The organism is Thalassovita mangrovi, assembly GCF_009857745.1.
GTDB lineage: Bacteria > Pseudomonadota > Alphaproteobacteria > Rhodobacterales > Rhodobacteraceae > Thalassobius > Thalassobius mangrovi.
On record NZ_WWEN01000002.1, the window covers coordinates 1 to 57,442 of the forward strand.

Sequence of the window (57,442 nt, forward strand, 5' to 3'; positions counted from 1 at the left end):
TCGCCGTCGCCGCCTTCCAGCTGGTCGTGGCCGCTGCCGCCGTCGATGTAATCGTTGCCGTCGCCGGCCAGTACCGTGTCGTCGCCGGCCCCGGCGCGGACCACGTCGTCGTTCGACCCGTCGGCGGCGTCGTTATTGTCGATGCGGTCGCCCTCGGGGTCGCCTGTGTAATAGGGATCGATGAAATCATCGCCGTCGCCGCCCTCGACTACCTGATCGCCCGCCAGCGGCGGCGCATAGGCGGTGTCGGAATAGCCGGTGTTGAACGCGCCGTTGCCGACCTCGGCCGTGCCCGCGGCGATCACGCCGTCGCCGTCCAGATCGGTGTCGGAATGATTGTCCAGCACCAGCGCGCCGTAGCTGTCATTTGCATCCGTACCCGGCGCGATGAACAGCGCGCCCAGCACCGGCGCACCGGCATCGGAGGAGACCAGCATTGAGGCGTCGAATTGCAGATAGCCATCGCCCATCCCGGCGACGGTTTCCTGCACCAAGGCGGCATCGCCCGCAACGGCCGGTTCATAGGCGTAAAGCACCGTGCCAGCGTCGAAATCGGCCTTGCTGTCATAGACGTTGATGCCGACGATCCGGGTCGCTCCGGTCAGTTCGCCATCAAGCGTGACCTGCTCCACGATGATCTCGACGATCTGGGTGTCGGTGAAGCTCTGACTGCCGTTCTGCAGCGTGACCTGCCCCGCCCCGTCCTGGCCGGTGCCGGTCAGCACGGCCAGATCGGGATCGGTCACGACGTCGATCCCATATGCGATGAAACTGGTGTTCACGCGCAGCCCCCCTCATGTCGCATGATCCCGGTATGGGCCGTACCCGTTCCGCGCGGCACCCTTAGGCGGGTGTCGCAGTGGCGGAGTGCAGCGATCAGGTCGGCCCCGTGGGTCATGTCATCCTCGGCTTCGTCGATCAGCGAGTACGGTAAGCCAGCCTGTACCCGCGATTTCCATATCAATTCGTATAATTTGCCCGACACTTTCGGCGAAATTACGTCTGAACTGAGGTCGTTCCGCCCCAAAGTAGGGGGGCGCGATCCGCATCTTTCCCGGGATCAGGGCATTGTTCGCTTTCTTTCCATCTGTGGTTACAGAAATGGAAATCGGCAGAGTTCCGGTGGCGGACGGCAGAATCCCCCCGGTATAAGTCGGAAAAGGGACAGCCCCCGGTCCCTTTTCCGGCTGCCCCCGCCGAGGCGGAGACAGTGCTGCATGACGCAGATTACTTGGTGAAGTTCAGCAGGGTCGCTTCGTGTTTCTTCAGCGACCGCCGCGCGGCCTGGTAGTTGCCGACGCCTTCACGTTCACGCAGTTCCGGGAACAGGGTGAAGATTTCTTCGCGCTGATCCTTGCCGATCCCCTTCAGCGACTGATCGCCCGGCTGGAAGCTTTCGGTCCAGGCCCCGTCCGACAGCACCACTTCGTGCTGGTCGAACATGAAGTGGATATAGGTGGTGCCCACCACGTTGACCTTGTGGATGCCTTCCAGACCGACCAGGTGCTTGGCCGCGGCCAGGACCTCGGTTTCGTTGAAGTAGAGGTTCACCTTCTCGTTGGTGATCAGCACCCGGTGGTTCGGGCTGACCATCATGTCGCGCTGCGGCAACCCGTTACCCAGGGCGCCCTTGCGGATCAGGATCGGCTGCAGCTTGGGGTCACGCGCCAGTTCGATCCCGGTCATCTTGCGGGCACCGAGCCAGCGGATTTCCTGGATCCCGTTGTCGCGGGTGATGACCTTGTCGCCTTCCTTCAGCGTCTCGACCATCCGTGCGCCCTGCGTCGTCGCGATCAGGGTGCCGGGGGTGAAGCAGGGCACGATGTTTTCGATATTGGTGAAGGCCGCGGTGCCCTTGACGCCGCCATTGCCGTCGAGGAATTCGATGGTGCCGTCGAACCCGTTGCCGTCGCTGTCGGTCACCACGTCGGTCAGGCGGAAATCGCCGATCCCGTAGAGCATCAGGGTGTCGTCGTCGTTGCCGCCCGCGCCACCATGCACGGTTTCGCCCATGGTGATGCCCATGATGGTGTCGGCATCGTCGCCGCCGTCGATTTCATCGACACCGCCGCCGCCCTGCAGCAGGTCGTCGCCGGCGCCGCCGATCAGCGTGTCGTTGCCCGAACCGCCATAGATTTCGTCGTCATCAATCTGGCCGTCCAGGTAATCGTCGCCCGAGCTGCCATAGAGCGTGTCGTCGTCATCCGCGCCATAGATCACGTCGTCGCCGGCACCGCCATGGATGTAATCCTGGCCGTTATCGGGGCGCAGATCGGTATCGTCGGGGATGTTGACCGCATCCGGGTAAGACGGATCCAGACCGCCATAGATCAGGTCGTCGCCCGAGCTGCCGAAGATCGTGTCCGACCCTTCGCCGCCGATGATGGTGTCGCCGCCCGAGCCGCCGTCGATTTCGTCGGCGTCCAGCCCGCCATCGATATAATCGGTGCCGCGGCCGCCCATGATGGTGTCGGCGTCGTCGCCGGTCATGATCGTGTCGGCACCGTCGCCGCCATCGACGAAGTCGCGGTCGTTATCGGGATCGGAATCCGAAGCGTAGAGGCCCGGATAGCCCATATCGGGCAGCGCGCCGTCCAGAGCGCCGGGGCCCGAGGTGATCACGTCCGACCCGTCGCCGCCTTCGATGGAATCGCTGCCGTCGCCGCCGTCGATCGTGTCGTCGCTGTCGCCGCCCAGGATGGTGTCGTCGCCGCCGTAGCCTTCGATGATGTCGTCGTTGGGCGACTGGCCGGGCCAGATATTGTCTTCGCTATCGACCATGTCGCCTTCGGGGTCGCCGGTATAGGAGGTGTCGATATAATCGTCGCCCTCGGTGCCTTCGACGATGCCGTCCAGCCCGTCTTCGGGGCAGTCGTTGTCGGTGGTCGAGAAATGGACGTCGCTGATATAGACCCGCTGGATGTCGTCGCCGCCATTGTGATAGCTGATTTCGATCCGCGATACCGGGCCTGCGATTTCCACCAGGGCGGTGGCCGCTTCGTCGGTCGGCTCATAGGAGCTGTCCGTGCCGCTGACATAGCTGCCGGCCAGGTCGACATCCGACCCCGGGGTGATGGTCACCGGGATGGCGTTGCCGTCGGCGTCATAGGCCAGGATTTGCAGGCAGTCATAGTGGATGCCGCCGCTGTTGTCGGGATCGGCGCCGTAATCGATATCGTTCAGCCGGAAGCTGACATCCTGCACCGCATCGCCGAATTGCTCGTCGGTGGAGGTGAAATCCATCGTCACGGTCGAGGTGTCGTCCATGCCGCCCTCGCCGCCCAGGCCGAACAGCTTGAGCGCCGATTTGGGGTCGAAGTCTTCGCCGGGGGCGACGTAGTTGTCCGAGTTGACGGTGAATGCCTCGGCGCCTTCGTCAATGGCGGTGAAGCCGACATTGACGGCGATCCCGCCGGTATCCACGGTATTCGATGCACCCAAATTGGTGCCGTAATCGCCGAACAGGGACCAATCCAGAATCAAATCAGCCATTTCAAGCCTCTTTCACCTTTTGCGATGGGGTCATCCCCATACTGCGCGTAGCAGTGGCGGTGCCGTGTCCGGTGCCGCCCGAAGCCAAATCCAACAGGCCTTATGCGTTCGGATAAACAGAGGCAAAACTTCCCCGCCCGGCGCCCGCAACGAGACGCCGATCAGGCCGCGAACCGCCGATTTTAAAAAACGTGCAGTTGCGTCGCCTCGCACCCAAACCGAATGCTTGACCTAAATTTTCGATGGCCGCCCCCGCAGCCAGCAGACGTATCCCCCCAGTAGGGCTACACCCAATACATACTTAAGAGGGGCCTACCGACAAAGGGATGATTTTAATTGTCTTGCCGATATTTCGTCTAATTTCGTCAAAATTTCGGACATTTACCAAATCCATTGGTTCCAGATTCAGCGGGAATAGGTGAAAAATTCACCGATATTTGTGGTTTATATTTCTGCTTTGCGGAATTTTTATGGTTATCAAGGTTAATTTACAACCAAAGAGGGAGTGACTGTTTCCAAAGGTCGGACAGAGGACTGCACTTTGGTCCCGTCAAATTTCTGCCGCATATCCGTGTCAAAATTTAGGAGAATGTTATCTATCCGGGGACAATAGCCGCAAAATGCGGCGGATTTTCCCCTCTCGGATTGGCGTGAAACGAATCAAGCGCCCCCCGCCTCATCGCAAATCGGGCCAAAATGAGGCCGGGATGTGCCCGCAAGACGCCGATTGAAAACCGCCCCGCCCCGGCGGGCAGGCGATACGGAAAATACCAAATCTGAAGATTGAAAAATACGGTGGTACCCAAGGCCGGACTCGAACCGGCACGGCCGTTAAGCCGGCGGATTTTGAATCCGCTGCGTCTACCATTCCGCCACTTGGGCACGCTGCGGAAGAATTACCCGTCTCTTTTGCCCGCGTCCAGAGGCAAAGCGCCGGAAATTCCGACAAACATTCGTCGCTACAAGCCTTTGTGATGGCAGGCATCCGCGCGATCACGGCGATTGCGGTTGACCAGATGACGCCAACGTGGCGTAACGGGATCAAAAAGGGCGCGCGCGGACATGATCATGCGACTGTATCACTGGACCCTGGCCTTGGCCGACCACCCAAGGGCGCTTTGGGTCCTGGCGCTGATTTCCTTCATGGAAGCCTCCGTTTTCCCGATCCCGCCCGATGTTCTGATGATCCCGATGATCCTGGCCCGGCCGTCGCGCGCCTGGCTGATCGCTTCCGTTGCGCTGGCCGCCTCTGTGCTGGGCGGGTTGCTGGGCTATGCCATCGGCGCCTTTTTCTACGACGAAATCGGCCGCCCGATCCTGGAAACCATGGGCAAGGCCGACGCGATGGCGTCGTTCAACGAACAATTCAACGCCGCCGGGTTCTGGCCGGTGCTGATCGCCGGGCTGACCCCCTTCCCGTTCAAGGTGATCACCATCATGTCGGGCTGGACCGGGCTGCCGCTGGCAACCTTCGTCGTCAGCGCCGTGGTCGCCCGCAGCCTGCGCTTCTTCATCGTCGCGGCGCTGCTGTGGAAATTCGGCACCCCGATCCGCAACTTCATCGAACGCTGGCTGGGCTTGCTCTTTACCCTTTTCGTCCTCCTCTTGCTGGGCGGCTTCTACTTGGTGAAATATCTCTGATGGCGAAACTCGACCGTAAAACACTGATCTTTCTGGCCACCCTCGGGTCTTGCGCGCTGCTGGGCGGGGCTTTCCTGTTCCAGTTCTTCGGCTTCGCGCCTTGCGAAATCTGCCTGTGGCAAAGATGGCCGCACGCCGCCGCCATCGTCATAGGCGCCGCCGCGCTGTCGCTGAATGCAGGCGCGCTGGCCTGGCTTGGCGGTCTGGCCGCGGCGACCACCGGCGGGATCGGCGTCTATCACACCGGAATCGAACGCGGCTGGTGGCCGGGCCCGGACAGCTGCACCGGATCGGGCGGCGGGCTGGACCTCAACAACCTGCTGTCCACCGACGGGCCAAGCGTGGTGATGTGCGATCAGGTCGCCTGGGAAATGTTCGGCCTGTCGATGGCGAGCTGGAACGCGATCGCGTCCTTCGTGCTGGCCGCGCTGTGGATCATGGCGGCGCTGCGCCGCGACTGACCCGGGCCCCGCGTCACACCTTATAGGCCAGCCGGATACCGCCCCAATGCACGCCGTTGACGAAGATCGGCGCCGACAGGTCCTTCATCATCACGAACTCCCCGTTGCCCATGTCGCGGCGATAGGCCTGCAGCAGGAAGGGCCGCGTGCTTTGCCCGGCGGCCAAGCCCACCCGGTCGTCGAAGATCCGGCGGTTGCGGGCATAGGCGGTGTTCCAGTCGATCTGGTCCTGCATCTGCGGCATCGAGAATTTCTTGTTATGGGTCGGCAGGTAACCGTCCTTGTTCACCGCGGCGCAGAACACGATATTGTCGGCGAAATCCAGCATCGGTTCCTGGAACGCGGGCAGAACCGCGTCGGTGAAATTGGTGCAGCGCGCCATCACCTGCACCGGATTGGTGCCCGGGATCGGGGTGTAATTGCGATCCATCAGGTCGGCCATTGAAATCCGGCCCGCATTCACCCCCTGCTCGAAGCTTTCCGACACCTGTTTGGCCAGCGCCTTGACCGCTTCGATATAGGGCGTGTCGACGGTTTCCACGCCCAGGCGCGCGCTCATCCCGGTCAGGGCCTCGGAATTTTCGGTCAGCCCCTGCATCGTGTCGATGGCGGATTTCAGGCTTTCCGACGATTCCGTCACCTCGCCCGACAGTTCGGTCACCGCGTTGCGCACGTCGCCCACCGCCTGGCTGATATCGCCGGTCGCGGCCAGGATGTCCCGCTGGGCCGAGCTAACCTCGCCCAAGGTCGCCGGTAGCGCGTCGATTTCTTCGCCGATGCCATCGGTCTGCTGGCGGATGTCGCCCGCCGACTTCACCGCCAGATCGGCGATCTTCATCAGCTCGCGCAATTCGCCCGACAGGGTGGCGATGGTTTCCTGGATCTCGCCGGTGGCCTCGCCGGTCAGGTTCGACAAGTCCTTGACCTCCTGCGCGACCACCATGAAGCCACGACCGTGCCGCCCGGCCCGCGCCGCCTCGATCGAGGCATTGAGCGACAGAAGGTTGGTCTTGCGCGAAATATTATCCACCTCGCCGGATACCTGCGACACCCGTTGCAGCGCGGTTTCCAGTGACGACAGCTGTTCGGAAATCCGCGTCACCTTGTCGGTCAGATCGGTGATCCCGCTGACCATGGTGTTGAGCCTGCCGCTGGTGGCGGCGACGCGCTGTTCGGCATTGCCGGAAATTTCCACCGCGTTATTCGCCGAGGCCAGCACCGAGCGGCTTTGCGAGGCCATTTCCTCGGTCTGCGCCGCGATTTCCTGGAACACCTCGGCCTGACGGTCGACCCGTTGCGACGTATCCGAAATTTCGCCCGACACTTCGGCAATCGAAATGCTCAGCCCCCCGATGCGGCTGGCGATTTCGGTGATGGCTTTCTGACGGTCATCGCTCTCCGCAGCGCCTGCATTCACGGGGGTCGCGCCTTCGGATTTGATCTGGCTCGCGTCCATTAGGTTCCTCCAACCTGTCAGACTTACATTTGTCGCTTAGTATCAGAACGGAGAAAAATCCCTTGGTTTTAGGACAACTACCTTGGGTAAGCCTTTGAACATACGGGCCTGAACGGACAGTTGAACGATCGGGGTGCCGTAAAAAAGAAAAGGCCCCCTCAGAGGGGGGCCAGTTTCACGGATCAGGTATCGTTGATACCGCTCGGTTTTCTGCCTGTGTCCCGATCCATGTTTTGGGGCGAGCGCACCCGCCCCGAAACTTGATTAGCTACAGCCCGACGTCGCGCCGCAGGTGTTGCACTTCATGCAGGTGCCGTTGCGCACCAGCGTGTAGTTGCCGCAATCGCCGCAGGGATCGCCCTCGTAGCCCTGCATCTTGGCCTTGACCCGCGCATCCATGCCGACCGCGCCCGAGGCAACCGCCGTGGTGGCGCTCAGGCTTTCGCCGCCGCTGATGGTTTCGGGCACCAGCGTCTGCAGCGCGATTTGCGGATCGGCGCCGTTCAGCGCGGTGCCGCCCATGGTCTGACCGCCCTGCAGCACCACCAGTTCCTGCGGCAGACGCTTGCGCAGATAGCCGGTCGAACTGATCTGCTTCAGCACTTCCAAGCTGCGGCTGGCGGCGCTTTCGCTCATCTCGGAAATGTTCGACACGCCCTCTTCCTCGCCGCGCCCGATATCGTCGAAGCTTGCGCCTTCGGGCTTCACATGGGCCAGGTCGGTCCGGTCCAGATAGGACACCGCCAGTTCGCGGAAGATGTAATCGAGGATCGAGGTCGCATTCTTGATGCTGTCATTGCCCTGCACCATGCCCGCCGGTTCGAACTTGGTGAAGGTGAAGGCGTCGACGAATTCCTCCAGCGGCACGCCGTATTGCAGGCCCACCGACACGGCGATGGCGAAGTTGTTCATCATCGCGCGGAAACCGGCGCCTTCCTTGTGCATGTCGATGAAGATCTCGCCCAAGGACCCGTCGGAATATTCGCCGGTACGCAGGTAAACCTTGTGACCGCCGACAACCGCCTTCTGGGTATAGCCCTTGCGCCGTTCCGGCATCTTTTCGCGGTGGCTGCGGACGATTTCCTTGACCATGACCTTTTCGACGATCTTCTCGGCCAGCACCTTGGCCTTTTCCTGCGTGGTGCCGGATTCCAGGATTTCCGCCGCTTCCTCGTCATCCTCGATCAGCGCTGCCGCCAAAGGCTGGCTCAGCTTCGACCCGTCGCGATAGAGCGCGTTGGCCTTGATCCCCAGCGACCAGCTCAGCTCGTACGCCGCCTTGCAATCCTCGATCGAGGCGTCGTTGGGCATGTTGATGGTCTTGGAAATCGCGCCCGAGATGAAGCTTTGCGCCGCCGCCATCATGGTGATGTGGCTGTTGACCGACAGGTAGCGCTTGCCCTTCTTGCCGCAGGGATTGGCGCAATCGAAGATGTGGTAGTGCTCTTCTTTCAGATGCGGCGCCCCTTCCAGGGTCATGGTGCCACAAACGTGGTCGTTGGCCTGCTCGATGTCTTTCTTGCTGAAACCCAGATGGGTCAGGATGTCGAAGCTGGGATCGTTCAGCTTCTCCTTCGGGATGCCCAGGGTGCTGTGGCAGAAATCTTCGCCCAGCGTCCACTGGTTGAACACGAAGCGGATGTCGAAGGCGGTGGCCAGCGCCGCTTCGACCTTTTCGATCTCGGCATTGGTGAAGCCGTGGCCGATCAGCGAATTGTGGTTGATCCCCGGCGCGTTGCCCAGGGTGCTGTGCCCCACCGCGTAGCTGACGATTTCCTCGATCTCACTGCTGGAATAACCGAGGTTTTCCAAGGCCGCGGGGACCGAGCGGTTGATGATCTTGAAGTAACCGCCGCCGGCCAGCTTCTTGAACTTCACCAGCGCGAAGTCGGGCTCGATCCCGGTGGTGTCGCAATCCATCACCAGACCGATCGTGCCGGTCGGCGCGATCACCGAAACCTGCGCGTTGCGGTAGCCGTGCTTTTCGCCCAGCTCCAGCGCCTCGTCCCAGGATTTCATCGCCAGCTCGACCAGCCGCGCATCGGGGCAGTTGGCGTGATCCAGCGGCACCGGCTTGACCGCCAGGTCCTCATAGCCATGCCCATTGCCCTGCGCCGCGTTGCGGTGGTTGCGGATCACCCGCAGCATGTGCTTGGCGTTGCGCTCATAGCCCGCGAAGGTGCCCAGTTCGCCCGCCATTTCGGCGCTGGTGGCATAGGAAACGCCGGTCATGATCGCGGTCAGCGCGGCGCCCATGGCGCGGCCTTCGTCGCTGTCGTAACCCAGACCCATGTTCATCAGCAGCCCGCCGATATTGGCGTAGCCCAGTCCCAGAGTGCGGAAATCATAGGAAAGTTGCGCGATTTCCTTGGACGGGAACTGCGCCATCATCACCGAGATTTCCAAGGTGACGGTCCACAGACGGGTGGCGTGCACGTAATCCTCGGCCTGGAATTCGCCGTCCTTGTAGAAGGTCAGCAGGTTCATCGAGGCGAGGTTACAGGCGGTATCGTCCAGGAACATGTATTCCGAGCACGGGTTGGAACCGCGGATTTCGCCGTCTTCGGGGCAGGTATGCCAGGCGTTGACGGTGTCGTGGAACTGGATGCCCGGATCGGCGCAGGCCCAGGCGGCGTGGCCGATGTCTTCCCACAGATCGCGCGCCTTGATGGTCTTGGCGACGCCGCCGTCGGTGCGGCGCAGCAGTTCCCAGTCTTCGTCGTTTTCCACCGCCTTGAGGAAGGCGTCGGTGACGCGGACCGAGTTGTTGGAATTCTGACCCGATACGGAGGCGTATGCTTCGGAGTCCCAATCGGTGTCGTAGGTCGGGAATTCGATGCTGTCATAACCCTGACGCGCGTAATCCAGCACCCGTTTGATATAGGTTTCCGGGATCGACACTTTCTTGGCGCCGCGCACCGCGTCCTTCAGGCCCGGGTTCTTCGTCGGATCGACCGCGTCTTCGCTGCTGCCGTCCCATGCGCGGATCGCGCCGAAGATCGCGTTCAGCTTCTCTTCGTGCATCTTCGACCCGGCGACGATGCTGGCAACCTTTTGTTCTTCTTTAACTTTCCAGTTGATGAACTGCTCGATATCGGGGTGGTCGACATCGCAGATCACCATCTTGGCGGCGCGGCGCGTGGTGCCGCCCGACTTGATCGCGCCGGCCGCGCGGTCGCCGATCTTCAGGAAGCCCATCAGCCCCGAAGACTTGCCGCCGCCCGACAGCGATTCCCCCTCGGCGCGCAGCGACGAGAAGTTGGTGCCGGTGCCGGACCCGTATTTGAACAGGCGCGCCTCGCGCACCCACAGGTCCATGATGCCGCCCTCGTTCACCAGGTCGTCCGAGACCGACTGGATGAAGCAGGCATGCGGCTGCGGATGTTCATAGGCGGATTTCGATTTCACCAGCTTGCCGGTCTGGTAATCGACATAGTGGTGCCCCTGCCCCGGCCCGTCGATGCCGTAGGCCCAGTGCAGACCGGTGTTGAACCATTGCGGGCTGTTCGGCGCCGCCTTCTGGGTCGCCAGCATGAAGCGCATTTCGTCGTAATAAGCGCTGGCGTCCGCCTCGGACGAGAAATAGCCGCCCTTCCAGCCCCAATAGGCCCAGGCGCCCGCCAGACGGTCGAACACCTGCTTGGAACTGGTTTCGCCACCGAAGGTCACGTCCTTCGACGCCGGCACCGAGCGCCACAGGAATTCGGGCACGCCGTCTTCCTTGACCTTCTTCAGCTCCGACGGCACCCCGGCCTTGCGGAAATATTTCTGCGCGATGACGTCCGATGCGACCTGGCTCCAGCTGGAGGGCACTTCGAGCTCATCCAGTTTGAACACGACGCTGCCATCCGGATTCCGGATTTCGGACGTGGTGGTTACGAACTCAAGATCGGCATATGCGTCCTGCCCGGCCTTGGTGAATTTTCTTTCAATTTTCATTTCGCTGCCCCGTGTTCGGCTGTCCCAGTGTTGGGATGTCATTGCATCCTGTGCCGAATGTTGCGGGGTGCGAGGTACAGACGATCCCACCCACGGATCGCGAAGCGTCCGCGTTGGCGTCAGAGCCTTGGCTCGAAAAACTGAAACTGTCCCCTGCTGCCCAGGCGCCACTAGATGTTGTGGCGCCCTCAATCGGCCTCCACAATCTGGCGTAATCCCGCCTATCCGGTCAACGAGTTTATTTGCCTATTTTTGAAATTTTGCCGGTTGACCCGGACCGGGTTTCTTCGGCGCCGCGATTCCCTTTTCCGCTTCTGCGACGCGGCATTCTGCAGGTGCTGCACGAAGGCGTCGCGGGAAATGTTTAGGAAACAAAGAGAAATTCGAACCGTGCGTAGCAGGGTCACAAAAACTACAAAATCTAGGGTTAACCGAAAGTTTCGCACTACATATACGATGGCATCGCGAATCCGCCATAGGCATACCCGGCCCTGCCATGATGATTCTGGCGGCAATGGCGAGCATCGCCGCGGCATTTGCCGGGAAAAGAGGCAGCCTTGTTCCGGCCGCATCGGGGACCGTGGCACAATCGCATCACCGAAATCGCCGCCGCGCGTGGCGCCGATATTTTCCGCATCGGCGCCCAAACCGGCGGCACACTATATATGGTGCCCAATAGCTGTGCCCACGGCGCCCGACGGGATGCATTGCCAGAACTGTCGTTGAAATTGGTCGGGGCGAGAAGATTCGAACTTCCGACCCCCTGTACCCAAAACAGGTGCGCTACCAGACTGCGCTACGCCCCGAACCGCCGCCGGTCTAGCGTGGCGGAACCGGATTGAAAAGTCCTAATCGGCGTTTTCATTCCCGCAGGGCCAGGCGGCGCGATCGGGATCGAAGGCGGGATGGCGCAGAACCGTGCCCTCGGTGATTCCCATCGCCTCGGCCAGCCCGCCGTTGATTTCCAGCACCGCCAGGACCGCATCGCCGCCGGCAATCGCCGTCAAGTCGCCCGGCTGGGCGCGGTCGTGAATACGGGTCACCGTCCCGCTGTCGTCGATGAACAGCATGTCCAGCGGGATCAGCGTGTTTTTCATCCAGAACGACACCCGCCGCGGCGTGGGATAGAGAAACAACATGCCAGAAGAACGCGGCAGGGATTCGCGGAACATCAGCCCGCGCGACCGGTCCGCATCATTGTCGACAACTTCGACGGTAAACCGCGCCTGGCCCCAATCGCCCTGCAGGAACACCGCATCGTCGCGGCATTGCTGCGCCGCTGCCTGCGTCGCCAGCAGCGGCCAGAAAACGGCCAGCACGATCCGCACCAGCCGCATCATGATTTAGGAATCGTCCTGCTTCAGCGCGGTTTCCCAGGCCGACACTTCGGTCGCCATGCGGCCGCGCCGGCCTTCGATCACCCGCAGCCCGACCGCTTCGCCGGGTTGCAGATCGGCCAGGCCAGACCGGCGCAGAACCTCGACATGCACGAACACGTCTTCGCTGCGGCCGAACACATTGGCGAAGCCAAACCCCTTGCCCTTGTCGAACCACTTCACCCGCGCCGGTTCCAGCGGCGCCGCGCGGATCACTTCGGGGTCGATGTCCTCGAAATCGGCCAGGGCCGCCGTGCCCGATCCGGCCGGGGGTTCGATGCTGAACACCTCGGTCGCCTGAATGCCGCGATCCGTTTCCTGGATCACGATTTCTATCTTCGCACCATCTGCAACCGAGCTCTGCCCGAAATTACGCAGTACATTGGCGTGCAACAGGATATCCGGTCCGCCTTCTTCGGCGAGCACAAATCCGAACCCCTTCACAGGGTCGAACCATTTGACTTGACCAAATACCCTGCGGGCGCCGCTAACATCAGTATTCACAGCTTTGCTACCCACATGATCGTCATCCCGGTTCATTTCATGTGACAAAGACCCTTACTCTGGCAAGGCAAAAATTGAAATTTTTTCAACTATTTGCAATTCACGTCACGCGAAAATCATGGGTTCAGGCGGCTCACCACCCAATTTTTTGCAGCACTTTCGCGGCGCCAGACAAACCTGTCATGGAGCCGGAACGCACCGTCTGCCCAGAATTCAATCTCAACCGGATCGATTCTGTAACCTCCCCAAAAGGATGGGCGGGCGGGATTTGGCCCATGCTTGGCCGTGACCTTGGCGACTTCCGCCATCAGCGCCGCGCGCGATGCCAGCGGCCGCGATTGCTGCGACGCCCAGGCGCCGAGCCGGCTTTTGAGCGAGCGCGACTTGTAATATGCATCCGCCTGCGGCCCTTCTTCGCGGCTGATCGTGCCACGCACCCGGATCTGGCGGCGCAGGCTTTTCCAATGCATCACGAAGGCCGCCTTGCCGGCCTGGTCCAGTTCCCGGCCCTTCTTGCTTTCGTAATTGGTGTAGAACACGAAGGCACTGTCTTCGATTTCCTTCAGCAGCACCATGCGTACATTGGGCAAGCCGTCTTCATCGACGGTCGACAGCGCGATGGCATTGGGATCGTTGATTTCGCTTTCTTCCGCTTCCGCCAGCCAGCGCCGCGCGATTTCAAACGGGTCGTCGCCTGCGAAAATGCCTGTTCTGTCGCTCATTTCTGCCCTTCCAGAGCCGCCCGAATGATTTCCGGTCTGCCATTCATCGGGTCAAGCGGCTCTTGATGCACGACAGACGATCCCCTAAAGGGATTTAACGCAAACATTTGGTCGGAGAATACGCAATGTCAAACCAATTGATGGCGGGAAAACGCGGCGTGATCATGGGGCTTGCAAATGACAAGTCGATCGCCTGGGGGATCGCCAAGGCCTGTGCAGATGCAGGAGCCGAAATGGCCTTCACCTATATGGGGGACGCTTTCCGCAAACGGGTCGTGCCGCTGGCCGAACAGCTGGGCGTCGATACGCTGATCGATTGCGACGTGTCCGATCCTGCCTCGATCGACGCCGCTTTCGCCGAAATCGAAGCGAAATGGGGCAAGATCGACTTCCTGGTTCACGCGATCGGTTTTTCCGACAAGAACGAATTGCGCGGCCGCTATGTCGAAACCAGCCGCGACAATTTCATGATGACCATGGATATCTCGGTCTATTCCTTCACCGCCGTGATGCAGCGGGCGGAAAAACTGATGGAAGACGGCGCCAGCGCCCTGACCCTGACCTATTATGGCGCCGAACAGGTGATGCCGCATTACAACGTGATGGGCGTGGCCAAGGCGGCGCTGGAAGCATCGGTGATGTACCTGGCCGAAGACCTGGGCAAGGACGGCATTCGCGTCAACGCGATCTCCGCCGGCCCGATCAAGACCCTGGCCGCCAGCGGCATCGGCGATTTCCGCTATATCCTGAAATGGAACGAGCTGAATTCGCCGCTGCGCCGCAACGTGACCATCGAGGATGTCGGCAAATCGGCGCTCTACCTGCTGTCCGACCTGGGTTCGGGCACCACAGGTGAAACCCTGCATGTGGATGCCGGGTATCACGTGGTCGGCATGAAGGCCGTCGACGCGCCGGATATCGACGTCGTCACCGGCCGGAAGGATTGATCGATGAGCGAGACTCACCGCCTGCCCCATGAAAAGGGCTTCCATATCAGCTGGGATCAGATCCACCGCGACAGCCGGGCCCTGGCCTGGCGGCTGGACGGGCGCGGCCCGGATGACGGCGGCTGGCGCGCCATCGTGGCGATCACCCGCGGCGGCATGGCGCCCGCGATGATCATCGCGCGCGAACTGGATATCCGCACCGTCGACACGATCAGCGTGAAATCCTACAGCCACCAGGATCAGGGCGTGGCGCAGATCCTGAACCGCCCCGACCCCGAACTGATGGGCGACGGCACCGGCATCCTGATCATCGACGACCTGGTCGACAGCGGCAAGACGCTGGAACTGGTGCGTGAAATGTACCCGCAGGCGCATTTCGCCACCGTCTATGCCAAGCCCAAGGGCGAACCGATGGTGGACACGTTCATCACCGGGGTCAGCCAGGATACCTGGATCTTCTTCCCCTGGGATATGGCGCTGCAATATGTCGAACCCTACCGGGGCACCGACTAAGACAGGCCGATGAAACGCCCGTTCTCCCGTCCAGAAGGCCTGCTGCACGCCGCCTTTGAGACGACGCTCGCCTTGAAGGCGCTGGAGGCGGTGACGGAACTTCTGGCCGGCATCGGACTTTATCTGGTGCCGGGCGGCGGGATCGGGCGTTTCACCGGCTGGCTGACCCGGGCCGAACTGGCCGAGGATCCCAAGGACTGGGTCGCCAACACCCTGCTGACGATGGCGCAGAAACTGTCCATCGAAACCACCCATTTCTATGCCGCCTACATGGCCAGCCACGGTGTTTTGAAACTGGTGCTGGTGTTGCTGTTGTGGCGGCAGGTGCGGTGGGCCTACCCGGCCTCCGTCGTGATGTTCATGGGCTTCATCGCCTATCAGATCCATCGCTATGTGCTGACCCATGCGCCGATGATGATCGTGCTGACTCTGCTGGATCTGGTGATCATCTGGCTGACGCTGCGGGAATACCGGCGGCTGCGCGGCCGGAACGGCGACTAAGCGTTTCGCTTCAGAACAACGGAATCCTGCGATTGAGCATCAGCAGCAGCGGCGCCAGCGCGAAGGTCAGCGCCAGCGTCAGCCCCGCAAGCGCGCCAAAGGGCGGGTGGAAATGTTCCCGCAGCGGGATCAGCAGCAGCAGGTGCGAAAAATAGATCGCCGAGGACAGGTCGCGCACCGCCCGCCCCTGCATCTGCAACGGCAGCCGCTTGGCGAAGCGGAACAGCATCGGCGCGACCAGCAGCGCGGAAAAAATCACCTCGTAAATCCCATCCGGCGGCATGAAGCGGAAATTGAACCCGACCTCCACCGCCATCGCGGCCAGCGCCAGAGCCAACAGGCCCCAGTCGCGCGGCCCGATTTGCCCTTCGGCGAAACCGGTACGGCGGATCACCACGCCGATCGCGACGAAGGGAAACCCCATGAACAGGAAATTCCGGCTTTCCGCCTCATGCACCCGCCGGAGCGCCAGATGCGCCATGTCATAGGTCACGTCTTCGTAATATTGCAGCGCGACAGCGGCGGCGACCAGCAGCACCGCCAGCACGATCAGCCGCCGGTTGCCGATATTCCGCAGCAGGTGGAAAATCAACCCGCCCCCCAGAAGCGCCGGCAGGAACCACAGATGCGCATAGCCGAACAGCGCGTAGAAACCGAGGCGCAAAGGCGAAAAGTCCTCGTATATCAAGATGATCGGCAGATAAACTAAGGTCCAGATCAGGTAGAAGCTCAGCACCCTGCGCGCCCAGGGCCAGATGCCGTCGCGCGTCTGCGCTTCGAAGAAATAGCCGCTCATCACGAAGAAGAACGGCACGATGATCCGCGCCACGCCATTGAGGAAGACGAAATTCACCTCGGGCCCGATGGTCAGGAAGAAGGAGGCATGCGCCAGCACCACCAGGCAGGCCAGGACCAGCCGGATGATATCGAGCCCGCCATGACGTGGCCGGGCTTGTGGGATGGATGTCGTCGCTGTCGCCAACATTCTGTCTTGGATCGGTGTTTTCCGATTGAACTGCTTCGCTTGCGACTCTGCGCGATCGTTGCGCCGCGATCAACCGTACGGCCCCGTTTCGCCCTGAAATTTCCCGCATAGCGGTAAAAATACCCCTAAGTCGCATCAATCCGCCCCATCAAGCGGCCTGCAAAAGCGGCAGGACCGGGCGCCGCCCGGCGGCCGGGGCGGCAAACTGCGACCGCGGCGCATATCCCGCTTGTGCCGGTCGCGGCGGCGGCTATCCTCGCCCGAAAACAAAAGACAGGGATATCGCCATGATCCGCACCTCAACGACTTTCGCGTCCCCCGTTGTGCAGGCCAAGGGCTGGATCAGCGGGGTCAGCTTCCCGGCAGACCGACCGCTGATCGATGTCAGCCAGGCCGCGCCGGTCGATCTGCCGCCCGAAGGGCTGCGCCGGGCGATTGCCGAAGCCGCGCTGCACGATCCCGGCGCGCATCTTTACGGCCCCGTGCTGGGCATGCCCGAGTTGCGCAACGAAGTCGCGTCGCAGTTTTCCGCGCTCTATGGCGGCGAAATCGCGTCGGATCAGGTCTGCATCACCTCGGGCTGCAACCACGCATTCTGTGCCGCGATGATGTCGCTGACCGGTGAAGGGGATGAAGTCATCCTGCCAACCCCTTGGTATTTCAATCACAAAATGTGGCTCGACATGACCGGGGTGAAGGCGGTCGCGCTGCCCACCGGGTCGGGGCTGCTGCCCGATCCCGACCTCGCCAAGGCGCTTGTCACCGAGCGCACCCGCGCCATCGTTCTGGTCACGCCGAACAATCCCGGTGGGGTGGAATACCCGGTCGAGCTGATCGCCGCCTTCCGCGACATCGCCCGCGAGGCCGGCATCTCGCTGGTGATCGACGAAACCTATCGCGATTTCCATTCCGCCAGCGGCGCGCCGCATGACTTGTTCGCCGATCCCGATTGGGACGACACGGTGATCCAGCTCTATTCCTTTTCCAAGGCCTACCGGCTGACCGGGCACCGGGTCGGCGCGATGGTCGCCTCCTCCACCCGGCTCAAGCAGGTGGAAAAATTCATCGACACGGTCACCATCTGCCCCAACCAGCTGGCCCAGCGGGCGGCGCTGTGGGGGATGCAGAACCTCGGCCAGTGGCTGGCGGGCGAACGCGACGAAATCCTCGACCGCCGCGCCGCCATCGTCGAAGGCTTCCCGGCGCTGGCCGATCAGGGCTGGAAACTGTTGGGCGCGGGCGCCTATTTCGCCTATCTCGAACACCCGTTCCAGCGCCCGTCGGTGCAGCTGGCGCAGGACATGGTGCAGGCGGTGGGCGTGCTGGCCCTGCCCGGCGCGATGTTCATGCCCGATGACGATCCCGGCGGCGACCGCACCCTGCGCATCGCGTTCGCCAATGTCGACCGGGCCGGGATCGGGCAGCTCTACGAGCGTCTGTCCGGCCTGCGCCCGGCCCTGTCTGCCCTTGTGCCCAATCGGGTCTCGTCCTAAACACGGGCGAACGGACTTCAACGACCAAGGCGTAAGGGATTAGCATGGCGAGCGGTGTTACCTCGAAATCATTCATGTGGGGCCTGATGGGGCTTCTGATCCTGGGTCTTGGCGGGTTTGGCGTCAGCAACCTGTCGGGCAATATCCGCAGCGTCGGCAGCGTCGGCGATGTCGATATCGCGGTCGACGATTACGCCCGCGCCCTGCAGGAAGACATCCGCGCGGTCGAGGCGCAGACCGGCCAGTCGCTGACCTTCGACCAAGTCAAAGCCTTCGGCATCGACGGCAACGTGTTGGGCCGTCTGATCGGCCAGGCCGCGCTGGACAATGAAGCGCAGAAGATCGGCCTGTCGATCGGCGACGAAAACCTCAGCAAGCAGATCTTCGAGATCGACGCCTTCCAGGGGCCGAACGGGTTCGACCGCGAAAGCTACAAATTCGCGCTCGACCAGGCCGGTTTCACCGAGGCGAAGTTCGAAGAATCCCTGCGCGCCGACAGCGTCCGGTCGATCCTGCAAAGCGCGGTGATCAGCGGCGCTTCGATGCCGTCCTCCTATGCCGAAACGCTGGTGGCCTATGCCGCCGAGCGGCGCAATTTCACCTGGGCGCGGCTGAGCGCGGATGACCTGACCACCGCCCTGCCCGAACCGACCGAGGAAGAGCTGGCCGCCTATCACGCGGCCAACGCCGCCGACTTCACCACCCCGGCGATGAAGCGGATCACCTATGCCTGGCTGTCCCCCGACGATCTGGTCGCCGATATCCCGGTCGAGGAAGACCGCATCGTCGCGCTTTACGAAAGCCGCGGCGAGGAATTCAACACCCCCGAACGGCGCCTGGTCGAACGTCTGGTCTATCCCGACGCCACCGCCGCCGAAGCCGCCAAGCTGGCGCTGGAAAACGGCGAGAAGGATTTCGAAACCCTGGTCGCCGATCGCGGTCTGGAACTGCAGGACATCGACATGGGCGATGTCAGCAAGGCTGATCTGGACGCAGCCGGTGGCGCGGTGTTCAACGCCGGGGTCAACGACGTTGTGGGCCCGTTCGACACCGGTCTGGGCCCGGCTCTGTTCCGCGTCAACGGCGTGCTGCCCGGCCAGACCCGTTCGCTGGACGACGTGCGCGATGAGCTGCATGCCGAACTGGCCTCGGACGCCGCGCGGCGCAAGATCGAAACCGTCGCCGAAACCGTCGACGACCTGCTGGCCGGCGGCGCGACGCTGGAGGAACTGCAATCGGAAACCGGCATGAAAATCGCCAGCATCGACTGGCACCAAGACGCGACCGATCCCATCGCCGCCTATGAAGCGTTCCAGGAGGCCGCCGCCAAGGTGCAGGACGGCGATTACCCCGAAGTGATCTATCTCGACGACGGCGGCATCGTGGCGCTGCGGCTGGAACAGGAAATCCCCGCCGAGCTGCAGGACCTGGCCACCGTGCGCGACGCGGTGATCGCAGGATGGGAAGTAGAGGCCACCACCAAGGCGCTGGCCGCACAGGCGCAGGCGCTGATCGAAAAGCTGGTGGCGGGCGAAGACATGGCCGCGCTTGGGCTCACCGCGCAGGTGGAAACCGACATCACCCGCGATCAGTTCATCCCCGATACCGGCGAAGGGTTCCTTGAAACCGTCTTCGGCATGGCCCCCGGCGACATGAGCGTGATCAGCGCCGCCGACAGCGTGGCGATCGTGCGGCTGGACAAGGTGCAGGGCCCGGACAACGCCAATCCCGAAATCGGCAGCTTCCGCGATATGCTGACCCAGCAGGCCGAGGCCGGGATCACCCAGGATCTCTATGCCGCTTACGCCCGCGCGATCCAGAACGAGGCCGGCATCGCGCTGGACCAGACCGCGATTAACGCGGTCCACGCCAATTTCCGCTGAGTGAAGGACCGCCGAAGTGGAACTGATCCCCTCTTACGACGATTTCGCCCGCGCCTATGAGGCGGGCGAGAACCAGATCGTCTATACCCGCCTGGCCGCCGACCTGGACACGCCGGTTTCGCTGATGCTGAAGCTGAGTGGCGCGCAGAAAGACGCCTTCATGCTGGAATCGGTCACGGGGGGCGAAATCCGCGGCCGCTATTCGATCATCGGCATGAAGCCCGACGTGATCTGGCAGTGCCATGGCGAGCAAAGCCGCATCAACCGCGCCGCGCGGTTCGACGCGACTGCCTTCGAGGATCAGGACGGCGATCCGCTGGCCAATCTGCGCGCGCTGATCGCCGAAAGCCGCATCGACCTGCCCGCCGACCTGCCCGCCGCTTCGGCCGGGCTGTTCGGCTATCTGGGCTATGACACGATCCGCCTGGTGGAACACCTGCCCGACGTGAACCCCGACCCGCTGGGCCTGCCCGACGCGGTGATGCTGCGGCCCTCGGTGGTGGCGGTGCTGGACGGGGTCAAGGGTGACGTGACCGTGGTGTCGCCCGCCTGGGCCAGCGACGGGCAATCGGCCCGCGCCGCCTATGCGCAGGCCGCCGAACGGGTGATGGACGCGGTGCGCGACATGGAACGCGCCCTGCCGCAGCAGGCCCGCGACCTGGGCGAGGCCGAAGAATCCGCCCCGCCGCAATCGAATTTCACCAAGTCCGGCTATATGGAAGCGGTGGAGAAGGCCAAGGAATATATCCGTGCCGGCGACATCTTCCAGGTGGTGCCGAGCCAGCGCTGGACGCAGGATTTCCCGCTGCCGCCGTTTGCCCTCTACCGCTCGCTGCGGCGCACCAATCCGTCGCCCTTCATGTTCTATTTCAACTTCGGCGGTTTCCAGGTGGTGGGCGCCAGCCCCGAGATCCTGGTGCGGGTCTTCGACCGCCAGGTCACCATCCGCCCGATCGCGGGCACCCGACCGCGCGGCGCGACGCCGGAAGAGGACAAGGCGCTGGAGGCCGATCTGCTGGCCGACCAGAAGGAACTGGCGGAACACCTGATGCTGCTGGACCTGGGCCGCAACGATGTCGGCCGGGTGGCCAAGATCGGCACCGTGCATCCGACCGAGAAATTCATCATCGAACGCTATTCCCACGTGATGCATATCGTGTCCAACGTGGTGGGTGAGCTGGCCGAGGATCAGGACGCGCTGTCGGCCTTCTTCGCTGGCATGCCCGCGGGCACGGTTTCCGGCGCCCCCAAGGTGCGCGCGATGGAGATCATCGACGAGCTGGAACCGGAAAAGCGCGGCGTCTATGGTGGCGGTCTGGGCTATTTCAGCGCGGGCGGCGACATGGACATGTGCATTGCGCTCAGGACCGCCATCGTGAAGGATCGCAAGCTTTACATCCAGGCCGGTGGCGGCGTGGTCTATGACAGCGATCCGGAAGCCGAGTACATGGAAACGGTGCATAAATCCAACGCGATCCGCCGCGCGGCGGCGGATGCGGCGCGGTTCACCCGCGACGGCAACGCGTGATCAGGCCGGGTTGGGGGCGTTGCCCCCGCCGTTGAAAATCCTTGTATTTTCAACGACTCCCCCGAGGTGTTTGGACCAAGAAAAAGAGGGTTTACGATGACGCGGGTGATCCTGTTCAACAAGCCCTTCGACGTGCTGTCGCAATTCACCGACAAGGGGACCGAAGGGACCAAGCGCGCGACCCTGTCGGATTATATCGACGTGCCCAAGGTCTATCCGGCCGGGCGGCTGGACCGCGACAGCGAGGGGCTGATGGTGCTGACCGACAATGGCCGGTTGCAGGCGCGGATTTCCAACCCGAAGAACAAGATGGAAAAGACCTACTGGGTGCAGGTCGAAGGTACGGTGAGCGACGAGGCGCTGGAACAGCTGCGCCGCGGGGTTGAGCTGAAGGACGGGATGACCCGGCGGGCCAAGGCCGAGCGGCTGGACCCGCCCGATATCTGGCCGCGCAATCCGCCGGTGCGCTTTCGCAAATCGGTGCCCGACAGCTGGCTGTCGCTGACCATCAGCGAGGGGCGCAACCGCCAGGTGCGGCGGATGGCAGCCGCGGTGGGGTTTCCCACCCTGCGGCTGATCCGGGTTCGGATCGGCGATTGGAGCCTTGAGGGGCTGAAACCCGGCCAGTGGCGCGACGCTTAGTCCCGCGCCGCCTTCAGCACTGCCGAAACCGGCGCCAGCGCCACCTGCGCGGCGCGATCCTGCAAGCCCCACAGCAGCAGCGCCGAGATGGTTTCGGCGCGCAGCCGGCCCACCATGATCACCCCGTCTTCCTGCTGGCGCGCCTTGAAGGCGGCCTGATCGAGGAAGCGGCGGATCACCGGGGCCTTCTGCCCGTTGCCGTCGAAATCGCGGAACACGGTGACGGCGGGCACGCCTTCCTTCACGGCCAGTTTCTGCGCCGTGTTGAGCCCCTTGGGGAACAGCACCAGACCATGCCCGGTTTCCGCCAAAAGCGCCGCCGCCTGGTCGGACACCGCGCGGTCGGTCTGCAGGCCGGTCGCGTCGCCTTCCATCACGCCGACAACATCGGGCAATTCGCGCAGGCCCGCGCGCAGCAGCATTTCGGTATCGCCCGCGGTGGCGCCCGCCGGGATATCGGTCAGCGCCAGAACCTCAAACCCGGCGTCGCGATAGCGTTTCATCGCCGCCTGGCCGTCCGTGCTGGTGGCGTCGACCGCGAAGGTCAGCGGATAGGGGAAGCTGGCCAGCGCGTCGTAACCGATCTTGCTGTCGCCGCGATCGATCAGGATGATCGCCATCAGCGGCTTATCCTCGGCATTGTCGAACGGTTCGGAATTGGCGTCGAGCGGCGACAGGGGCGCGGCGGGGTCGAGGCTGACCACCTCCGCCTCGGCGGGCGTTTCCGCCTCCTCGGCGGTGTCGCTTTCGGTCAGGCGGCTGGCCGGGGTGCCGATGCGCGGCGTGGTGCTGTCACCGCCGACGGTCGGCAGTTTCGGGCGCGATACCGGCGTGTCGGGGTCGAGCGCGACGATTTCCGCCGGAACGCGGCCCTCATCGGTCTCGGCCATCGGCGCGGTATCGGTGGCCTCGGTGGCGGGCGTTTCGGGCTCGGCGGCGGGCTCCGCCGGGGTTTCGGCCACCCGCAGTTCCGGTTCGGCCTCTTCCTCGGGCAGCGCGGCGAGTTCGGGTTCTTCCGGCGCGGGCGGCTGCACCAGCGCGGGCACCGCTTCCGGTTCGGTTTCCGGCGCGGGCATCGCGGGCGCCTCGGCGGGAACGGTGGCGATGGGCGCGTCTTCGCCCGCGGTCGCCATCGGCGCCTCGATACTCTCGGACCCTTCGGCGGGCGGCGTCAGCGTGGCCTCGGCGCTTTCCGCCTCGGGCTGTCCTGCGGGGGCGGTGTCGACGGCGATGGCATTGTCGCTGTCGGGCTGCGGTTCCTCGGCGCGGGGTGCCTCTGTCGCGGTTTCCACCGGCGCGCTGTCACCCGGCAGCTCGGCAGCGCGGTCTTCGCGCACGCCGTCAAACCCGCTGCCGGGGGTCGGCGTCACCTCGACCGTTTCCGGCTGCGGCGCCTGTCGCATGGTGGCAAGCGACACCACGCCCGCCGTCATCGCCGACACCGCTGCCCCGACTAGAAATCCGCCCAGTGCTCCTTTGGCCAAGGTCTGCCCCCTCAAGCTTCTGTGTCTCGTATCCTGCGCGGTTTGCCCCCCTTGACGCTCCGGCGCAAGCCTGAACAAGTATAGCGCGACGAAGATGGGCCGAAAGCCCCCGAATTGCAAAGAGTGTCCAGATGCTGCTGCTGATCGATAATTACGACAGTTTCACCTATAACCTCGTCCATTACCTGGGCGAATTGGGTGCGGATATCGAGGTCTGGCGCAACGATGCGATCGACGTGCAGCAAGCGATGGCGATGAAGCCCGCGGGCATCCTGCTGTCGCCGGGGCCCTGCGATCCGGACCAGGCGGGGATCTGCCTGGACCTGACATTGGCGGCGGCGGAAACCAAGACGCCGCTTCTGGGCGTCTGCCTGGGCCATCAGACCATCGGCCAGGCCTTCGGCGGCAAGGTGGTGCGCTGTCATGAAATCGTGCACGGCAAGATGGGGCTGATCCATCACAGCGACAAGGGCGTCTTCAAGGGGCTGCCCAGCCCGTTCGAGGCGACCCGCTATCATTCGCTGGTGGTGGAGCGCGAGAGCCTGCCCGACTGCCTGGAGGTCACCGCATGGCTGGAAGACGGCACCATCATGGGGCTGCAGCATCGCGAGCTGCCAATCCACGGGGTGCAGTTCCATCCCGAATCCATCGCCTCGCAGCACGGGCATAAGCTGCTGCAGAATTTCCTCAATGAAATGAAGGTGCCGGCATGAGCGAAGCTCTGAAACCGCTGATCGGGGCTGCGGCCGAACGCCCATTGACACGGGCCGAGGCGGAAGCGGCCTTCACCATCCTGTTCGAGGGCGAAGCGACCCCGGCGCAGATCGGCGGGCTGCTGATGGCGCTGCGCACCCGCGGCGAAACGGTCGAGGAATACGCCGCCGCCGCCGCCGTGATGATCGCCAAGTGCCACAAGGTGAAGGCGCCCGAGGGCGCCATCGACATCGTCGGCACCGGCGGCGACGGCAAGCACACGCTGAACATTTCCACCGCCACCGCCTTCGTGGTGGCGGGCGCAGGCGTGCCTGTGGCCAAGCACGGCAACCGCAACCTGAGTTCGAAATCGGGCACCGCGGATGTGCAGACCCAGATGGGCATCAACGTGATGGTCGGCCCCGCCGTGGTGCAAAAGGCGCTCGATGAGATCGGCATCGCCTTCATGATGGCGCCGATGCACCATCCGGCGATGGCCCATGTCGGCCCGGCGCGGACCGAGCTGGGCACGCGCACGATCTTCAACATCCTCGGACCGCTGACCAACCCGGCAGGCGTCAAGCGCCAGCTGACCGGCGCGTTTTCGCGCGACCTGATCCGGCCGATGGCCGAAACCCTGGGTACGCTGGGCAGCGAAAAGGCATGGCTGGTGCATGGGTCGGACGGCACCGATGAGCTGACCATCACCGGCAAGAGCTGGGTCGCGGCGCTGGAAGAAGACGGGTCGGTGGTGGACAAGGAAGTCCACCCGGACGATTTCGGCCTGCCGGTGCATTCCTTCGACGCCATCGTCGGCGGTGAGCCGGAAGAAAACGCCGCCGCCTTCCGCGCGCTGCTGGACGGTCACCAATCGGCCTATCGCGACGCGGTGCTGCTGAACGCCGCCGCCGCCATTCACGTGGCGGGCAAGGTCGAGGACCTGAAGGACGGCGTGGCGCTGGCGCGCGAAAGCATCGACAGCGGCGCCGCCAAGGCCAAGCTGGAGGCGCTGGCCCGCATCACCTCGGCGGCGAAGTGACAGGGCTGCCCGATATTGGGGCCTGGCGCGATCTGGAGTTCTTCCGCAGCGACTGGCCCCGGATCGACGCGGCGCTGGCCGCAGACGACCGCCAAATCCTGCCCCCCGCCGCGCAACGCTTCGCGGCGCTGGACCTGACGCCGCCGGAAAGCACCCGGGTGGTGATCCTGGGGCAGGACCCGTACCCGACGCCGGGCCATGCCCACGGGCTGGCTTTTTCGGTGGAACCGGACGTCGCGCCCCTGCCCCGGTCCCTGCGCAATATCTACAAGGAATTGCAGGCCGATCTGGGCGTGACGCGCGACAGCGGCGATCTGCGCGGCTGGGCGCGGCAGGGCGTGTTGCTGCTCAACACCGTGCTCAGCGTGCCCGCGGGCGAGGCGCATGGCCATAAGGGGCTGGGCTGGCAGGCACTGGCGCATCAGGTGCTGGAAAGGACCTCGGAAAAGCCCACCGCCTACATCCTCTGGGGCAAGCCCGCGCAGGCGCTGGCGAAACATATCCGGCCCGGCGATCATCTGATTGTCAAATCGGCACATCCCTCGCCGCTGTCGGCGTCGCGCGGATTTTTCGGCTCGCACCCATTTTCAGCGGTCAATTCATGGCTTAAGAACCAAGGCGAGCCCGAAATCGACTGGGCAAAGTAATCGGAGGCAGCATGACCGGAACGGTTCTCGACAAGATCAAGGCTTACAAGCTGGAAGAAGTGGCCGCCGACAAGCAAGCCAAGCCGCTCGAAGCGGTCGAGGCCGAGGCCCGCGCGGCCAGCCCCGTGCGCCCCTTCGCCGAGGCGCTGCAGAAGGCCAGCCGCACCGGCTATGGCCTGATCGCCGAAATCAAGAAGGCCAGCCCGTCCAAGGGCCTGATCCGCGAAGATTTCAACCCGCCGGAACTGGCGCAGGCCTATGAGGCCGGTGGCGCGACCTGCCTGTCGGTGCTGACCGATACGCCGTCTTTCCAGGGCGCCAAGGAATACCTGGTCGCCGCGCGCGAAGCCGTGTCGCTGCCGGTTCTGCGCAAGGATTTCATGTACGACACCTACCAGGTGGCCGAGGCCCGCGCCTTGGGCGCCGATTGCATCCTGATCATCATGGCCTCTGTCAGCGACGCGCAGGCGCAAGAACTGGAAGAGGCCGCGTTCGGCTGGGGCATGGACGCGCTGATCGAGGTGCATGACGCCGCCGAACTGGACCGCGCCACGCTGCTGAAATCGCCGCTGATCGGTATCAACAACCGCAACCTGAAGACCTTCGAAACCTCTCTCGACACCACCCGCGCCCTGTCGAAACACGTCCCCGCCGACCGCACGCTGGTGTCCGAAAGCGGGCTCAACACGCCCGAGGACCTGGCCGAGATGGCGCGCTATGGCGCGCGCTGCTTCCTGATCGGCGAAAGCCTGATGCGCAACGACGATGTGGAAACCGCCACCCGCGCGCTGCTGGCCCATCCTTTGACCGCGTCGGGGATGTGATCATGGCTGAACTGACCCATTTCGACGCCAAGGGCGACGCCCATATGGTCGACGTGTCGGACAAGGCCGTAACCTCGCGCATCGCCACCGCCGCCGGCTGGGTGCGGATGGCGCAGGACACCTTCGCGATGATTTCCGAAGGCCGGGCCAAGAAGGGCGACGTCCTGGGCGTGGCGCGGCTGGCGGGGATCATGGGGGCCAAGAAGACCCCCGACCTGATCCCTTTGTGCCACCCCCTGCCCGTCACCAAGGTGTCGGTCGACCTGACCCTCGACCCCGACCTGCCCGGCGTGCAGATCGAGGCGACGGTGAAAACCACCGGTCAAACGGGCGTGGAGATGGAAGCGCTGACCGCCGTCAGCACCGCCGCTTTGACCGTCTATGACATGATCAAGGCGGTCGATAAGGCCATGGAAATCGGCGGCATCCGCGTGACGCTTAAGGATGGCGGCAAATCCGGACGGTACGAAGCGTCATGATTTCCGTCACCGAAGCCCAATCGCTGCTGTTCGGCCTGGTCAATCCGCTGGAGCATGAAACCGTGCCGCTGGTGCAGGCCGTGGGCCGGGTGCTGGCCCGGGACGTCACCGCCAAGCGCACGCAGCCGCCCTTCGCCGCCTCGGCGATGGACGGCTATGCGCTGCGCGCCGGTGAGCTGGCCAAGGGCGCCAGCTTCGAGGTGATCGGCGAATCCGCCGCCGGCGCGGGCTTTGCCGGAACGGTGGGGCCGGGACAGGCCGCGCGTATCTTCACCGGTGCGCCGGTGCCCGAAGGCGCCGATTTCGTCGTGCTGCAGGAAGACGTCACCCGCGAGGGCGACACCATCATCATCACCGGCGATACCGGCGACAGCCATAACATCCGCCCCGCTGGCGGCGATTTCAAAACCGGCCACCGCTTCGCCGCGCCGAAACGGCTGGGCCCGGCCGATATCGCGCTGCTGGCGGCGATGAACATCGCCGAGGTGCCGGTGACGCGCAAACCCGTGGTGGCGCTGATTTCCACCGGCAACGAATTGGTGATGCCCGGCGAAACGCCCGGGCCGGATCAGATCATTGCGTCGAACACTTTCGGGCTGAAGGCGATGCTGGATCGCGCCGGGGCCGAAACCCGCATCCTGCCCATCGCGCAGGATACCCCAGAGTCGCTGAAGACCGCGCTGGACTTGGCCGAGGGCGCCGATCTGGTGATCACCATCGGCGGCGCCTCGGTCGGCGATCACGACCTGGTGGCGCGGGTGGCGGCGGATATGGGGCTGGAACGGTCCTTCTACAAGGTGGCGATGCGGCCGGGAAAACCGCTGATGGCCGGGCGCTTGGGTGACGCGATGATGATCGGCCTGCCGGGCAACCCGGTTTCGGCCATGGTCTGCGGCACGCTGTTCGCCGCCCCGGTGGTCGAGGCGATGCTGGGCCTGCCCGCGCGCGCGCCGCAGCGGATGCAGGCGGAACTGGCGGTGGATGTCGCCGCCAACGGGCCTCGCGAACATTACATGCGCGCGATCCTGCAGGATGGGTTGCTGACGCCCTTGCCCAGCCAGGACAGCTCGCTCCTGTCGGTGCTGAGCGCGGCCAACGCGCTGTTGATCCGCCCGGTGCGCGATCCGGCGCAGCCGGCTGGGCATATGATCGAGTATATCCCGATCTGATCCATCCGCCCCTCGGGCGTTGACACAAAACGAGAACAAGTATAGAACAAACCCAAACCGATCATGCCGGAGGGGCGTTCATGCTGACGAAAAAACAGCTCGATCTGCTGCAATTCATCCATAAGCGGATGCAGCGCGATGGCGTGCCGCCATCCTTCGACGAAATGAAGGAGGCGCTGAACCTGCGCTCCAAATCCGGCATTCACCGGCTGATCACCGCGCTGGAAGAACGCGGCTTCATCCGTCGCCTGGCGCATCGGGCCCGCGCGATCGAAATCGTCAAACTGCCCGACAGCATGATGAGCGACAGCGGCTTCACCCCCAAGGTGATCGACGGCGGCCGCCCCGACACCACCCCGCGCGACGCGATCCCGGTCGAGGCGGTGCATGCGATGGAACTGCCGGTGATGGGCCGGATCGCCGCCGGTGTCCCGATCGAGGCGATCAGCCACGCGTCGCATCACGTGGCGGTGCCCGGGTCGATGCTGTCCAGCCAGGGCGAACATTACGCGCTGGAGGTCAAAGGCGATTCGATGATCAACGCGGGCATCAATGACGGCGACGTGGTGGTGATCCGCGAAACCAGCACCGCGAAGGACGGCGACATCGTTGTGGCGCTGGTCGAAGATCACGAAGCGACGCTGAAAACCTTCCGCCGCAACGGCGCCAGCATCGCGCTGGAAGCCGCCAACCCGGCCTATGAAACCCGCGTCCTGCCCGCCGACAAGGTCAAGGTGCAGGGCCGCCTGGTCGGCCTGATCCGCACCTACTGAGACTTGTAGGAGGTCCAGGGCCTGTCGCCCGCCAGTTGGCGGGCGGTGACGATCCTGGGCGCTTTCTCCTTCCCCCCGTCCCCCCCGAAATAGACCGCCACCGCGCCGGTGCCGCGCAGCTTGGCGGGATCGAAGACGCGGCAGGGCAGCTCCTTGTCGATCACTTCACTGCTGACCAGCCAGATATCCGGGCCGCAACCGGCGCTTTCGGCGGCGCGTTTGCCCGACAGGGCCTGCACCGGCGTCGCGTCCGGCCAGCGGGTGGCGGCGATGGGTTGCTGCGCCGGGTCGCCATCGTTTTCCAACCAGATTTCGGCGACGAAGCTTGATCCTTTTTCCTTGCTCAGCGCCCTGCCCTTGTCGGTCATCACCCCGGCCAGCGCACCGTTTTCCGCGATCAGCAGATCGGGCCGGTCGGTTCGCGCCCAGAGCAGCAGCGCCAGAGCCACCGGGGCAAGCCCAGCCCAGTTGAACCGCCCGCGCCACAGGATCAGCAGAAGCGCCCCAGACGCAAAGACCGGCAACACGACCCAATCGGGGCTGATCACCATCCGCACCGCATCGTCGCGCGCCGCCACAACATGCGCCACGCCCAGGATCCAATCCAACCCCAGCCCCATCAGCCACAGCACCGGCGCCTCGGCCCCGAGCGGCATCAGGAGCGCCGCCAGCACCGCCGCCGGCATCACCAGAACGCCCATCAGCGGCACCGACAACAGGTTGGCGGGCAGGCCCAGGACCGCGATCTGGTTGAAATGCGCCGCCGCGAAGGGCGCGGTGGCCGCCCCCGCCACCGCCGAGGACAGGCAAACCGCCAGCACCGGCCGCCAGAAGCCGCGCCCCGCCATCCAGCCGGCATCGCGCAACCGCCCGAACACGAAGACCAGCGCGGTGGTGGCGGCAAAAGACATCTGGAATCCGGGGCTGAGCAGGCTTTCGGGCCTGAGTAGCAGCACCACGATAGCCGCCACCGCCACCGCGCGCAGCGACAGCGCCCGGCGGTCGAACACCACCGCCAGCAGCACCACCGCCACCATGACGAAGGCCCGTTCGGTCGCCACGTTGCCGCCCGACAGCGCCAGGTATCCCGCCGCCACCGTCAGGGCGGCAAGCGCCGCGATCTTCTTGGCCGGAACCCGCAGCCCGATCGCAGGCACCAGCGCCAGCAACACGCGGATCGAGGCAAAGACGAACCCCGCCACCAGCCCCATGTGCAGCCCAGAAATCGCCAGCAGATGCGCCAGGTTGGCCCGGCGCAGATCGCGCAGCACATCCTGCCCGATGCCGGAGCGGTCACCGGTCATCAGCGCCGCGGCGAAGGCCCCGGTTTCGCCCGGCAACGCCGCCTGCACCCGCGCCGACAGGGCCAAACGCGCCGCCACCAGTGGCAGACCGGACCGGCGCGGTTCCAGAAGCAGCACCGGCGTGCGGGTATAGCCCACCCCGCCGATGCGCTGAAACCAGGCGTGGCGCTGAAAATCGAAGCCCCCCGGTTCGGCAGGGCCTGAGGGCGGCGACAGATGCGCGGTCAGGATCACCACCTCGCCCGCACCGGGGCTGTGCCAGTGCTGATCGCCATGCAGGGACACCCGAATCCGCGCCGGGGTCTCATCGCGCGCATGATCGTCCAGCACCACCCGGTCCAGCGTCAGCCGCACCGCGTCGCTGCCCGAGCGGTCGATGGCGATCACCCGGCCCTGAACCGGGCCGTAATAACGGTATTGCAAAACGGGCGCCGCCACCCAATGCGCCCGCCCCGCCGCCAACACCTCGCCGCTGGCGATCAGCGTCAGCGCCCAGAACAGCGGCGACACCGCTGGCCCTGCCCACAGCGCCAGCCCGCCAGCCACAAGCGCCAGCGCGCCGATCCCGGCCTGCAGCCCCAGCGACGGTTCCACCGACCAGCAGAAATACCCGCCGATCCCGGCCCCGAGGGCCACCGGAACCCAGGGGAACAGCGCCCCCCGCTGCGCCACAAGCGCCATTGCGATCCGCGCGAAGAGTGCCAAGTCTTGTCCTTGCATCGGCAGGTGGATAGACAGGCGGAAACGCTAACCCCGCATTGGTTATCGAAAGGTTAAATCCAGATGTCCTCACAAGTCGTGACCCGCTTCGCCCCCTCGCCCACCGGCTTCCTTCATATCGGCGGCGCGCGCACCGCGCTGTTCAACTGGCTCTATGCCCGCGGTCGCGGCGGCAAGTTCCTGCTGCGGATCGAAGACACCGACCGCGAACGGTCCACCCCCGAAGCGACCGAGGCGATCCTGAAGGGGCTCGACTGGCTGGGGCTGGACCATGACGGCGACGTGATCAGCCAGTTCGAAAACGCAGCCCGCCATACCGAGGTGGCGCAGCAACTGCTGGCCGAGGGCAAAGCGTATAAATGCTTCGCCACCCAGGACGAAATCCAGGCCTTCCGCGATGCCGCCCGGGCCGAGGGCAAATCGACCCTCTACCGCAGCCCGTGGCGCGACGCCGCCCCGGAAACCCATCCCGACGCGCCCTATGTGGTGCGGATCAAGGCGCCGCAGGGCGGCGAAACGGTGATCCGCGATCAGGTGCAGGGCGACGTGACGATCCGCAACGATCAGCTCGACGACATGGTGCTGTTACGTTCCGATGGCACCCCGGTCTACATGCTGGCCGTTGTCGTCGATGACCATGATATGGGCGTGACCCATGTGATCCGGGGGGATGACCACCTGAACAATGCCGCGCGCCAGATGATGATCTATGACGCGATGGGCTGGGACGTGCCGGTCTGGGCGCATATCCCGCTGATCCACGGGCCGGACGGCAAGAAGCTCAGCAAACGCCACGGCGCGCTTGGCGTCGACGAATACCAGAAAATGGGCTACCCGGCGGCGGGGATGCGCAATTACCTGGCCCGCCTGGGCTGGAGCCATGGCGACGACGAATTCTTCACCGACGACCAGGCGAAGGAATGGTTCGACCTGGGCGGAATCGGCAAATCCCCGGCCCGGTTCGACTTCAAGAAACTGGAAAACCTCAGCGGTCAGCACATCGCGGCTTCGGACGATGCTGCGCTGCTGCATGAGCTTCAGGCCTTCCTTGCCGCGACCGGTGAACCGGCGCTGAGCGACGACAAGGTCGTAGTTCTACGTAAGGCGATGTACTGCCTGAAAACCGGCGCCAAAACTTTCCCGCAACTGATTGAAAAGGCTGAATTTGCCCTGGCCGACCGGCCGATACAGCCGGACGAGAAAGCGGCCAAGAACCTGGACGATGTATCCCGTAGTATACTGATGGAATTGACGCCGCATTTGCAAAATGCTAGCTGGTCGCGGGATGATCTGGAAGGCGTTGCCAACCAGTTCGCGGAAGCGCGGGACATGAAGTTCGGCAAGCTGGCCGGCCCTTTGCGGGCGGCACTGGCGGGCCGCGCGGCGACGCCGAGCGTTTTCGACATGATGCTGGTCCTCGGGCGGGAGGAAACGATCGCCCGGCTGACCGACGCCGCAGGCTGAGGGGCGCCCTGCCCTGCCTGCGTAAAAAGAACATAAACGCCCGTGCCACCCGGCACAGAGGCCTCGTGATGAAGGGAATACAATGACCGAAACCACCAAAACCGCAACGCTGAGTTTTGACGGCAAGACGCTTGAATTGCCCATGTTCACCCCGACCGCGGGCCCCGATGTCATCGACATCCGCAAGCTTTACTCCCAGGGCCACGTGTTCACCTACGACCCCGGCTTCACCTCGACCGCGTCCTGCGACAGCACCATCACCTTCATCGACGGCGACGAAGGCGTGCTGCTGCATCGCGGCTACCCGATCGACCAGCTGGCGGGCAAATCGCACTTCCTCGAAGTGTGCTACCTGCTGCTGTACGGTGAACTGCCCTCGGCGGCGGAACTGGAAAAGTTCGAAACCACCATCACCCGCCACACCATGATCCACGAACAGATGCACAATTTCTTCCGTGGCTTCCGCCGCGACGCGCATCCGATGGCGGTCATGGTCGGCGTGGTCGGCGCGATGGCGGCCTTCTATCACGATTCCACCGACGTGTCGGACCCGCAGCAGCGCGAAATCGCGTCGCACCGGCTGATCGCCAAGATGCCGACCATCGCCGCGATGGCCTATAAGTATTCGATCGGTCAGCCCTTCGTGTATCCGCGCAACGATCTGGATTACGCGGCGAACTTCCTGCACATGTGCTTCAGCGTGCCGGCCGAGGAATACCACGTGAACCCGATCCTGAGCCGCGCGATGGACCGGATCTTCACCCTGCATGCCGATCACGAACAGAACGCGTCGACCTCGACCGTGCGTCTGGCATCAAGCTCGGGCGCCAACCCGTTCGCCTGTATCGCCGCCGGCATCGCCTGCCTGTGGGGTCCGGCCCATGGCGGCGCCAACCAGGCCTGCCTGGAAATGCTGCGCGAAATCGGCACCCCCGACCGCATCCCCGAATTCATCGAACGCGCCAAGGACAAGAACGATCCGTTCCGTCTGATGGGCTTCGGTCACCGCGTCTACAAGAACATGGACCCGCGCGCGACCGTGATGAAGCAATCGGCGGACGAGGTTCTGGAACTGCTGGGTGTCGAAGACAACCCGCTGCTGCAGGTCGCCAAGGAACTGGAACAGATCGCGCTGAACGATCCCTACTTCAAAGAGAAGAAGCTGTTCCCGAACGTCGATTTCTACTCGGGCATCATCCTCGAGGCGATGGGCTTCCCGACCTCGATGTTCACCCCGATCTTCGCGCTGTCGCGCACCGTCGGCTGGGTCAGCCAGTGGAAGGAAATGATCGCCGATCCTCAGAACAAGATCGGCCGTCCGCGTCAGCTGTACCTGGGCGAAACCGCCCGCGATTACGTGGACGTGGAAGACCGCTGAGCTGCCCATCTGTCGAATTGAAAACGCCCCGGTCCTGCCGGGGCGTTTTTCTTTGCGGGCCGGGCTGATCACCGATCCGGGGCCGGGTCTGAAACCGGGCTGACGCACCCTGCCCCAAAACGATGACAGCCCGCGCGGTGATTTCCACCGCGCGGGCTGTTTGTTTCGTCACCCGGCTTGCGCGCCGGACCAAAGGCTCAGTCGAACCAGGCGTCGTCGAGTTCCGGCAGCGGGATCGCGCCCAGCAGGGACTTGGTGATGTCGGATTTCGGCGCCTCGAAGACCTGTTCCACCGGCCCCTGATCGACGATTTCGCCGTGGTTCAGCACGATCACCTCGTCGCACAGATGCCGGATCACCGACAGGTCGTGACTGATGAAGGCGACGGTCAGCCCCATGTCGCGGGCCAGGTCCTTGAGCAGGGACAGCACCTGCGCCTGGCTCGACACGTCCAGCCCCGACACGATCTCATCGGCCAGGATGAAGCGTGGCTCCAGCGCGATGGCGCGTGCGATGCCGACCCGCTGACGCTGACCGCCGGACAATTCATGCGGGTAGCGGTCGCCAAAGGCGGCAGGCAGCCCTACCTTGGTCAGCGCGGTGATGGCATCTTCCTTGGTGCCGCCCCGGCCGTAGCGTTTCATCGGCTGCGCGATGATACGCCAGACCTTGTGCCGCGGGTTCAGCGACGACATCGGGTCCTGGAAAATCATCTGCAGGTCGCGGCGCAGCGGGCGCAGCGCGTCCTCGCTCAGATGGGCGATATCGGTGCCGTCGAACAGAACCTCGCCCGAATCCGGTTCCAGCAGCCGCACCAATACCCGGCCCAGCGTCGATTTCCCCGATCCGCTTTCGCCGACGATGCCGGTGATCTTGCCATCGGGAATGTCGATGCTGAACCCCTTGAGCACCTCGATCCGCGGCGCCGCCCCGATCAGCGGCTTATGCGCCCGGTCGGGAAAGGACAGGCGCAGGTTGCGCACCGAAAACAACGGCTTGTTGGGTGTTGTCGTGGTCATCTGCTGCCCCCCTGATAAAGCGCGTCATCCTGCGCGATCTGCTGATGCAGGTCGGAAATCAGCGACGCGGGCACCGGCGAGAACGGGCGTTCCAGATCGGCATAGCTCGGCGTCGCGGCGATCAGCGCGCGGGTATAGGGATGCTGCGGATTGGTGAAGACCTCCCTGGTGGTGGCGTCCTCCATCACCTTGCCGGCGAACAGCACCGTCACCTTCTGGCTGATCTTGGCGACCACGCCCATGTCATGGGTCACGAACAGGACCGCCGTGCCGGTTTCGCGCTGCAATTCGCGGATCAGCCGCAGGATCTGTTTCTGCACCGTCACGTCCAGCGCCGTCGTCGGTTCGTCCGCCACGATCAGCCGTGGCGACGGCGCGAAGGCGGCGGCGATCAGGATGCGCTGACGCATGCCGCCCGACAATTCGTGCGGATAGCTGTTCATCACCCGTTCCGGCGCCCGGATATGCACCCGGTCCAGCAGGTCGAGCGCGCGGGCCTTTGCCTTGTCGGCGCTCCAGCCGTGGATGCGGATCAGCGGATCGATGATCTGCGGCCCGATCTTGCGCACCGGGTTCAGCGCGGTCAGCGGGTCCTGCGGGATCAGCGCCGCGGTCTGCGCCACGGTACTGCGGCGGGTCCAGGGCGTCATCGCGTTGAGGTGCTGGCCCTCCAAGATGATCTCTCCCTCTGTGACCCGCAGGTTGCCAGGCAGGATGCCCAGAACCGCCTTGCCGATCATCGACTTGCCGGCGCCGGATTCCCCCACCAGCGCGCGCACTTCGCCGGGTTCCAGCGACAGCGACACGTCGCGCAGGATGCGCACGCCATTGGGCAAGGCGATGTTCAGCTTGATCACGTCAAGCGCAGTTTTGTGATTGGTTACGGTCATTGCAGCACCGGGTCGAAACGTTGTTTGAGACCCTCGCCAAGCGTCGAAAAGCTCAGCACGGTCAGGAAAAGCGCGATCAGCGGGAACAGCAGCACCCACCAGGCGAAGTGGATGGCGTTGCGCCCTTCGGCGATCATCGACCCCCAGGTCGGATCGTCCGAGGAAATCGACAGGTTCACGAAGCTCAGGATCGCCTCGACGATCACCGCGATACCCATTTCCAGCATCAAGAGCGCGATGATCGAGGGCATCACGTTGGGCAGGATTTCACTGGCCAGCGTCGCCACCCGGCGCGCGCCGCCGATACGGGAACTGTCGACGTAATCCATCCGCGACTGCACCATGGTTTCGGCCCGGATCACCCGGGCGAAGCGGGTCCAGTCGATCAGCGCGATCGCTGCGATCACCGATCCCAGCCCGGTGCCCATGACGGCGACCAGCAGCACCGCGAACAGCACCGGCGGGAAGGCCATCCAGATATCGACAAGCCGCGAAATCACCCGATCCCACCAGCCGCCGAAATATCCCGCGACAAGGCCCAGCACCGACCCGAACAGGCAGGTCACCGTCGCCGCGATCAGGCTGACGAACAAAGCGATCCGCGCGCCATAGATCATCCGCGACAGCACGTCCCGGCCCAGGCTGTCGGTGCCGAGCCAGTAGCCCGGTTCGGTGCCCGCGATGAAGAACGGCGGCAGACGTTCGAGCATGAGATCCTGTTCCAGCGGGTCATGCGGCGCCACCAGCGGCGCCAGGATCGCGGCCGCAGCGACAATCCCCAGCCACAGAAGCGGCAGCCAGAGCCGTAGGTTGAGCTTGCCCGAGCGGCGCGCGCGCGGGGCGGAAAGAGTGGTATCAGCCATGACGGAGCCTCGGGTTCAGAAGGGTGTAGGACAGATCGACGATCAGGTTGATCACGATGAACAGCGCCGCAAACAGCAGCACGATCCCCTGGATCAGCGGCAGGTCGCGGTTGATCACCGCGTCGATCGCCATGTTGCCCAGGCCCTCATAGGCGAACAACCGTTCCACGATCACCGTGCCGCCGATCAGGAAGGTGAACTGCACCCCCACCAGCGTCAGCGTCGGCAGCGCCGCGTTGCGCAGCGCCTCGCGCAGGATCACGGCGGTTTCGCCGAAACCGCGCACCCGCGCCAGCGTGGTGTAATCCTGCACCAGCACCTCCTTGAGGTTCTGCTTGAGCAGTTGCGCGATCATCGCCGCCAGCGGCAGCGCCAGCGACATCGCGGGCATCAGCATATGGGCCAGCGTCGATCCGACCACGTCGAACCGGCCGCGCAGCAGGCCCTCGAAGACATAGAAATTGGTGGTGAAATCGATATCCAGCCGCGGGTCCACCCTGCCCGAGATCGACAGCACCGGCCACAGCACGCCGAAGATCAGCACGAAGACCAGCCCCCACAGGAAATCGGGGATCGACAGCACCGCGCCGCTGACCAGGTCGACCCCGACCTCGGTCCCCGATCCGCGTTTGCGCGCGCCGATCACCGCAGCGATCCCGCCAAGCGCCACCGCGATCAGCAGCGCCATCAGCGACAGTTCCAGCGTCGCGGGCAGCCGCCCCAGCACCAGCTGATCGACCGGCTGGCGCAGCGTGATGGAGGTGCCGAAATCGCCCTGCAACACGCCACCCAGCCAGATGACGAATTGCTGCGGCAGGCTCTTGTCGAAGCCATAGAGCGCCTTGAGATTTTCGATATCCGCCTCGGTCGCGCCCGGCGGCAGCATCATGGCAATCGGGTTGCCCGGCGCGACGCGCACGAGGGTGAAGACCACGACAGCGACACCGAACAGGGTCACCGCCGTCGTGATCAGACGGATCAGAACGGTTTTGAGGAGCATGGAAGCCTCCGGTCTTCAAAAGGTGCGGGCCAGGAAAGACCCGGCCCGCACAGGTGAGCCCGACGGGGATCAGGCTTGACCAACAGCCTGCGGCAGCAGATCGCCGGAGGTGTAAGGCGTGACGGTGACATTGGACGCGAAGACGACCGGCATCACATATTGCAGCAGCGGGATCACATAGCCCTCTTCCGCGATATATTTGGACACCGCCTTGTAGCCCGCGATCCGCTTGTCTTCGTCCGGTTCGACGAACAGCGGCCCGATCTTTTCGACCAGGTCGGCGCTGTCCCACACCGCGTGCGGCGACGGGCCGAACATCGAGAACCCGGTCGAGGTCGACGGGTCGCCGATCGAATTGCCCCAGTTGTAGAAGGCCGCAGGCGCCAGCGTGTCGGCCGCGCGCAGCTCGTAGTGCTTGGCGATCTCGTAGACCTCGATCTCGGCCTCGATGCCGACCTTGCGCCACATGCCGACGACCGCCTGGATCATTTCGTAATCCTTCGGCTTGAAGCCGCGGGTGGTCTGGATGGTGAATTTCACCGGGTTGTCGGTGGAATAGCCCGACGCGGCCAGCAGGTCCTTGGCCTTTTCGGGATCATACTCGACCTGGATGCTGTCGTCATAGGCAGCATAGCCCGGCACTTCGAGCGTCGAGATCGGCACGCCGTAGCCGCGCAGCAGGCGGTCGATGATCAGCTGCTTGTTGATCGCGTGATGAGCGGCAAGGCGCACGTTCTTGTCCAGCATCACGTCGATATCGTTGAGGAAGATCATGCCGATATCGGTGACCGGCACCGCTTCGCCCGACAACCCGTCCTTGGCGATCAGGCGGTCGTATTCCTCGTAGGGGATGTTGGTGGTGATGTCGGAATTTCCCGATTCCACCTCGGCCACGCGCGACGCGGCATCGGTGACGAATTTGACGGTCACGGTTTCGAACGCCGGTGCGTCGCCCCAGTAATCGGGGAAGGCTTTCAGCCGCACATAGGCGCCCTGTTCGAACGCGTCGACCATGTAGGGGCCGGTGCCGACCGGGGCCTTTTCGAACCCTTCCGCGCCGACCTCTTCGTAGTATTTCTTCGGCAGAACGAAGGCGGTCAGGAAGGCCATCCACTTGAACAGTGCCGGCTCGAACGCCAGCACGTCGGCGGTGATGACATTGCCGTCGATCACGTAATTGCCGATCTTGCCCCAGACGAACTGCATCGGGTTGCCGGTTTCGGGATTGCCCGCGCGCTCCAGCGACCAGACGATGTCTTCGGGGGTGAAATCGTCGCCATTGTGCCATTTGACGCCCTCACGGACGGTCATGGTGATCTTGGTCTTGTCTTCGCTGAAGCCCCATTCGGTCAGCAGGCCGGGACCGAAGGACAGATCGGGGCCCTGCGCGATATAGCGGTCGAAAACGGCAAGGAAGATCGACTGCAGCGCCGGGTTGACGGCGGACGGACCGGTGGTCGGGTCCCAGCTCTGGACCGGCAGGTTATAGGCGATGGTCAGGGCCTTGCCGCCCTCGGCCAGAAGCCCGGAACCCGAGGCCAGAAGCGCGGTCAGGGCGACCGAGGCCCCCATGAACCCGCGACGGGTCAGATGTGAATTCGAAGTCATGTTTCGTCTCTCCTGTTGACGGTTGTCGGTTGACGGCCCGTTGTCCGGACTCGTTGGAAGTGGTTGTTTTTACTTTAGATATGATATTTCATATTTAAAGTTAAAAGATGTGGAGCAGCCCGCTTTTATCGTTCGACCGCCTATTTGATGTCCTGTGCCGCGAAGAATCCCGATCCTGCGCCGGTTCCGGCGCCGGGCCAGCAGGCCGCGCCGATCATCTGCAGACCGGCAATCGGGGTATGCCCGTCCGAGAAGCCGCGAACCGGGCGATAAAGGAAGTTCTGGCTCAGGTGATGGGAGCCGCAAATCTGGTCGCCACCGACAAGGTTGGGGTTGCCAGCTTCCAGATCCAGCGGCGACACGGTGGTTTGCGCAAGGATCGTATCGCGGAAGCCCGGCGCCTGTTCCTCGATCAGGTCGAGCGCCCGATCTGCCATGGCCACCTTTGCATCCTCCCAGTTTCGCGAAGAAATTTCACCCTTCGCGTCGCCCTTGATCTCGCCCGGGACCATCCGGACCTGCACCCAAAGGGTCTGTTTGCCCTCCGGCGCGCGGGACGGATCGAACAGGGTCGGCTGCCCGACCACCAGCAGCGGATTGGACGGCAACAGCCCGGCCGCGGCCTGCGCATAGGTCAGCGAGGCGGTGTCGATGGTGCGCCCGATATGGACATAGGCGTATTTGCCCAAGGCCCCCGCTGTCCACGGCACCGGCGCGTCGAGCGCGAGGTGTATCATCATCGTGCCGGGCGCGTGGCTGAAGTTTTCCATGCCCCGGTCGAACCGCGCATCGCCGGAATTCCCGCCGATCAGCCGCAGCAGGTGTTTCGGCGCCAGCGCCGCCAGAATGGTTGAAGCTTCGATTTTCTTGCCATTCACCACGACACCGGTTGCGCGGCCACCCTGATGGGTGATCTCGCTTACCTCGGCGTTGCAGGTGACGGAACCGCCATGCGCCTCGATCATGCTGACCAGCGCGCGGGTGGCGACATCCGCGCCGCCCTTGCCGATCACCATGCCCATGGCCTGACCGCCCATTGCCTCCAGATAGGGAAAGATCGCGCCGCCCGCGATGTCGGGCGCGAAATCCAGATGCATCCCCCAGGTCGACAGCGCGGTGCGCAGCCGGGGGTCCTCAAAAGTTTCATCCAGCCAGGCACGCGGCGAAGTCATCAGGAACCGCGCCACGTCGAGGCTTTTGGCGGTGCCGAGCGCGCGCCATTTCGACCACAGGAATTTTGCCAGCGGCCAGCGCTTCATCGGCGTGCCCAACAGCCCGCCGACAACGCCCGCGCGTTCCGGGAAATCCTCCATCAGCGCGCGCCAGGTCGCCTTGTCCGCCTCGGACCCGAACGTCGCCAGCGTTTCATCCAGATCGGTAGACACGCCAAGGTAATCGCCCGGTTCCATCGCCTGCGCGAAGGGGTGCGAGATGGGCACGAATTCCATCCCGTGTTTCGCCATCTCCGCCCCGTGTTTCGCCATGAAGCCCGAGCCCGCGAACATCGACAGGTTCATCGCCGCAACGTCATGGCGGAACCCCGGCAGGGTCAGTTCCTCGGTCCGCACCGCGCCGCCCGGGGTGGGCCCGCGCTCATAGACCCGTACGGATTTGCCGCGCGCGGCCAAATCCGCGGCAGCGACCAGCCCGTTGATCCCGGACCCGATGATGACGATTGGCTTGCCCATGACTTACCCCGCGAAGCTTCTGACGGTCGCCAGCGCGCCGTCCAATTTTTCACCCTCGACATCGTCGAGTGCGGCGGTGCGCAACCGGCGCATCCAGTCGGCGGCGTCTTCGCGCCCCTTGAGCATATCGAGCGCACCCATCACCCGGGCGAATTTCGACAGCCCGCGCACATGGGTATCCGAATAGCCCTTGATCAGCCGGTAATTGGCCAGCAGTTCCCCGGCCAGCGCCCGGTCGGTTTTCGCGACCTCAAGCACCTTGGCGAACCAGGCATCGACATGGGCCATTTCGCTTTCGTGGCGCAGCAACCGGCGGCGCATCGGGCGCAGCGACGACACGGTCCACAGCATCAGGAAGCCGCGCAGGCTGTCGGTGCGGATGCGGCGGCCCTTGTCGAAACGCTTGGCATACCAGGCTTCCAGCCCCTTGCGGTTCTGCAGCCATTTGCCGATCCGTTTCGGCAGCGTCGTGGTAAATTCCTCGAACCGCGGGTGGAAATATTCTGTCAGCATCAGAATCTGGTCGTCCTTGACCACGACCTCATCCTTGACCCGTTCCATCCGGCTGGCGCGGGTCTTGATATCGGCGACCCGCAGGATGTCGTCATAGCACAGCGCGCGGGCGATGTATTTCGCCGCCTCGACGCTCATTTCGAAGGGCGCGGCATCAAGTTCGACCACCTTGTCGAGCATGTCGAGATATTGCGCGCCGTAATCGATATCCTGGTAATCCACGACCTTTTTCAGGCCCAGCCCGGCCATCTCCTGTACCTCGACCGGCAAGGCGCCCAGACGGGTTTCCAGCGCCGCCCATTTACGTTTCAGCTTTGCGGGCACGTGCAGGACGGGGATCGGCTTGACCGGTTCGGCTTCGGCCTCGGGCGCGGGTTTCAGGCCGCTGGCGATATCATAGGCCTCACCGAAGGAGCGCAGCGACGCTTCGACACCGCGGCCCGATTTGCGGATCACCTCTTCGTAGCTTTCGCGTGGGAACGGCAGCGCGCCCGACCCGGCCAAAGACCCCAGCAGCGAGGACGAAATCACCGACCCGGCCTGTTTCGCCACGGTTTCCATGTCGAAGGCCACGACATGATCGGCGGCGATGCCCATCGCCTCGATCACCTCGGCCCCGTTGGCGCGGCCGTCGCCGGGGATGATCTTTTCCGACACGGCGGGAATCCGGTGGGTCGAGGCGATCAGCGTCGTGCGCCCCGGGGTCACGAAACCGCGCATGATCGCCCGGCCGCCTTCCATCAGTTCCGACGCCATCAGGATGTCGACGTCGCCGATGGCGGGCGAAAGGGCAAACACCGGCTGGCGGCCGGTATCGCGGCACATTTCGATGTAATAGATCGTGGCGCCGGTGCGCTGCGCCACCCCGGCGACGGAGGTGGATTGCGCGTTATAGCCGTTCGCCTCGGCCACATCGACGATCCAGTTGGTCAGGACGCCCCCGCCCTGCCCGCCCACGGCAAGCGCGGCGAGCGTGATGACCTTTTCGCCGTCGGGACCAGGGGAACGGCGCGCGATGACAGGTTTTGCTTGCATATTCATGTCTTTGATCCTCAGGCGAAGGCCACGCGCTTGGCGTCGCGGCGCGATTGCAGCCAGGAAATGATTTTGCGGGCGCGCGTGGCGCGGCGTTTTTCGGTTGCCGACGGGTTGGTGACGATCTCGGCCTGATAGAAGGACGGGCACAGGACGGCGGCATCGGCCACCTCACCGCAGTTGCCGCAGCCAACGCAGGTCTGGTCGATGGCGGCGACCGGATCGTCGCGCAGCGGATCGCCGGTATCCTTGACCGACAGCGACGGGCAGCCCGACAGGCGCATGCAGGCGTGATCGCCGGTGCAGACGTCTTCGTCGACGCCAAACCGGGGACGCACGACGCGCTGGCCTTCCTTCGCGGCCTTGGCCAGCTGCGGTTTCACCCGGCGCTGCTTGTTCAGCATGCATTCGGACGACGCGACGATGACCTTGGGGCCTTCTTCCTCGGTGGTCAGCGCTTCCTTCAGCGTGTCGCGCATCTTGGTCACGTCATAGGTGCGGTCGATCTGGCGCACCCATTTGACGCCCATGCCCTTGACCGCATCGACGATGGAATTCTGCGTCTGCTTGGTCTTGTTCACCGCGCGCGACGACAGGATGTCCTGACCGCCGGTCGCCGAGGAATAGAAGTTGTCGACGATGATGATCACGTTGTCCGACTTGTTGAACACCGCGTTGCCGATCGAGCTGGTCAGGCCGTTATGCCAGAACCCGCCATCGCCCACGAAGGAGATCGAGCGGCGGCCCTTCTTGTCCTCGTTATGGAAGGCGGCGGCCGAGGCCGGGCCAAGCCCGTAGCCCATGGTTGTCGCGCCCAGATCGAAGGGCGGCATGATCGAAAACAGGTGACAGCCGATATCCGACGAAATGTGGTGCGGGCCCAGTTCTTCCTCGACCAGCTTGGTAGCAGCGAAGATCGGGCGTTCCGGGCAGCCGGTGCAGAACCCCGGCGGCCGCGCCGGCAGGGTCTTCGACAGGTCCGGGATCGCGACGGGTTCTTCGTTGGTGGCGGTTTTCTGAACCGGCAGCATCGCGGGGGCATGTTCGGCCAGGAAGGCGCCGATCCCGTCGACCATCACCTGGCCGGTATATTCGCCGCCCATCGGCAGCATGCCCTTGCCTTCGAGCCTGACGGTCTTGCCCGCCTTGTAGAGCATATGCGCGATCTGCTGTTCGATGTAGTTGGGCTGACCTTCCTCGACGATCAGCACCGCGTCCTTGCCTTCGCAGAATTCCATGATCTGGCTGTCGACCAGCGGATAGACGCAGTTCAGCACCAGCATGTCCAGATCGGTATCGCCATAAAGATCGGCGATGCCCAGCCGGTTCAGCGCCCGGATCACGGTGTTGTAGGTGCCGCCCTGCAGGATCACGCCGACCTTGCCCGACGCATTACCGAAGCGTTCGTTGATCCCTTTTTCGAGGATGTAATTCTGCGCCGCCGGCAGGCGCTTGGTCAGCTTTTCTTCCTCGTGCAGATAGGTCGCCGGGGGCAGCACGATCCGGTCCAGTTTCCGCTTGGGATTTTCCAAGGCGTCGGACACGGTCATTTCGGGGCGCTTGTTGTCCCTGGCGGTGAAATGGCCATGGACGTGGCAGGACCGGATACCGACCTGCAGCATCACCGGCGTGTTCGACACTTCGGACAGCTCGAACCCGTCGCCCACCGCCTTGACGATCGAGGGCAGGTTCGGCCGCGGGTCCAGCATCCAGACCTGCGATTTCATTGCGAACGCATAGGTGCGTTCCTGCATGATCGACGACCCTTCGCCGTAATCTTCGCCGACGATGATCAGCGCGCCGCCCGTCACCCCGCCCGAAGCCAGGTTCGACAAAGCGTCCGAGGCCACGTTGGTGCCGACGACGGATTTGTAGGTCACCGCGCCCCGGATCGGGTAATGAACCGAGGCCGCCAGCATCGCCGTGGCGGTCGCCTCAGACGCCGAGGCTTCGAAATGCACGCCCAGTTCGCCGAGGATTTCCTGCGCATCGGCAAGCACGTCCATCAGGTGCGAAATCGGCGATCCCTGGTAACCGCCGACATAGCCGACGCCGTTTTCCAAAAGGGCCTTGGTGATGCCGAGAATGCCCTCACCGGTGAAGGTCTCGCCTTCCCCCTGCTTGAGTTTCTGGACTTCCTTGGCGAAGGATCTTTCGGCCATGGGTGGTCTCCTAGTTCTTGTGCAGTGCCCGCCGTTGCAGCGGCGGTGCTTTTAAAAATCGTGCTGGCGGATATCGTGGAAAATCCGCAGCAGCAGGTCGTTGAAGGTGGCGCGTTCGTCTTCGTTCAGCGCGGCCAGCATCGTGTCGCGCATGGTCAGCATCGCGGGCCAGGCGGCGTCATAGGCGGCGCGGCCCGCCTCGGTCAGGCTGATCCGGCGGAAGCGGCTGTCGCCGTCCTGCGCCTCGCGCAGGATCAGCCCGGCCTTTTCCATCGTGTCGAGCGCCCGCGACAGGGTGGATTGCTTGATCACCGTGAGAACCGACAATTCGTTGATCGTGCAGGGGCCGCTTTCATGCAGCACCGCAAGCGCGCGCATCTGGGCGACGGAAATCCCGGCCTCTTTCAGCGCCGCTTCCACGCCCTTGTTGTAACGCGCCATGATGCGGTTCATCAGGTAGGGCGTGAAGGCCTCCAGATCGTCGTGCCGGTCGGTCATGCGCCCAGCTCCTTCGCGGTCAGGAAGCCCGATCCGCCCGACAGGCCCGGCCCCGGATGGGTCGAGGCACCGATATGATACAGCCCCTTGATGCAGGTATCGTGGCGGTTGGTGTCGGCGAAGGGACGCCACAGGAAGAACTGTTCCAGCGAACAGGCCCCGCCATAGGGATCGCCGCCGACAAGGTTCATGTTGTAGCCTTCCAGCTCCGCCGGGGAAATCGCGCGGCGGGTCACGACGCTTTCCTTGAACCCGTCGATATGGGCGGCAAGGATGGCTTCGATCCGGTTGGCATAGGCTTCGCGCAGGGCTTCGGTCCATTGGCCGTCCGCGGGCACCTCGATTTCGCCCTTGGCGTCGCCTTTGACCACGCGCGGGGCTTCGGGCATCTGCAGCCACAGCACCGACTGGCCTTCGGGCGCGCGCGACGGGTCGGCGGCGGTGGGTTGGCCGACACAGATCGTCGGCACCTCGGGCAGCATGCCGCGCTCGGCCTCGTTGCCCGCCTTGGACACACCGTCGAGACCGGGGGTGATATGCAGCAGCTGCACATCCTCCAGCCCGTCGGTTTTCCATTTCACCGGCCCGTTCAGCAGGTAGTGAAGCTGGAAATTGCCCTTGCCATAGCGGTATTTGCGCAGGTCGTCCTTGCGTTCGGGCGCGGGCGCCAACTGGCCGTAAAGCTGGTTCGGCGTGACCGAGGCCAGCACCTTGCCTGCCTTCACCTCTTCGCCGCCCGACAGCTTCAGCCCCGTGGCGCGACCGCCGGAAATCATGATCTCGGACACTTCCGCATTGGTGCGGATGGTGCCGCCGTTTTCTTCGATGATGGCGATCAGCCCGCGCACCATGTTGGCAGTGCCCCCCTTGACCACCGGGGCGCCCGCGACTTCCAAAGCGAAGCCGATCACCTGCCCCATCTGGCCGGAAAACGACGCCTCGGGGCCAAGCCCCGCATGCAGGCACCACGGCGCCCAAAGCGCCCGGTTCAGGTCGCTTTCAAAAGACGTCTCAAGCCAGCCGCGCATCGATTGCAGCGCCCCGCCCATGGTCATGGCCAGCCCGCGCGGTTTGCGCTTCCACGCTTCCTTGCCCAGCAGCTTGGCGGTGGATTTCGACCACGGATCGCCGCCCATCAGCCCGAACAGCAGATCGGCATCGGCCGCGAAGCCATCGAGGTCCGCCGCCAGCTGCCCGCCATCGCCCGGGTGCCCGGCATCGAAAGCGGCGACATTGGCGGCGCGATCCATCTTGTAAGTCAGCGCGCGGCCATCGGGCAGCAGCACGCCGGTGGGTGTGCCGGTGGCGCAGAACTCGACCCCGTGCCGGGCCAGGTCGGCGCCGAGGGCAGCATGCGCCGCGCCGGTCACCCAGAGAACGAAAGTGGTGGCGAGGGGATCGTAAGTGACCCCCTCGGCCAGGGTTTCAGAGCGCATGCAGCCACCTGCAACCGCTTCGCGTTCGAACAGCGCGACCCGTTTCCCGGATTTGGCAAGCATAGCGCCTGCGGTCAGGGCGTTGATGCCGCTGCCGACGATGGCGATTTCAGGGGCTGACATGGACCGGTTTCCTTACTCGGAAACCAGCGCCAGCGCGCGGATCGGCGACCCGGTGCCGTTTTCGATCTTCAGCGGCGCGGTGACCAGGATCGCCCCTTTCGCCGGCAGCTTGTCGAGGTTGGTCAGCGAGGCCAAGCCATAACGGTTGTGCTTGTGCAGCAGGTTATGCGCCGGGAACGGCGGTTCGAACCCGCCGGCCGCACCGGCGTCGGTACCGATGCATTGGGTACCCCAGCCAAGCGCCTTCTTGTCCATCAGGTACTGGATGCATTCGGCATCCGGGCCGGGGGTGTGCGGGCCGTTTTCATCGGCGTTGAGGAACTTGTCCTCGTCGTCGTTATACTGATCCCAATCGGTGCGCATCAGCACCCATTCACCTTCCTTGATCTCGCCATGTTCCTTTTCCCAAGCGATCACGGCGTCCTTGGTCAGCAGGAAATCGGAATTGGCGGCGGCTTCCTTCGAACAGTCGATGACATTGGCCGGGGCGACGAAATTCTGCGGATTGATCGTGTCGACGGCGCCGTCGGGGTAATCCTTGCCGGTGATCCAGTGATGCGGCGCATCATAGTGGGTGCCGGAATGTTCGCCGAGCTTGAGCCAGTTCCACGCCCAGAACGGCCCGCGGTCGCCATATTCGGAAATCTTGTGAATCTCGATCGGCGGCGTGTCGTCGGCCAGCTCCGGCGGCAGCTTCAGCAGCGGGGTCTTCGGGCCCAGAACGGCGGTGCAGTCGATCACCTTGACCGAGCCATCCAGCAGGCTGGTCGCAAGTTGGGCGAGGGTTTCCTGAGAAGTCATATGTGTCTCCCTGAAGAGGTTGCTGTGTGTTCGCTTATTTTTAATATATGCAAATGCATGTTTCTTTTTTCTTCAAGAACAAAATTAAATTTCTGTCATTTTTCTTTCTGGCGCCTGTTACGGAACCCGCGACTTTTCACTATCCGATCAAAAAGAAGGCGTTGTTTTGTGCAGTTTTTGGGAATTCCCGGCAACGTTGCTCCATATGAGTGAAATCATATCCGACAATCAATCTATGCGAGAAATAGCCGAATCGCCCACATATTGCTTGAGGTTTAAAATATTTGATGGCAAGCTCCCGCCGTACCCGGTTTCCAACCGACATTCATTCCACCAGGGAGGCATTCCACATGACCGACAAAGTCGTTCCCGTCATCACCCGCGCAGGCGAACTTGACGAAACCACGCTGCAATCCGGCGAGTGCGTACGCAAATCGGGCGTCAGCCCGCAGCACACCCCGGCCACCAAGATCTGGTTCGGCCGCGTCACCAACGAACCCGGCCACCGCTCGCCGCCGCACCACCACGAGGAATGCGAAACCGGCGGTTACGTGCTCAAGGGTCACGGCCGGATCTATTTCGGCGACGACTACAAGGAATATGTCGACATGTATGAGGGCGATTTCGTCTTCGTCCCGCCCTACATGCCGCATGTCGAAGTCAACATGAGCACCACCGAGGAACTGGTCTGGCTGACCTGCCGCACCCCGGACAACCTGGTGACCAACCTCGAAGACGTGCCCGACGAAGCGCTCGAAGGCTATCGCCGCGCCTGATCCCCGATCCCCCTGCCCCCGCCGCAACCGCCGCGGGGGCGGTTTTGAAAGGACGTTTCATGAAACTTCTCCGCTATGGGCCGAAAGGCGCCGAACGCCCGGCCGTACTGGATAGTGACGGCAACATGCGCGACCTGTCCGGGGTCGTCGCCGATATCGACGGCGAAACGCTTGCCCCCGACAGCCTGGCGAAACTCGCCGCGCTCGACACAGGCTCGTTGCCGCTGGTCGAAGGCACGCCGCGGATCGGCTCCGCCATCGCGAGGCCCGGTAAATTCCTCTGCGTCGGGTTGAACTACGCCGATCACGCCCGCGAAACCGGCAAGCAGCCGCCCGAAGAACCGGTGCTGTTCGGCAAGGCCGCCAACGCCATTAGCGGCCCGAACGACGACGTCGAAATCCCCCGCGGGTCGGAAAAGACCGATTGGGAAGTCGAGCTTGGCATCGTCATCGGCAGCCGCGCCAAGTACGTGTCGGAAGCAGACGCGCTGGATCACGTGGCGGGCTATGCCCTGGTCAACGACGTGTCCGAACGCAGCTTCCAATCCGAACGCGGCGGCCAGTGGATCAAGGGCAAGAGCCACGACACATTCGGCCCCGTCGGCCCGTGGCTGGTGACCAAGGACGAAATCGCCGACGTGCAGAATATCGACCTTTGGCTCGACGTGGACGGCGAACGGCGCCAGACCGGCAACACAAGCACGATGATCTTCGGCGTGGCGCATCTGGTGCATTACATTTCGCAATTCATGACGCTCGAACCCGGCGACATCATCGCCACCGGCACACCGCCGGGCGTGGGTCTGGGGATGAAACCGCCGGTCTTCCTGAAAGCCGGACAGGTGGTCACCCTCGGCGCCGCCGGTCTGGGCGAACAACGACAAGTGATGGTGACGGCATGAGCATCGATTTCAACAAGGTGAAAAACGCCCTGACCGACCTGACGGGCAAGACCGCGATCGTCACCGGGGCCGCGCGCGGCCAGGGCGCGATCGAGGCCGAGCTGCTGGCCACCGCCGGGGCCTCGGTTCTGCTGTGCGACGTGCTTGCCGAGGACGGCATCGCACTGGCCAAGCGGCTGACCATCGAGGGCAAGAATGTCCGCTTCCTCACGCTCGACGTGACCTCCGAAGCCGGTTGGCTCGAGGCGCTGGCGATGGTGCGGGACTGGACCGGGCGGCTTGATATCCTGGTGAACAACGCCGGCATCATCAACCGCAAGATCATCCGCGACATGTCGGTCGACGAATGGAAAAAGGTGCTGGAGGTCAACGCGACCGGTGCCTTTATCGGCATCAAGCTGGCCGCCCCGATGATGGCGGAAACCGGCGGCGGCAGCATCGTCAACATTTCCTCCAACAGCGCCTTTTCCGGTCACTACGACCCGGCCTACACGTCGTCGAAATGGGCGCTGCGCGGGCTGACCCGTACGGCGGCGATGGAATTCGCCGATGACAAGATCCGAGTCAACGCGATCTGCCCCGGGCTGATCGTCACCGACCTGAACCGGAATTCGCCGCATCTGGGCCCGATGATCGACATGACCCCGGCACAGCGCGCGGGCGAGGCCGACGAGGTGGCGCAGCTGGTGCTGTTCCTGGCCTCGGACGGGTCCAGCTTCATCACCGGCGAAGACTTCGTGATCGACGGCGGTTTCACCGCCGGCGCCGGCTATCGCCGGGTGGCGAAGGACACCGGGCTGTTGTGATCCCTGCCCCGCACAAGACAAAGAAAAGCCCGCCGATTGGCGGGCTTTTTCATTTCAGGATGCAGGCCTGCGTCAGCTTTTCTGCCGGATATCCAGCATGATCGAAATGCCGCGCGCCGCGTCCGCTTCGGACACGTCCTCGAACATCTCGTCGATCCAGCGCATGTGTTCGGCCGCCATTTCATCCATCAGCTTGCGCCCCTTGTCGGTGATCCGCACCAGGAAGGCGCGCCGGTCCGTGGGCATGTTCTCCCGCTCGGCCAGACCTTCGGTGACCAGACGGTCCACCACCCCGGTCACATTGCCGTTCGACACGACGAGGTGCTGCGACAGCTCGCTCATCTTCATGCCCTCTTGCTTGGCATGCAGCGCGGCCAACACGTCGAAGCGCGGCAGCGTGGTGTCGTAGCCCGACCGCAACCGTTCGCGCAGCGTGCCTTCCACATAGCGGACCGCCTTGAGCATCTGCAGCCACAGGCGCAGACGCTGGCGCGCAAGCGCCTCGTCTTCGATGTCGTGTTTAATTTCCGTCGTCATATGTGCTTCCGCGTCGTTCAAGAATTGATTTACTTTACATATAAATATAAGCGCGTCACTTCTCAACTCTGCATATTTGAACAAAAAAGCGCACGCCCGACCCGAAAGCCCGACGCGCGCCTGTTCAATACCGAAGATTTCACAGAAGTTTTCGCGGCTTCCCGTCGTCGTCCACCGCCACCAGAAGCACGTCCGCGCTCAGAATCCGGCGGCATTCCGTATCGGGTTCAGCCCAAGCAGAAAGCGACAGGTTAAAAGAACTCGACCCGCGCCGGCTCAGATCCGCATGCATCGCGAATTCCTCGCCCGGGTGCAGGGGGGCATGGAAGCCCAGTTCCTTGATCGCCACGATCAGGGCATCGCCACCCGAAATCTTGCGCCCCGCCAGACCGGCGGCGTAATCGAGCTGGGTCAGCATCCAGCCGCCCAGCACCGCGCCGCGCGGCGTGGCCTGATCATAGGGCGCGACGGTCAGCAGGACCGGGGCGCTGTCGGGGCGCTGAACAGCCTCAGTCATGGGGAATGACGGCGGTGGCTTCGATTTCGACCTTGGCCTCGTCTTCCATCAGCGCCACGACCTGCACCACGGCCATCGCCGGGAAATGCCGCCCGATCACGTCGCGATAGGCCGCGCCGAAGCCGCGCAGGTTGTCGAGGTATTCGCGCTTGTCGGTGATGTACCAGGTCAGGCGCACCAGGTGTTCGGGCTTGGCGCCCGCCTTATCCAGCACGGCAACGATGTTTTCGAGGGTCTGGCGGAACTGGCCGACCATGTCCTCGTGTTCCCATTTCTGATCGGCGTTCCAGCCGACCAGCCCGCCGGTATAGACCGTGCGCCCTTCGGCCAGAACACCGTTGGCATAGCCTTTTGCGGGAACCCAGCCGTCGGGCTGCAGGAACATGTGGGGGCTGACAACGGTCATAGCGCCTCTTTCTTTGTGTCTTGAGAAGTCATGTAACGGGACATCCGGTCGCGCACGGCGTCGGGCCAAGGCGCGGAAGCCCCTTCGTGAGTGTTTGCGTAGACCACCGTGGAGATGCAGTCGAAACGGGTTTCCCCGCCGCTGGCACAGGTGATCTCGAAGGTGGCCGACGACCGGCCAAGCCGTTCGATTGACAGCGAAAAATCGAGCCAATCGCCAAGCCGTGACGGTTTGCGAAAGCGCACCTCGATATTGCCGGTGGGTGTGCCCATGCCACCATCCAGCGCGCCCATGTCGATCCAGCTGAAATTCACACCGTCGGCAAAGAACCGTTCGACCAGCGCCGAGATCATTTCGAAATAGCGCGGATAAAACACCATCCCCGCCGGATCGCAGTGATTGAACTCGACCTGCCGCCTTATGGTGAAAGCCTCGTTCACGTTTCACCGCCCGAAATGGAAATGCTTTGCCCGGTGATCATGTCCGATCCGTCGCGGCACAGCCAAAGCACGGCGCGCGCGACGTCTTCGGGCGGCACCAGCCGGTGCATCGGGTTGGTGGCCTCCAGCGAGGCGCGGGCCTCTTGCGGGCTGCGACCGGTCTTCTCGACGATATTGGCGATCGAGCGTTCGGTCATTTCGGTGTCGAGGAATCCCGGGCAGATCGCGTTGGCGGTGATCCCCTTGCGCGCCAGTTCCAGCGCCACGGATTTCACCATGCCGACAACCCCGTGTTTCGCCGCCGCGTAAGGCGCGACATAGGGATAGCCCTTGATCCCGGCGGTCGACGCGATGGCGATCAGGCGGCCCCAAGGCTTGCCCTGCATCGCCTTGACGCCTTCGCGCAGGGTCAGGAAGGTGCCGATCAGGTTCACCGTCATCATCCGTTCGAACGCCGCCAGCTCCGTTTTCACGAAGGGCGCGCTTTCCGACGCGCCGGCATTGGCCACGACGATATCGGGGGCCGCCGCCGCGATGGCGGCGGAAATCGCCGCTTCGTCGGTGATGTCGGCGACCACGGCCGTGATATTGGCGTGCCCACCTGCCACCGCTTCAAGCGGCGCCAAACGGCGACCGCAGATCGTGACCTCGGCGCCCGCTTCGGCCAGTTGGGTGGCGATGACGGCCCCGACCCCGGAACCGCCCCCCGTCACGAAGGCTTTCTTGCCCGCCAGCGTCATGACGCCATCGCCTTGGCGCGTTCGGCCAGCGTGTTGGCCTGACGGCGGCCGCCTTCGTACGGTGCGGGCCATGCCTGTTCGGTGTCGCCCAGATCGACCGCCGCGTGCAACGTCCAATAAGGATCGGCCAGGTGCGGACGGGCCAGCAGCACCAGATCGGCGCGCCCCGCCATCAGGATCGAATTGACGTGGTCGGGTTCATAGATATTGCCCGCGACCAGCGTCGGCAGGTCAAGCTCGTTACGCACGCGGTCGGCGAAAGGCACCTGGAACATGCGGCCATAGACCGGCTTTTCGGCCTTGTCGGTCTGTCCCGAGGAGGTGTTGATCGCATCCGCGCCCGCCGCCTTGAACATGGCCGAGATCTGCACCGCCTCTTCCGGAGTCACGCCTTCGTCGCCCATCCAGTCATGCGCCGAGATACGGACCGTCATCGGCTTTTCCTCGGGCCACTCGGCGCGCATCGCGTGGAAGATTTCCAGCGGGAAACGCATCCGGTTTTCAAGGCTGCCGCCATATTCGTCGTCGCGCGTGTTGGTCACCGGCGAGATGAACGACGCCAGCAGGTACCCGTGGGCGGCGTGCATTTCGATCATGTCGAACCCGGCCGCCTTGGCGGATTTCACCGCGTCGATGAACTGTTCCTTGACCATGTCCATATCGGTCCGGGTCATCGCCTTGGGCACCACGTTGCCCTCCATCAGCGGGATCGCCGAGGCCGACAGCAGCGGCCAGTTTTCACCCTCGGGCAGCGGCATGTCGATGCCATCCCAGGCCAGGCGGGTCGAACCCTTGCGGCCGGCATGGCCGATCTGGGCGCAGATTTTCGCAGGCGTTTCGGCATGGACGAAATCGACCAGACGCGCCCATGCGGGCACCTGTTCTTCGCCGATGCAGGGGCAACCGGGGGTGATCCGGCCTTCGTGCGACACACACAGCATTTCGGTGAACACCAACCCTGCCCCGCCCTTGGCGCGCTCGGCGTAATGCACGAAGTGCCAGTCGTTCGGCATCCCGTCCTTGGCCTTATATTGCGCCATCGGCGACACCACGACGCGGTTCACCAGTTCCATGTCGCGCAGCTTGAACGGCGCGAACATCGGACGGCGGGTGGAATTGCTGCCCGCCTGTTTCTGGAACCAGCTTTCCGCCGAGGCCAGCCATTCGGGATCGCGCAGGCGCAGGTTTTCGTGGCTGATCCGCTGCGACCGGGTCAGCAGCGCATAGTTGAACTGCATCATGTCCAGGTCGAGATAACGCTCGACCTCTTCGAACCAGGTGGTGGAATTGCGCGCGGCCGAGGTGACGCGGATCACCTGCAGCTTGCGTTCGTCCTGATAGCTTTGCAGCGCCTCCTGGACCGGCTTGCCCGAGCTCAGCTCATCGGCCAGCATGATCGCGCTTTCCATCCCGAGCTTCGATCCCGACCCGATGGAAAAATGCGCCGTGGCCGAGGCATCGCCGAGCAGCACCACATTGTCGAAATACCAGTTTTCACAGGTGACGCGCGGGAACTGGATCCAAGCCGACCCGCGGATGTGGTTGGCGTTGGTCATCAGCGCGTGACCGCCCAGATGCTTGGCGAAGATCTTTTCGCACAGCGCGATGCTTTCCTGCTGGTTCAGCGTGTCGAAGCCGAAAGCCTTGAACACCTCGGGGCCGCATTCGACGATGAAGGTCGCGGTGTCGTCATCGAACTGATAGGCATGCGCCCAGATCCAGCCATGTTCGGTTTTCTCGAAGATGAAGGTGAAGGCGTCGTCGAATTTCTGATGCGTGCCGAGCCAGACGAAGTGGTTCTTGCGCATGTCGATTTCGGGCTGGAATTCATCAGCATAGATCGCGCGGGTCTTGGAGTTCAGACCGTCGGCCGCCACCAGCAGGTCGTTGGACGCTTTCAGCGACGCGATCTTTTCCTCCGACATGTCGGATTCGAATTCCAGCTTCACACCCAGTTCGCGGGCGCGTTCCTGCAACAGCAGCAGCATCTTCTTGCGCCCGATACCGCAGAAGCCGTGGCCGCTCGAGGTCATCGCCTCGTCGCCGCGGACGGTTTTGACGTCGTCCCAATAGGCGAAGTTATCGCGGATCATCTTTTCCGAAACCGGGTCGTTGTATTCGAAATTCGACATGGTTTCGTCGGACAGCACCACGCCCCAGCCGAAGGTGTCGTCGGCGCGGTTGCGCTCGTAGACGGTGATGTCGTGGGATGCGTCCCGAAGCTTCATCGAGATGGCGAAGTAAAGTCCGGACGGTCCGCCGCCGAGAATCGCAATTTTCATGGTCTCACCCTTTGCTGGTCCGGCGGAAACTGCGCTCCGCCCCATCATTTATTTTAGACATGAAGTTAAATCGGGATTCCCGCCCTGTCAACGCCGATTGCTTTAAACTGCGTGGATTTCTTAAATTCCTGAATTTCAGGGAAAACTACAGAAATGCACTTAGACTTTGCGAGATTTCCGAAAATAATACGAAAGTTCATGCCCCCGACGATCTGCCCACTCCGGTCGAAACCGGCGTAAGGCCACTATCATTTGACTTCCGCAATACCTTTAAGCATAAACTATATGCAACAGATCAACCTCTCCGATCGGAGCCAACAAAAAGGACCGGACATGCCTTTCACGATATCCAAGCCGATGCGGTTCGGCGATTGCGACCTCACCGGGATCGCCTATCACCCCGCCTATCTTTCCATGCTCGTCGACGTGAACGAGGCGATGTTCGCCTCGTTCGGGGTGCCGTGGAAGGAACTGATGTTCGAACGCCACCTAGGCCTGCCCAGCGTCAAGATGAACATCGAATTCAAGAAACCCGCCGTCTATGGCGACACGCTGGAATTCAACGTGCATGTGCGCAAGATCGGCCGGGCGTCGCTTGATCTCTACACCGTGGTGACCGTCGACGGCGAAGTGATCTGGACCATCGAACAGCTCATCGTGATGACCTCGACCAAGGATCACAAATCGCATCCCTGGCCGGATGACTGCCGCGCGGGACTGGAACGTTACCTGCATCCGGAACTGGCCGCGTAAGCCCGTCCGCATATCTAGAAAAACGCACGGCTTCCCATCGTATGATGGGAAGCCGTGTTTCATTTCACCGCCCCGCTTCGACTGCGCGGAACCTGACCGGATGCGCCCTCAGCGCCCCTCGAATTGCGGCTTGCGCTTTTCGGTGAAGGCCAGAACGCCTTCCTTGAAATCGCGGCTCTGACCGCAGGCGCCCTGTTTGCGGCCCTCGACATCCAGCTGCTGTTCCAGCGTGTTGTCCCAGCTGCCGCGGATCGCTTCCTTGACATGGGCGTATGCCATCGTCGGACCCGCCGCCAGATGCGCGGCGCGGGATTTCCACACCGCTTCGAATTCGGCGTCCGGCACCGCTTCCCAGATCATGCCCCAGTCGTCGGCCTGGCGCGCGCTGATCTTGTCTGCGAACAGCGCCGCGCCCATCGCCTTGGCCATGCCCATGTTGCGGGTCATCCAATAGGTGCCGCCGGCGTCGGGGATCAACCCGATCCGGGTGAAGGCCTGCATGAAATAGGCGCTCTCCGACGCGATCACCACGTCGGCGGCCAGCGCCAGGTTGGCCCCTGCCCCCGCCGCCGGGCCGTTCACGGCGCAGATGGTCGGGATCGGGCAATCGTAGATCGCTTTCAGCATCGGCGCGTATTCGTCGCGCAGGGTGCGTTCCAGGTCCAGGTTGGCGGCGTTGGCCCGGTCGCTCAGGTCCTGGCCGGAACAGAACGCCCGGCCCGCGCCGGTGATCACCAGCACCCGCGCCGATTTGGCGGCTTCCCGGGCGGCATCGGCGATCTCGGCCCGCATCCGGGTGTTGAGCGCATTCATCTTGTCGGCGCGGTTCAGGGTCAGAACCGCGATATCGTTCTCGATGGCAAGGGTGATGGTTTCGTACACTGGGGTCGCCTCCTCTGTTGGCCGGAATATAACCGACCGCGCGGTAGGCTAAAACCCCAACCCGGCGTCAGTCGTCCATAATTTCGGCCAGCCGCGCCTTTTCCTCGTCGCTCAACGCCTCGACCTTCTGTTCCGGCGCGGAGCCGCGGCGGCGCAGATAGACCAGCCCAAGCCCCAACCCGGCGATCAGCATGATCGGCCCGGCCGCCCAAAGCATCCAGTTGGCGCCGCGCGCGGTGGGGTTCAGCAACACGTATTCGCCGTAGCGGTCGACGATATAGGCCACCGCCTCTTCGTTGCTGTCGCCCGCCACCAGCCGTTCACGCACCAGCAGGCGCAGGTCGCGGGCCAGTTCGGCGTTGGAATCGTCGATGTTTTCGTTGCGGCAGACCAGGCAGCGCAGGTTCTTGGAAATCTCCCGCGCGCGCGCTTCCAACGCCGGATCGTCGAGGATTTCATCGGGCTGCACCGCCCAGACCGGGGCGGCGACAAGGATCAGGGCAAGGATCAGGCGTTTCATTCGGCGGGCACCCCGATCGCGGCGGTTCTCTTGCGCGCGCCGGCGGCGACGCGGTAACGCCGGTCGGACAGGCTCAGCATCCCGCCGATCGCCATCAGGATCGATCCGCCCCAGATCCAGTTCGCCAGCGGCTTGTAATAGCTGCGTACGGCCCAGCCGCCATCGGTCTGCGGATCGCCGATCACCAC

At 63.7% G+C, this 57,442-nt stretch carries 52 protein-coding genes and 2 tRNA genes (1 of these 54 cut by a window edge); 22 read left to right on the forward strand and 32 right to left on the reverse strand.

What is annotated here, in order from left to right:
- From GR167_RS20225 to GR167_RS01790, 3 genes are all read right to left on the reverse strand, one after another.
- Positions 1–782, reverse strand: a 782-nt coding sequence (locus GR167_RS20225) for a calcium-binding protein (RefSeq protein WP_370741226.1), incomplete at its 3' end; no start/stop codon positions are given.
- Between the two features lie 445 nt (positions 783–1,227).
- The gene (locus GR167_RS01785) at positions 1,228–3,492 is read right to left on the reverse strand and encodes a Hint domain-containing protein (protein ID WP_235915820.1); all 2,265 of its coding nucleotides are present in this window, start codon (positions 3,490–3,492) and stop codon (positions 1,228–1,230) included.
- A 796-nt stretch (positions 3,493–4,288) separates the two neighbouring features.
- A tRNA-Leu gene (locus GR167_RS01790) sits at positions 4,289–4,374 on the reverse strand.
- A 180-nt stretch (positions 4,375–4,554) separates the two neighbouring features.
- On the opposite strand from GR167_RS01790, the gene GR167_RS01795 reads away from it, so the two are divergent.
- Together GR167_RS01795 and GR167_RS01800 are read left to right on the forward strand one after the other, a co-directional pair.
- Positions 4,555–5,133 carry a YqaA family protein gene (locus tag GR167_RS01795; RefSeq protein ID WP_160971741.1) on the forward strand — a complete coding sequence of 193 codons (579 nt, stop codon included), beginning with the start codon at positions 4,555–4,557 and terminating at the stop codon, positions 5,131–5,133.
- Complete coding sequence (locus GR167_RS01800; protein WP_160971742.1) at positions 5,133–5,594, forward strand: disulfide bond formation protein B; 462 nt, start codon at positions 5,133–5,135, stop codon at positions 5,592–5,594. The genes GR167_RS01795 and GR167_RS01800 overlap by 1 nt, the downstream gene beginning before the upstream one ends.
- Before the next feature lie 13 nt (positions 5,595–5,607).
- Here the strand turns inward: GR167_RS01800 and GR167_RS01805 are convergent, their stop codons facing one another.
- From GR167_RS01805 to pdxH, 6 genes are all read right to left on the reverse strand, one after another.
- Positions 5,608–7,050 carry a methyl-accepting chemotaxis protein gene (locus tag GR167_RS01805; protein ID WP_160971743.1) on the reverse strand — a complete coding sequence of 481 codons (1,443 nt, stop codon included), beginning with the start codon at positions 7,048–7,050 and terminating at the stop codon, positions 5,608–5,610.
- 264 nt (positions 7,051–7,314) lie between these two features.
- Entirely contained in the window at positions 7,315–10,989 is a 3,675-nt protein-coding gene (locus GR167_RS01810) for a vitamin B12-dependent ribonucleotide reductase (RefSeq protein ID WP_160971744.1), read from the reverse strand.
- Between the two features lie 729 nt (positions 10,990–11,718).
- Positions 11,719–11,795 (reverse strand) — tRNA-Pro (locus tag GR167_RS01815).
- Between the two features lie 42 nt (positions 11,796–11,837).
- Positions 11,838–12,329, reverse strand: coding sequence for a DUF192 domain-containing protein (locus tag GR167_RS01820; protein WP_160971745.1), 492 nt, complete (start codon positions 12,327–12,329; stop codon positions 11,838–11,840).
- Positions 12,330–12,332: 3 nt separating this feature from the next.
- A complete protein-coding gene (locus GR167_RS01825; RefSeq protein WP_160971746.1) occupies positions 12,333–12,905 on the reverse strand; it encodes a cold-shock protein in 573 nt (190 codons plus the stop codon).
- An 80-nt stretch (positions 12,906–12,985) separates the two neighbouring features.
- A complete protein-coding gene (gene pdxH / locus GR167_RS01830; RefSeq protein ID WP_160971747.1) occupies positions 12,986–13,591 on the reverse strand; it encodes a pyridoxamine 5'-phosphate oxidase in 606 nt (201 codons plus the stop codon).
- Between the two features lie 125 nt (positions 13,592–13,716).
- Here pdxH and fabI point away from each other — a divergent pair, with 125 nt between their 5' ends.
- The 3 genes from fabI to GR167_RS01845 are packed head-to-tail and all read left to right on the forward strand — an operon-like array spanning position 13,717 to position 15,552.
- On the forward strand, positions 13,717–14,538 hold the full coding sequence (gene fabI, locus GR167_RS01835) for an enoyl-ACP reductase FabI (RefSeq protein ID WP_160971748.1): 822 nt from the start codon (positions 13,717–13,719) through the stop codon (positions 14,536–14,538).
- Positions 14,539–14,541: 3 nt separating this feature from the next.
- Positions 14,542–15,051: a xanthine phosphoribosyltransferase gene (gene gpt / locus GR167_RS01840; protein WP_160971749.1), complete on the forward strand. Its 510-nt coding sequence runs from the start codon at positions 14,542–14,544 to the stop codon at positions 15,049–15,051.
- Between the two features lie 9 nt (positions 15,052–15,060).
- Positions 15,061–15,552 (forward strand): DUF2127 domain-containing protein, encoded by a 492-nt coding sequence (locus GR167_RS01845; protein ID WP_160971750.1) that lies wholly within the window; start codon positions 15,061–15,063, stop codon positions 15,550–15,552.
- Between the two features lie 10 nt (positions 15,553–15,562).
- Here GR167_RS01845 and GR167_RS01850 read toward each other — a convergent pair whose 3' ends face one another.
- Positions 15,563–16,537, reverse strand: a complete 975-nt coding sequence (locus tag GR167_RS01850) for an acyltransferase family protein (RefSeq protein ID WP_160971751.1) — start codon at positions 16,535–16,537, stop codon at positions 15,563–15,565.
- 287 nt (positions 16,538–16,824) lie between these two features.
- Here GR167_RS01850 and GR167_RS01855 point away from each other — a divergent pair, with 287 nt between their 5' ends.
- From GR167_RS01855 to GR167_RS01870, 4 genes are all read left to right on the forward strand, one after another.
- Complete coding sequence (locus GR167_RS01855) at positions 16,825–18,030, forward strand: aminotransferase (RefSeq protein WP_160971752.1); 1,206 nt, start codon at positions 16,825–16,827, stop codon at positions 18,028–18,030.
- A gap of 44 nt (positions 18,031–18,074) precedes the next feature.
- Positions 18,075–19,913, forward strand: a complete 1,839-nt coding sequence (locus GR167_RS01860; protein ID WP_160971753.1) for a peptidylprolyl isomerase — start codon at positions 18,075–18,077, stop codon at positions 19,911–19,913.
- Positions 19,914–19,929: 16 nt separating this feature from the next.
- A complete protein-coding gene (gene trpE, locus GR167_RS01865) occupies positions 19,930–21,441 on the forward strand; it encodes an anthranilate synthase component I (RefSeq protein WP_160971754.1) in 1,512 nt (503 codons plus the stop codon).
- A 96-nt stretch (positions 21,442–21,537) separates the two neighbouring features.
- Positions 21,538–22,083: a pseudouridine synthase gene (locus tag GR167_RS01870; protein WP_160971755.1), complete on the forward strand. Its 546-nt coding sequence runs from the start codon at positions 21,538–21,540 to the stop codon at positions 22,081–22,083.
- On the opposite strand, the gene GR167_RS01875 is transcribed toward GR167_RS01870, so the two are convergent.
- Positions 22,080–23,567, reverse strand: coding sequence for a divergent polysaccharide deacetylase family protein (locus GR167_RS01875; protein WP_160971756.1), 1,488 nt, complete (start codon positions 23,565–23,567; stop codon positions 22,080–22,082). The genes GR167_RS01870 and GR167_RS01875 overlap by 4 nt on opposite strands.
- Before the next feature lie 131 nt (positions 23,568–23,698).
- On the opposite strand from GR167_RS01875, the gene GR167_RS01880 reads away from it, so the two are divergent.
- From GR167_RS01880 to lexA, 7 genes are all read left to right on the forward strand, one after another.
- Positions 23,699–24,280, forward strand: coding sequence for an anthranilate synthase component II (locus tag GR167_RS01880; protein ID WP_160971757.1), 582 nt, complete (start codon positions 23,699–23,701; stop codon positions 24,278–24,280).
- The gene (gene trpD / locus GR167_RS01885; protein WP_160971758.1) at positions 24,277–25,299 is read left to right on the forward strand and encodes an anthranilate phosphoribosyltransferase; all 1,023 of its coding nucleotides are present in this window, start codon (positions 24,277–24,279) and stop codon (positions 25,297–25,299) included. The genes GR167_RS01880 and trpD overlap by 4 nt, the downstream gene beginning before the upstream one ends.
- Positions 25,296–25,946: a uracil-DNA glycosylase gene (locus GR167_RS01890; RefSeq protein WP_160971759.1), complete on the forward strand. Its 651-nt coding sequence runs from the start codon at positions 25,296–25,298 to the stop codon at positions 25,944–25,946. The genes trpD and GR167_RS01890 overlap by 4 nt, the downstream gene beginning before the upstream one ends.
- An 11-nt stretch (positions 25,947–25,957) precedes the next feature.
- A complete protein-coding gene (gene trpC, locus GR167_RS01895; RefSeq protein ID WP_160971760.1) occupies positions 25,958–26,770 on the forward strand; it encodes an indole-3-glycerol phosphate synthase TrpC in 813 nt (270 codons plus the stop codon).
- Positions 26,771–26,772: 2 nt separating this feature from the next.
- Entirely contained in the window at positions 26,773–27,249 is a 477-nt protein-coding gene (gene moaC, locus GR167_RS01900) for a cyclic pyranopterin monophosphate synthase MoaC (protein ID WP_160971761.1), read from the forward strand.
- Positions 27,246–28,418, forward strand: coding sequence for a molybdopterin molybdotransferase MoeA (locus tag GR167_RS01905; RefSeq protein WP_160971762.1), 1,173 nt, complete (start codon positions 27,246–27,248; stop codon positions 28,416–28,418). The genes moaC and GR167_RS01905 overlap by 4 nt, the downstream gene beginning before the upstream one ends.
- 80 nt (positions 28,419–28,498) lie before the next feature.
- Positions 28,499–29,191, forward strand: a complete 693-nt coding sequence (gene lexA / locus GR167_RS01910) for a transcriptional repressor LexA (protein ID WP_160971763.1) — start codon at positions 28,499–28,501, stop codon at positions 29,189–29,191.
- Here the strand turns inward: lexA and GR167_RS01915 are convergent.
- Positions 29,185–31,200 (reverse strand): ComEC/Rec2 family competence protein, encoded by a 2,016-nt coding sequence (locus GR167_RS01915; RefSeq protein WP_235915821.1) that lies wholly within the window; start codon positions 31,198–31,200, stop codon positions 29,185–29,187. The two genes, lexA and GR167_RS01915, sit on opposite strands and share 7 nt — an antisense overlap.
- Positions 31,201–31,278: 78 nt before the next feature.
- Here GR167_RS01915 and gltX point away from each other — a divergent pair, with 78 nt between their 5' ends.
- Entirely contained in the window at positions 31,279–32,679 is a 1,401-nt protein-coding gene (gene gltX / locus GR167_RS01920; RefSeq protein WP_160971765.1) for a glutamate--tRNA ligase, read from the forward strand.
- 82 nt (positions 32,680–32,761) lie between these two features.
- On the forward strand, positions 32,762–34,057 hold the full coding sequence (gene gltA, locus GR167_RS01925; RefSeq protein WP_160971766.1) for a citrate synthase: 1,296 nt from the start codon (positions 32,762–32,764) through the stop codon (positions 34,055–34,057).
- 197 nt (positions 34,058–34,254) lie between these two features.
- Here gltA and GR167_RS01930 read toward each other — a convergent pair whose 3' ends face one another.
- From GR167_RS01930 to GR167_RS01980, 11 genes are all read right to left on the reverse strand, one after another.
- On the reverse strand, positions 34,255–35,076 hold the full coding sequence (locus GR167_RS01930; protein WP_160971767.1) for an ABC transporter ATP-binding protein: 822 nt from the start codon (positions 35,074–35,076) through the stop codon (positions 34,255–34,257).
- Entirely contained in the window at positions 35,073–35,966 is an 894-nt protein-coding gene (locus tag GR167_RS01935; RefSeq protein WP_160971768.1) for an ABC transporter ATP-binding protein, read from the reverse strand. Before GR167_RS01935 ends, GR167_RS01930 begins: the two co-directional genes overlap by 4 nt.
- Complete coding sequence (locus GR167_RS01940; RefSeq protein WP_160971769.1) at positions 35,963–36,829, reverse strand: ABC transporter permease; 867 nt, start codon at positions 36,827–36,829, stop codon at positions 35,963–35,965. The genes GR167_RS01935 and GR167_RS01940 overlap by 4 nt, the downstream gene beginning before the upstream one ends.
- Positions 36,822–37,829, reverse strand: a complete 1,008-nt coding sequence (locus GR167_RS01945; protein ID WP_160971770.1) for an ABC transporter permease — start codon at positions 37,827–37,829, stop codon at positions 36,822–36,824. The genes GR167_RS01940 and GR167_RS01945 overlap by 8 nt, the downstream gene beginning before the upstream one ends.
- A gap of 69 nt (positions 37,830–37,898) precedes the next feature.
- Positions 37,899–39,437, reverse strand: coding sequence for an ABC transporter substrate-binding protein (locus tag GR167_RS01950; RefSeq protein WP_212769808.1), 1,539 nt, complete (start codon positions 39,435–39,437; stop codon positions 37,899–37,901).
- A 140-nt stretch (positions 39,438–39,577) separates the two neighbouring features.
- The gene (locus GR167_RS01955; protein ID WP_160971771.1) at positions 39,578–41,125 is read right to left on the reverse strand and encodes a phytoene desaturase family protein; all 1,548 of its coding nucleotides are present in this window, start codon (positions 41,123–41,125) and stop codon (positions 39,578–39,580) included.
- A 3-nt stretch (positions 41,126–41,128) separates the two neighbouring features.
- Entirely contained in the window at positions 41,129–42,679 is a 1,551-nt protein-coding gene (locus GR167_RS01960; RefSeq protein WP_160971772.1) for an indolepyruvate oxidoreductase subunit beta family protein, read from the reverse strand.
- An 11-nt stretch (positions 42,680–42,690) separates the two neighbouring features.
- Positions 42,691–44,835, reverse strand: a complete 2,145-nt coding sequence (locus GR167_RS01965; RefSeq protein ID WP_160971773.1) for a thiamine pyrophosphate-dependent enzyme — start codon at positions 44,833–44,835, stop codon at positions 42,691–42,693.
- 51 nt (positions 44,836–44,886) lie between these two features.
- The gene (locus GR167_RS01970; protein WP_160971774.1) at positions 44,887–45,333 is read right to left on the reverse strand and encodes a MarR family winged helix-turn-helix transcriptional regulator; all 447 of its coding nucleotides are present in this window, start codon (positions 45,331–45,333) and stop codon (positions 44,887–44,889) included.
- Complete coding sequence (locus tag GR167_RS01975; protein WP_160971775.1) at positions 45,330–46,892, reverse strand: phytoene desaturase family protein; 1,563 nt, start codon at positions 46,890–46,892, stop codon at positions 45,330–45,332. Before GR167_RS01975 ends, GR167_RS01970 begins: the two co-directional genes overlap by 4 nt.
- Before the next feature lie 12 nt (positions 46,893–46,904).
- Complete coding sequence (locus GR167_RS01980) at positions 46,905–47,693, reverse strand: cyclase family protein (protein WP_160971776.1); 789 nt, start codon at positions 47,691–47,693, stop codon at positions 46,905–46,907.
- 350 nt (positions 47,694–48,043) lie between these two features.
- On the opposite strand from GR167_RS01980, the gene GR167_RS01985 reads away from it, so the two are divergent.
- Genes GR167_RS01985 through GR167_RS01995 form a run of 3 tightly spaced genes read left to right on the forward strand, consistent with a single transcriptional unit; the run spans position 48,044 to position 50,177 of the window.
- Positions 48,044–48,469, forward strand: coding sequence for a cupin domain-containing protein (locus GR167_RS01985; RefSeq protein ID WP_160971777.1), 426 nt, complete (start codon positions 48,044–48,046; stop codon positions 48,467–48,469).
- 59 nt (positions 48,470–48,528) lie between these two features.
- Entirely contained in the window at positions 48,529–49,371 is an 843-nt protein-coding gene (locus GR167_RS01990; RefSeq protein ID WP_160971778.1) for a fumarylacetoacetate hydrolase family protein, read from the forward strand.
- Positions 49,368–50,177, forward strand: a complete 810-nt coding sequence (locus GR167_RS01995) for an SDR family NAD(P)-dependent oxidoreductase (protein ID WP_160971779.1) — start codon at positions 49,368–49,370, stop codon at positions 50,175–50,177. The genes GR167_RS01990 and GR167_RS01995 overlap by 4 nt, the downstream gene beginning before the upstream one ends.
- 72 nt (positions 50,178–50,249) lie before the next feature.
- Here the strand turns inward: GR167_RS01995 and GR167_RS02000 are convergent, their stop codons facing one another.
- From GR167_RS02000 to GR167_RS02025, 6 genes are all read right to left on the reverse strand, one after another.
- On the reverse strand, positions 50,250–50,714 hold the full coding sequence (locus tag GR167_RS02000) for a MarR family winged helix-turn-helix transcriptional regulator (RefSeq protein WP_160971780.1): 465 nt from the start codon (positions 50,712–50,714) through the stop codon (positions 50,250–50,252).
- Positions 50,715–50,853: 139 nt separating this feature from the next.
- Positions 50,854–51,231, reverse strand: a complete 378-nt coding sequence (locus GR167_RS02005) for a hotdog domain-containing protein (RefSeq protein WP_160971781.1) — start codon at positions 51,229–51,231, stop codon at positions 50,854–50,856.
- On the reverse strand, positions 51,224–51,637 hold the full coding sequence (locus GR167_RS02010; RefSeq protein WP_160971782.1) for a RidA family protein: 414 nt from the start codon (positions 51,635–51,637) through the stop codon (positions 51,224–51,226). Before GR167_RS02010 ends, GR167_RS02005 begins: the two co-directional genes overlap by 8 nt.
- Positions 51,634–52,077, reverse strand: a complete 444-nt coding sequence (locus tag GR167_RS02015) for an acyl-CoA thioesterase (protein WP_370741227.1) — start codon at positions 52,075–52,077, stop codon at positions 51,634–51,636. Before GR167_RS02015 ends, GR167_RS02010 begins: the two co-directional genes overlap by 4 nt.
- Complete coding sequence (locus GR167_RS02020; protein WP_160971783.1) at positions 52,074–52,817, reverse strand: SDR family NAD(P)-dependent oxidoreductase; 744 nt, start codon at positions 52,815–52,817, stop codon at positions 52,074–52,076. Before GR167_RS02020 ends, GR167_RS02015 begins: the two co-directional genes overlap by 4 nt.
- Entirely contained in the window at positions 52,814–55,099 is a 2,286-nt protein-coding gene (locus GR167_RS02025; RefSeq protein ID WP_160971784.1) for a bifunctional salicylyl-CoA 5-hydroxylase/oxidoreductase, read from the reverse strand. The genes GR167_RS02020 and GR167_RS02025 overlap by 4 nt, the downstream gene beginning before the upstream one ends.
- A gap of 333 nt (positions 55,100–55,432) precedes the next feature.
- Between GR167_RS02025 and GR167_RS02030 the strand changes: the two genes are divergently transcribed.
- On the forward strand, positions 55,433–55,852 hold the full coding sequence (locus GR167_RS02030) for an acyl-CoA thioesterase (protein WP_160971785.1): 420 nt from the start codon (positions 55,433–55,435) through the stop codon (positions 55,850–55,852).
- A 108-nt stretch (positions 55,853–55,960) separates the two neighbouring features.
- On the opposite strand, the gene GR167_RS02035 is transcribed toward GR167_RS02030, so the two are convergent.
- The 3 genes from GR167_RS02035 to GR167_RS02045 all read right to left on the reverse strand — a co-directional run.
- Positions 55,961–56,734, reverse strand: a complete 774-nt coding sequence (locus tag GR167_RS02035; RefSeq protein WP_370741228.1) for an enoyl-CoA hydratase-related protein — start codon at positions 56,732–56,734, stop codon at positions 55,961–55,963.
- A gap of 67 nt (positions 56,735–56,801) precedes the next feature.
- On the reverse strand, positions 56,802–57,254 hold the full coding sequence (locus GR167_RS02040) for a cytochrome c-type biogenesis protein (protein ID WP_160971786.1): 453 nt from the start codon (positions 57,252–57,254) through the stop codon (positions 56,802–56,804).
- Positions 57,251–57,442: the final stretch of a heme lyase CcmF/NrfE family subunit gene (locus GR167_RS02045; RefSeq protein ID WP_160971787.1), read on the reverse strand. The gene runs 1,773 nt beyond the window's last position; only the last 192 of its 1,965 coding nucleotides appear in the window; its start codon lies off the right edge, out of view; its stop codon occupies positions 57,251–57,253. The genes GR167_RS02040 and GR167_RS02045 overlap by 4 nt, the downstream gene beginning before the upstream one ends.

Coding starts and splice junctions, on each gene's coding strand:
- GR167_RS01785 (WP_235915820.1), bottom strand. CDS start 3,492: ATGGCTGATTTGATTCTGGATTGGTCCCTGTTCGGCGATTACGGCACC.
- GR167_RS01795 (WP_160971741.1), top strand. CDS start 4,555: ATGATCATGCGACTGTATCACTGGACCCTGGCCTTGGCCGACCACCCA.
- GR167_RS01800 (WP_160971742.1), top strand. CDS start 5,133: ATGGCGAAACTCGACCGTAAAACACTGATCTTTCTGGCCACCCTCGGG.
- GR167_RS01805 (WP_160971743.1), bottom strand. CDS start 7,050: ATGGACGCGAGCCAGATCAAATCCGAAGGCGCGACCCCCGTGAATGCA.
- GR167_RS01810 (WP_160971744.1), bottom strand. CDS start 10,989: ATGAAAATTGAAAGAAAATTCACCAAGGCCGGGCAGGACGCATATGCC.
- GR167_RS01820 (WP_160971745.1), bottom strand. CDS start 12,329: ATGATGCGGCTGGTGCGGATCGTGCTGGCCGTTTTCTGGCCGCTGCTG.
- GR167_RS01825 (WP_160971746.1), bottom strand. CDS start 12,905: ATGAACCGGGATGACGATCATGTGGGTAGCAAAGCTGTGAATACTGAT.
- pdxH (WP_160971747.1), bottom strand. CDS start 13,591: ATGAGCGACAGAACAGGCATTTTCGCAGGCGACGACCCGTTTGAAATC.
- fabI (WP_160971748.1), top strand. CDS start 13,717: ATGTCAAACCAATTGATGGCGGGAAAACGCGGCGTGATCATGGGGCTT.
- gpt (WP_160971749.1), top strand. CDS start 14,542: ATGAGCGAGACTCACCGCCTGCCCCATGAAAAGGGCTTCCATATCAGC.
- GR167_RS01845 (WP_160971750.1), top strand. CDS start 15,061: ATGAAACGCCCGTTCTCCCGTCCAGAAGGCCTGCTGCACGCCGCCTTT.
- GR167_RS01850 (WP_160971751.1), bottom strand. CDS start 16,537: ATGTTGGCGACAGCGACGACATCCATCCCACAAGCCCGGCCACGTCAT.
- GR167_RS01855 (WP_160971752.1), top strand. CDS start 16,825: ATGATCCGCACCTCAACGACTTTCGCGTCCCCCGTTGTGCAGGCCAAG.
- GR167_RS01860 (WP_160971753.1), top strand. CDS start 18,075: ATGGCGAGCGGTGTTACCTCGAAATCATTCATGTGGGGCCTGATGGGG.
- GR167_RS01870 (WP_160971755.1), top strand. CDS start 21,538: ATGACGCGGGTGATCCTGTTCAACAAGCCCTTCGACGTGCTGTCGCAA.
- GR167_RS01880 (WP_160971757.1), top strand. CDS start 23,699: ATGCTGCTGCTGATCGATAATTACGACAGTTTCACCTATAACCTCGTC.
- trpD (WP_160971758.1), top strand. CDS start 24,277: ATGAGCGAAGCTCTGAAACCGCTGATCGGGGCTGCGGCCGAACGCCCA.
- trpC (WP_160971760.1), top strand. CDS start 25,958: ATGACCGGAACGGTTCTCGACAAGATCAAGGCTTACAAGCTGGAAGAA.
- moaC (WP_160971761.1), top strand. CDS start 26,773: ATGGCTGAACTGACCCATTTCGACGCCAAGGGCGACGCCCATATGGTC.
- GR167_RS01905 (WP_160971762.1), top strand. CDS start 27,246: ATGATTTCCGTCACCGAAGCCCAATCGCTGCTGTTCGGCCTGGTCAAT.
- lexA (WP_160971763.1), top strand. CDS start 28,499: ATGCTGACGAAAAAACAGCTCGATCTGCTGCAATTCATCCATAAGCGG.
- gltX (WP_160971765.1), top strand. CDS start 31,279: ATGTCCTCACAAGTCGTGACCCGCTTCGCCCCCTCGCCCACCGGCTTC.
- gltA (WP_160971766.1), top strand. CDS start 32,762: ATGACCGAAACCACCAAAACCGCAACGCTGAGTTTTGACGGCAAGACG.
- GR167_RS01930 (WP_160971767.1), bottom strand. CDS start 35,076: ATGACCACGACAACACCCAACAAGCCGTTGTTTTCGGTGCGCAACCTG.
- GR167_RS01935 (WP_160971768.1), bottom strand. CDS start 35,966: ATGACCGTAACCAATCACAAAACTGCGCTTGACGTGATCAAGCTGAAC.
- GR167_RS01940 (WP_160971769.1), bottom strand. CDS start 36,829: ATGGCTGATACCACTCTTTCCGCCCCGCGCGCGCGCCGCTCGGGCAAG.
- GR167_RS01945 (WP_160971770.1), bottom strand. CDS start 37,829: ATGCTCCTCAAAACCGTTCTGATCCGTCTGATCACGACGGCGGTGACC.
- GR167_RS01950 (WP_212769808.1), bottom strand. CDS start 39,437: ATGACTTCGAATTCACATCTGACCCGTCGCGGGTTCATGGGGGCCTCG.
- GR167_RS01955 (WP_160971771.1), bottom strand. CDS start 41,125: ATGGGCAAGCCAATCGTCATCATCGGGTCCGGGATCAACGGGCTGGTC.
- GR167_RS01960 (WP_160971772.1), bottom strand. CDS start 42,679: ATGAATATGCAAGCAAAACCTGTCATCGCGCGCCGTTCCCCTGGTCCC.
- GR167_RS01965 (WP_160971773.1), bottom strand. CDS start 44,835: ATGGCCGAAAGATCCTTCGCCAAGGAAGTCCAGAAACTCAAGCAGGGG.
- GR167_RS01970 (WP_160971774.1), bottom strand. CDS start 45,333: ATGACCGACCGGCACGACGATCTGGAGGCCTTCACGCCCTACCTGATG.
- GR167_RS01975 (WP_160971775.1), bottom strand. CDS start 46,892: ATGTCAGCCCCTGAAATCGCCATCGTCGGCAGCGGCATCAACGCCCTG.
- GR167_RS01980 (WP_160971776.1), bottom strand. CDS start 47,693: ATGACTTCTCAGGAAACCCTCGCCCAACTTGCGACCAGCCTGCTGGAT.
- GR167_RS01985 (WP_160971777.1), top strand. CDS start 48,044: ATGACCGACAAAGTCGTTCCCGTCATCACCCGCGCAGGCGAACTTGAC.
- GR167_RS01990 (WP_160971778.1), top strand. CDS start 48,529: ATGAAACTTCTCCGCTATGGGCCGAAAGGCGCCGAACGCCCGGCCGTA.
- GR167_RS01995 (WP_160971779.1), top strand. CDS start 49,368: ATGAGCATCGATTTCAACAAGGTGAAAAACGCCCTGACCGACCTGACG.
- GR167_RS02000 (WP_160971780.1), bottom strand. CDS start 50,714: ATGACGACGGAAATTAAACACGACATCGAAGACGAGGCGCTTGCGCGC.
- GR167_RS02005 (WP_160971781.1), bottom strand. CDS start 51,231: ATGACTGAGGCTGTTCAGCGCCCCGACAGCGCCCCGGTCCTGCTGACC.
- GR167_RS02010 (WP_160971782.1), bottom strand. CDS start 51,637: ATGACCGTTGTCAGCCCCCACATGTTCCTGCAGCCCGACGGCTGGGTT.
- GR167_RS02020 (WP_160971783.1), bottom strand. CDS start 52,817: ATGACGCTGGCGGGCAAGAAAGCCTTCGTGACGGGGGGCGGTTCCGGG.
- GR167_RS02025 (WP_160971784.1), bottom strand. CDS start 55,099: ATGAAAATTGCGATTCTCGGCGGCGGACCGTCCGGACTTTACTTCGCC.
- GR167_RS02030 (WP_160971785.1), top strand. CDS start 55,433: ATGCCTTTCACGATATCCAAGCCGATGCGGTTCGGCGATTGCGACCTC.
- GR167_RS02040 (WP_160971786.1), bottom strand. CDS start 57,254: ATGAAACGCCTGATCCTTGCCCTGATCCTTGTCGCCGCCCCGGTCTGG.